Genomic DNA, 57,013 nt, shown 5'->3' with positions numbered 1-57,013 from the left:
CTCGCCGACATGCTCAAGTACGGCTCGCTGCCGCTGGCGTTCAAGCAGTCCGAGGCGCAGACCGTTTCGCCCACGCTCGGGGTGACCTCGCTGAAGGCGGGACTCATCGCCGGCGGCATCGGGCTGGCCTTCGTCGCCGTGTACTGCCTGCTCTACTACCGCCTGCTCGGCGTGCTCACCGTGCTGTCGCTGGTGCTGTCCGGCGCCGTGGTCTACGGGGCGCTCGTGCTGCTGGGGCGGTGGATCGGTTTCACCCTGGACCTGGCGGGCGTGGCCGGGTTCATCATCGCCATCGGCATCACCGCGGACTCGTTCATCGTGTTCTTCGAACGCATCAAGGACGAGATACGCGAGGGCCGCACGTTCCGCTCCGCCGTCCCGCGGGCCTGGGAGCGGGCGCGCCGCACGATCCTCGCCTCGGACGCGATCAGCGTGATGGCCTCGGTCGTGCTCTACATCCTCGCCGTCGGCGAGGTGAAGGGCTTCGCCTTCACCCTGGGCATGTCGACCGTACTGGACCTGATCGTCGTGTTCCTGGTCACGCACCCGCTGGTGGCGTGGGCGTCGCGGAAGAGAGCCCTGTCCAAACCCGGCGTGACCGGTCTGGGCGCGGTGCAGCGGATCGCCGCCGCCGACCGCGGACAGCGCAGGCGGACCGCGAACACCAAGGAGGCGTGAGGTGACGACCCCCGGCACCGAGACGACAGCGAGCGAGCAGGCGTCCGCGCGTCGTGGCTCCGTGCTCCACCGGCTCCACACCGGCACCGGCGCCTTCGACATCGTCGGGCGGCGCCGCCGGTGGTTCCTCGCGCTGGGACTGATCGTGGTGATCTGCCTGGCGGGCATCGGCCTGCGCGGGTTCAACCTCGGCATCGACTTCGTCGGCGGCACGCAGATCACGGTGCCCGCCACCGGCGACAACGGGCGGATCACCACCGAGCAGGTCGAGGACGGCTACCGGGACGCCCTGGGCCACCCCGCGGAGAAGGTCCAGGTCGTCGGCGCGGGCGGCAACCAGACGATCGAGCTCCAGTCGGGGACGCTGAACACCGAGCAGACCAGCCGGGTCAAGGACGCGCTGTTCGAGCAGCTGCGCCCGCACAACGCGCAGGGCAGCGCCGACCGGCAGGTGATCAGCGACAGCGCGGTCAGCGGCACGTGGGGCGGCGAGATCACCCGGCAGGCGGTCATCGCCCTGGTGGTCTTCCTCGCGCTGGTCTCGGCGTTCCTGGTCTTCTACTTCGAGCGGTGGATGGCCGTCAGCGCCGTGATCGCGCTGCTGTACGACCTGACGGTCACGGCCGGCGTGTACTCGTGGACCGGTTTCGAGGTCAGCCCGGCCACGGTGATCGGTCTGCTGACGATCCTCGGCTACTCGCTGTACGACACGGTCGTCGTCTTCGACAAGGTGAGGGAGAACACCCGCGGCCTGCTCGGCGTGAACCGCCGCACCTACGGCGAGGCGGCCAACCTCGCGATCAACCAGACGCTGATGCGCTCGATCAACACCTCGCTCGTCGGTCTGCTGCCGGTGCTCGGCCTGCTCATCGTCGGTGCGTGGCTGTTCGGCGTGGACGTGCTGCGCGACCTCGGCCTGGTGCAGGGAGTGGGCATGTTCGTCGGCACGTTCTCCTCGGTGCTGCTGGCGGCTCCGCTGCTGGTGACGTTCAAGATGCGCGAGACGCGGTACCGCGAGCACGCCGAGAAGGTGATGCAGCGGCGCGGGCGATCCGCCGGCGACGGGGGGACCGGTGCCGGGGGGACCGGCGGCACCCGGTCCGCCCCGAACGAGGCCGAGTCCGGAGGGGTCCCGGCCGCGGTGAACGTCACCGGCGGTGGTGCCGGCATCGCGTCGGGCAGCGGTGGCGCGTCCGGCAGCGGCGGATCCGGCAGCGGCGGAGCCGCGAGGGGCGCGGCGGGCAAACCGCGCCCGGGCCGCAAGCCCGCCGGCAAGGCCGGCAGGTCCGGTCAGGCGAAGCCCACGGGCAAGGCGAACCGGTCGTCCGGCAGGCGCCGCCGGTGAGAGCGAGCCGGAGCGGGAGCGAGACGGGTGTGACCGCGTGATGCGGCTGACGGAGGACGCCGCGGCGGCGGGCGGCGCCGGGGAGCTGCGGCGGGCCGCCGCGCTGGTCCGCGAGGTCCCGGACTTCCCGGAACCGGGGGTGCTCTTCCGCGACATCAGCCCGGTGCTCGCCGACGCGCGCGCCCTGGAGGCGATCGTGCGCGAACTGGGCGGCGGTGCGGAGTTCGACCTGGTGGCCGGGGTGGAGGCGCGCGGGTTCCTCGTCGGGGCCGCCGTGGCGCACGCCTCCGGCACCGGCGTGGTCGGGCTGCGCAAGCCCGGCAAGCTGCCCGAGGTGGCCGATCGCGTCGACTACGAGCTCGAGTACGGGCAGGCCTCGCTCGAACTGCCCGCGGGCGCGCTGCGTTCCGGCCAGCGGGTGCTCGTGGTCGACGACGTGCTGGCGACCGGTGGGACCCTGGCCGCCGGTGCCGAGCTGGTCCGCCGGGCGGGGGCTTCGGTCGCGGGCCTGGCGGTCGTGCTCGAGCTGAGCGCGCTGGGCGGGCGCGCGCGGTTCGGCGCGCACCCGCCGCACGCCCTGTTCAGCGTGTGAGCCCGCGCTGCGCGGGGGCGCCGGCGGGGCCGCTCATCGTCGCAGGGGCGGGGTGCGGCTGATCGGCGCGGGCGAAGTGGCGCTGTCGTTCGCAGCGGTGCGGGACCGTTCGCCGGAACACGCGTGTGGCCGGGGAAGGTCACCGCGGTGAACGGCGTTATTCTCAATGCCCGGGCCGTTACGACCGACCCGGGCCGAACGCCATAGTCGCCAGTGCCTCGGGAGCGTGCGGTGAGTCAACACGTGGAGTCCCCCGCTTCGTCCGAATCGGCTGCGCAGCCGCGCGGTGCCTCCGCGACCCGCCGGGTGCGCGCCCGGTTGGCGCGGAGGATCACGGCGCAGCGCGCCACCCCGGTCAAGCAGGTCCTGGAGCCGCTGGCCGCGGTGCACCGCGAGGTGCACCCGCAGGCCGACCTGGGCGTGCTGCAGCGCGCCTACGACACCGCGGCCCACGCGCACCGCCACCAGCAGCGCAAGTCCGGTGATCCGTACATCACGCACCCGCTGGCGGTGGCGACGATCCTCGGCGAGCTGGGCATGGACACGACCACGCTGGTGGCCGGTCTGCTGCACGACACGGTCGAGGACACCGAGTACTCGCTGGACAAGCTCACCGCCGACTTCGGCGAAGAGGTCGCCCACCTGGTCGACGGGGTGACCAAGCTGGACAAGGTCAAGCTGGGGCAGGCTGCGGAGGCCGAGACCATCCGCAAGATGGTCATCGCCATGGCCCAGGACCCGCGGGTGCTGGTGATCAAGCTGGCCGACCGGCTGCACAACATGCGCACGATGCGCTTCCTGCCGCCGGAGAAGCAGGCCACCAAGGCCCGCGAGACCCTCGAGGTGCTGGCGCCGCTGGCGCACCGGCTGGGCATGGCCACGATCAAGTGGGAGCTGGAGGACCTCGCCTTCGCGATCCTGCAGCCCAAGAAGTACGACGAGATCGTGCGCCTGGTCGCCAACCGGGCGCCGTCGCGGGACACGTACCTGCGCACTGTCATCGACGAGCTGTCCGGCCACCTCGACGCGGCCAAGCTGTCGGCGAAGGTCGAGGGGCGGCCGAAGCACTACTACTCGATCCACCAGAAGATGATCATGCGCGGTCGGGACTTCGACGACATCCACGACCTCGTGGGCGTGCGCATCCTGGTGGACGAGCTGCGCGACTGCTACGCGGCCATGGGCGTGGTGCACGCGCTGTGGCAGCCGATGCCGGGGCGGTTCAAGGACTACATCGCCCAGCCGCGCTTCGGCGTCTACCAGTCGCTGCACACGACCGTGATCGGCCCGGAGGGCAAGCCGCTTGAGGTGCAGATCCGCACCCACGAGATGCACCGCACCGCCGAGTACGGCATCGCGGCGCACTGGCGCTACAAGGAGACGCGGGGGCGCAACGGCAGCGGCGGGCAGGCCGGCGTCGAGGTCGACGAGATGGCCTGGATGCGGCAGCTGCTCGACTGGCAGCGGGAGGCCGCCGACCCGGGAGAGTTCCTCGAGTCGCTGCGCTACGACCTGGCCACCCGCGAGATCTTCGTGTTCACCCCGAAGGGCGATGTGATCACGCTGCCCTCCGGCTCGACCCCGGTGGACTTCGCGTACGCGGTGCACACCGAGGTGGGGCACCGCTGCATCGGGTCCCGCGTCAACGGCCGCCTCGTCGCGCTCGAGCGCAAGCTGGAGAACGGCGAGGTCGTCGAGATCTTCACCTCCAAGGCCGAGGGGTCCGGGCCGAGCCGCGACTGGCTCTCGTTCGTCGCCTCGCCGCGGGCGAAGACGAAGATCAAGCAGTGGTTCGCCAAGGAGCGCCGCGAGGAGGCGATCGAGAACGGCAAGGAGTGGATCACCAAGGAGGTGCGCCGGCTGGGCATGCCGGTGCAGCGCCTGGTCTCCTCCGAGTCGCTCGGCGCCGTCGCCAAGGAGATGCACTACGTCGACGTGACCGCGCTGTACGCGGCGGTCGGGGAGCGCCAGGTCTCGGCGCACCACCTCGTGCAGCGGCTGGTGTCGCTCATCGGCGGGCCGGAGCAGGCCGCGGACGAGGTCGCCGAGCGCGCCACGCCCTCCACGCTGCAGGGCCAGCGGCGGATCTCCGGCGACTCCGGCGTGGTCGTGCAGGGAACCGGCGACGTGTGGGCGAAGCTCGCCCGCTGCTGCACCCCGGTGCCCGGCGACGACATCCTCGGATTCGTCACCCGCGGCGGCTACGTCAGCGTGCACCGCACCGACTGCACCAACGCCGATGACCTGCGCAGCAAACCGGAGCGGCTGGTCGACGTGCACTGGGCGCCCTCGGCGTCCTCGGTGTTCCTCGTGGCCATCCAGGTGGAGGCGCTGGACCGGCACCGCCTGCTGTCGGACGTGACCAAGGTGCTCGCCGACGAGCGCGTGAACATCCTGTCGGCCTCGGTGACCACCTCCAACGACCGGGTGGCGGTCAGCCGCTTCTCGTTCGAGATGGGTGATCCGAAGCACCTCGGCCACGTGCTCAAGGCCGTGCGCAACATCGAGGGCGTCTACGACGTCTACCGCGTCACCTCGGCGACCTGAGCGGGAACGTCCGCCCCGGCCCCCAGCGCCTGCTGGTCGGGCAGCGCCTGCTGGTCGGAGCGGGCGAACACCACGTAGCCGCCCACGACGGCCGCGGCGACGATGATCGCGGTGACCACCAGCGTCGCGACCCGCCGCCGGCGCGTGCGCTCGGCCTGCCGCTGCAGCTGGTTCCGCAGCTTGCGCTTGGCCTCCTGGCGTCGCTGCTCGTTGCCGCGTTCGGGCTCGCCGTCGTGTTCGGGCTCGCCGTCGTGTTCGGGATCCCTGCCGCGTTCGGGCTCGCTGTCGTGCTCGGGCTCGGTCACGTGCACCTCCGGCGAACGTGGTGATCTTCATCCGGAAGTGTAGGGGTCGGGTGCTGTCCGGTATGTGCGCGGTACCGCCCGTCGCCGGGGGCCGCCCCCGCCGGGCGATACTCTAGGGTGGCTTCGGTTCCCGGCTGCCGCGTGCACCGCACACCGCCCCGGGTCCGCCCACCTTGACCGCGGAGAACGAGAAGGGACCGGCTGGCGTGCTAGTGCTGGGATTCCCCGTCGGACCGCTGCAGGCCAACTGCTACGTGCTCGCCGCCTCCGACGACGCCCCGTGCGTCGTGATCGACCCCGGGCAGGGCGCGGCGGAGGAGTTGGACGCGCGACTGGCCGAGCACCGGCTCGCCCCGGCGGGCGTGCTGCTCACGCACGGCCACTTCGACCACGTGCTCTCCGCGGGCGAGGTCTGCGACCGCTACTCCGTCCCGGCGTGGATCCACCCCGAGGACCGGTACATGCTCGCCGACCCGGCGGCGGCGCTCGGCCCGATGGGCGCGCAGCTGTTCGGGGAGGACTTCGCCGCCCACCCGCCGAAGGACGTGCGCGAGGCGGCCGCGGGCACGCGGCTCGACCTCGCCGGGTTGCGCATCGACGTGCTGCACACCCCCGGCCATACCGGCGGTGCGGTCGTGTACGGCGTGGAGACCGCCGAAGGCGGGCACCTGCTGTTCACCGGCGACACGCTGTTCGCCGGTGCGATCGGCCGCACCGACCTGCCCGGTGGCGATCACAGCGCCATCCTGCGCTCCCTGCACACCTCGCTGCTGGCGATGCCCGACGAGGCCGTCGTCCTGCCCGGGCACGGGCCGACGAGCACGGTCGGTCAGGAACGCGCGGGCAACCCGTTCCTGCAGGACGCCCCGGGCACGTGCCGGCACACCGACGAGAACTGAGGCACGATGAGCACATTCACCGCCCCGAAGGGCATCCCGGAGTACTACCCGCCGCGGTCGGCGGCGTTCCTGACCGTGCGCGACACGCTCGCCGACGCCGCGCGCCGCGCCGGCTACGGCTACCTGGAACTGCCGGTGTTCGAGGACACCACCCTGTTCGCCCGCGGCGTCGGCGAGGCCACCGACGTCGTGGCGAAGGAGATGTACACCTTCCCCGACCGCGGCGGCCGCTCGGTGACGCTCCGCCCGGAGGGCACGGCCGGGGTGATGCGCTCGGTCATCGAGAACGGCCTGGACAAGGGGCAGCTGCCGGTGAAGCTGCAGTACGCCGGCCAGTTCTTCCGCTACGAGCGCCCCCAGGCCGGGCGGTACCGGCAGCTGCAGCAGGTCGGGGTCGAGGCGGTCGGTATCGACGACCCGGCCTTGGACGCCGAGGTCATCGCCATCGCCGACGAGGCCTACCGGCGGCTCGGCCTCACCGGTTACCGCATCGAGCTCACCTCGCTCGGCGACAGCACCTGCCGCCCGGCCTACCGGGCGAAGCTGCTGGAGTTCCTGCGCGGGCTGCCGCTCGACGAGGAGACGCAGCAGCGGGCGGAGCTGAACCCGCTGCGCGTGCTCGACGACAAGCGCCCCGAGGTGCGCGAGCTGCTCGCCGACGCGCCGCTCATGGTCGACCACCTGTCGGCCTCGGCCGAGGAGCACTACCAGCAGGTCAAGCAGCACCTGACCGACCTGGGCGTGCCGTTCGCCGAGAACCCGCGGCTGGTGCGCGGTCTGGACTACTACACGAAGACGACGTTCGAGTTCGTGCACGACGGGCTCGGCGCCCAGTCGGGCATCGGCGGCGGTGGCCGCTACGACGGCCTCATGGCCGAGCTCGGCGGCGGGGAGTACTCCGGTGTCGGGTTCGGCCTGGGCGTGGACCGCACGTTGCTGGCCTGCGAGACCGAGGGACTGGACATCGGGGACACCGCGCACTGCGACGTGTACTGCGTGCCGCTCGGCGAGGAGGCCAAGCGGCGGCTGGTGGTCGTCGCCGGGCAGCTGCGCCGCGCCGGGATCCGCGTGGACATGTCCTACGGGGGCAGGGGGCTGAAGGGCGCGATGAAGGCGGCCGGCCGCTCCGGTGCGCGGTTCGCCCTCGTGCTCGGCGAACGCGACCTCGCCGCGGGCACCGCGCAGCTCAAGGAGCTCGACAGCGGCGAGCAGCGCCCGGTGGAGCTGGAGACCGCGCGCGACGAGGTGGTCGGCGCGCTCGCGGAGGTGCGATGAGTGCCGCCGAGGAAGCGGTGCCGCTGAACCTGCTGGACCGCTCGGTCATCCGGGCCCGCGCGCGCAACGTCGCCATCGCCGCGGTGGTCGTCGGGGCGGCGCTGGGCGGGATCATCGGTCTGTTCGCCGGACCGCTCGGCTTCGTCGTGCCCTTCGCGGTCGTGGTGGTGCCGCTGCTGCTGCTCGCGCTGACCGAGGCGCGCAGGGACACGTCGCTGCGCGGCACCGAGGTGCGGGTGCGCGCGCTCGGCACGCGCGTGGTCGACCTGGCGCGGGCGAGCAAGATCGACCTGCTGGTCACCGACGTGCGCGGGGCGCGCACGATCAGCCTGCTGGTCACAGGGCCGCCGAAGAACAAGACGGTGACCGCCGCGCTGGCGATGTACGCCGGGACCGGCGGGCGCGAGCTGGACATCTTCGCGCTGCGCCAGATCGCCGACACGCTGGCGGGGATCGGCACGGCGCAGGCGCTGGTGCTGTCCGACCTGATCGTGGCCCAGCTGCGGGCGGAGGCCCGGGGCGACGCGGCGGCGGAGCGCCCGCTGTACCGCCTCGGCTCGATGGCCCCGGAAGGCCGCGTGGCGCAGAAGCTCGACCCGAGCGCGGTGGCCCGGTTCGTCGCCACGTTGGACGGGTAGGCGCTGAGCTTCGGCGGCTTGCCGGAGTGGTTGCTGGGCAGAACCTCCGGTGCGGTTCAGCGCGGTGGTGCCCGCGGCGGACGCGGGGTCTGCGCGGTGGCGCTCCGCGCCGCCGCGATCGCACCCGCCCGGGCGGTCAGCACAGCGGGGTGCGGGCGGTGCGCGCCGGCTGCGGACCCGCTGCTGACCACGGCCGCGGCGAGCGCGGTGGTGATGGGCACCGCGGCGATGATGCCGATGCTGCCGACGAGGGTGCGCACCGCTTCCTGGGCGACGTCCTGCGAGGTCGCGATCGTGCGGAAGCCGCTGCCGGAGAGGCTGTAGGCCAGCAGCAGCGGCAGCGCCGCACCGGCGTAGGCCAGCACCAGGGTGTTGACCGAGGACGCGACGTGGTCGCGGCCGATGCGCAGCGCGGCGCGGTACAGCTCCCGCCAGCTCAGCCGGGGGTTGGCCTCGTGCAGCTCCCACACCGCGCTGGTCTGGGTGACGGTGACGTCGTCGAGCACGCCGAGCGCGCCGATGACGATCCCGGCCAGCAGCAGGCCCCGCGCGTCGATCGGCGCGTTCAGCGCCCCGACGAGCTGGGTGGTCTCCTCGTCGAGGCCGGTCAGCCGCGTCGCGCCGGAGAACACCGCGCTGAGCAGGCCGATGAGGCCCAGGCTCGCGATGGTGCCGAGCACGGCTGTGGAGGTGCGCGCGGACAGACCGTGCGCCAGGTACAGCACCGCGAACATGATCACCCCGGAGGCCACCAGCGCCACCAGCAGCGGGTCGCGCCCGGCGAGGATCGCGGGCAGGGCGAAGCCGATGAGGACGGCGAAGCTCACCCCGATGCCCAGCAGCGAGCGCAGCCCCTTCCACCGGGCGAGCACGAGCACCGCGGCGGCGAACAACCCGACGAGCGCGAGCAGGCCGTGGTCGCGCTGGAAGTCCACCACCTGGTAGGAGCCATCGCTGCTCGGCTCCGCGCCGGAGTAGGACAGCACGACGCGGTCGCCCGCGCCGAAGTGCGGCGTGCCGGGGCCGATCGGCATGACTTGCTCGATCGTCTCCCCGCCGGCGGGGCCGTCGGACATGGTCACGCGCAGCCGGGTGCAGTCCCCGGCGGAGCTGTCGGGGCCGCCGGTGCTGCTGAGCGTGCAGGAGCCGCTCTCGGCGGCGATGACCTCGCCGTGCACCGGTGAGGCGCCGAACCCCAGGTCCGCGCCGGACCGGGGGTGCTCGCCGAACGGGTGGAGCACGAGCACCCCGATCAGCGCGACCAGCAGCACCGGTCCGAGCACGGCGGTGAGCACTGCCCGCACGCGCGGGGAAGCGGGCGCGGCCGTGCCGTGTCCGTGGCCGTGACCCACGTTCGGTGCGGCGCTGTGCGCGGCCGGGGCGTGCGTCGCCGCGGCGTGCTCAGCGGCGGAGTGCTCGGCCGGCGAGTGCTCAGCGGGGGAGTCCGCCGGGGCGCCGGCGTCCGGGTGCGCTGCGTCCCGGTGCGCGGCGAACGGGTGCGGGGTGGGAGGTCGGGGCGGTCCGGACGGGTCTCGCTCGGGCACCCGGCCATTATGCGCCGGGGCGTTCAGCCGGTGATCGGGAACCGCAGCAGCGCGGCCACGCCGTCCCGCAGGCCGGTTCCGCCGGCGACGAGGGAGGCCTGCGAGTCGGTTTCCGCGCACTTCTGGAGCAGGTAGGCCTCCTGCTCGGCTTCGACCCCCTCCTCGAGCAGGAGCGTGTCCACCGCGCCCATCTCGGCGGCCTGCGCGACCTGCTCGGCCCCCTGCGCGGACCGCCCGTGCGCCAGCCCGGATTCCAGCCGCGCGGCGTTGTCGCTCCGGAGCTGTTCGTTCGCGTGCTGGGCGGTGCGCACCAGCTCCTGGGACAGCGTGCTCTCCGAAGCGCCCTCGTCGCGACCGCTGCGCTCGGTCTCGGCGAGGATCCCCGACAGGTCGGGCGGCAACTCATCGCGGAGCGTGGTGCGCGCCTGGGGGTCGCCGGCGAGGACGAGCACGTCCGGGCCGAAGCCGGCGGCCAGCTCGCTCGCGCGGGAGGCGATGTCCTTGGCGTTGCGGCCGAGGTTCTCATCGGCGTGCCGCTGGATCTGCTTGTGCGACAGCGCCTGGCCACGGGGCTTGTGCACACCGGTCTGCGCGCTGCCCTCCACGACTTCGGCGTCCACGTTCCGCGGGGTGTGCTGCTCGGCGACGACCGTCCGGCGGAGCTGGGCCCCTTCCTGGTCGGTGATCACGACGAGTTCCCGCACGGCGCGCGCCTGCTCGCGCACGTACGCCCCGAGCTCCGGCACGCTGGTCCAGTGCGCGGCGTCGCCGGTGCCGAGCGCGGCGTCCCACTGCTCGTCGAGCAGCACTCCCGAGTCGTTCGCCACGAGCACGCGCCCGTCGATCTGCGCCTCCCCGGCGGTCGACCCGGAGATGGCGCCGTCGAGGGCGTGCAGCGCAGCCTCGCTCGCCGGGTGGTACTGCAAGCGCTCCCGGAGGGCCTTCCAGCGCAGCCGGAGCTGCTCGTTCGCGTCCTCGGCGGGCGGGCGGCTCTCCAGGTACACCGTGGCGAACGGGCCTTCCCGGCCGTACACCTGCCGCAGCGGGGAGAGTTTCATCGTGTCCTCCCGGTTCGTCGAAGGTCCGAAGGTCGGCCGCCGCGTTCTGCTCCGCGCGGGTCACGTCGGCACGACCGGAACCACCCAGCCGTCGTCGGCCTGCGTCCACTCGGTGTCGGACCGCCGGGTCCAGCCGGCCGCGCGGAGCTCCGCGTCCGCCTGCGTCGGCTCGGTCACCTCCTCGGGCAGGTCCAGTTCGGTGACGGGAGCGCCCCGGTCGTCGCGGATGATCACCCGCGCGTAGGCGCCCGGTCCGGAGGTGACGAAGTGCGCGTTGTTCGCCATCGCGGTGGCTCACCTGCCTTTCCGGTGGTGCGTCCAGCCCCGCAGCGCTGCGGTCGCAGCCGCCGCGCTGCGGGGCGCGTCGGCAGTGCCGGTGGTCTACCCGGCGGCGCGGCGGCGATAAACCCGAGCAGCTCGCGCCGGCGGCGCGCGGTGGGCTGCCCGCCGGGGACATGCGCTGCGGGGATGCCTGCGGAGGTGCCGGACGGAGGTGCAGCGCGGCGACGGGGTGGCGGGTTGACGCGGACCCCACCCGGTCGCGCGATGTCGACCACCTCGACAGCTTTTCGACAACGTGTTCGAATGGGTGCATGCGCTGGGAACGGCAACGAGTCCACCCTCCTGTTCCGCCTCGGAGCGCGGAGCCCGGCACGACCGAGCCGGGCTCGACGGGCCCGGTTGCGGCTGGTTCAGCCGCAGCCGGGCCCGCGGCGAGCCCCGCTCCGACCGGCTCCGCCGCGGGAGCTGACGCGGGCGCAGCTGAAGTCGCTGCGCCAGGCTCCGCTGCGTCGGGCTCCGCTGCGTCGGGATCCACCGTGCCGGCCGGGCGGCCGGGGACCGCGGAGCTGCCCTTGGACGTACCGGACGCCGCGACATCGCAACCGGACCGGGCGGGTCGCCGCGCGGGGCTGCGGTTGCCCGATCCGGTTCCGATCGAGGCGGGGGAGCAGGACGCCTACGCCATCGAGATCCGCGCGAAGTCGATCCTCAACCGCGTGCCAGGCGCTTCGCGGGTGCCGTTCGAGTGGACGGTGAACCCGTACAGGGGTTGCACCCACGCGTGCCGCTACTGCTTCGCAAGACGCACGCACACCTACCTCGACCTGGACTCCGGCTACGACTTCGACAGCAAGATCGTGGTGAAGGTCAACGCGGGCGCGCTGCTGCGCCGCGAACTCGCCTCCCCGCGGTGGCGGGGCGATCCGGTCGCGCTGGGGACGAACACGGATCCGTACCAGCGGGTGGAGGGGCGCTACGGGCTCATGCGCGAGATCATCGCCGCGCTGCGGGACCGCGCGAACCCGTTCTCGATCCTCACCAAGGGCACGCTCGTGCTGCGGGACCTCGATCTCCTCCGCGAGGCGGCCGCGGTCACCTCGGTGTCCATGGCCGTGTCCATCGGCTCGGTGGACGAGCGGCTGTGGCGGCAGGTGGAGCCGGGCACGCCCTCGCCGCTGCGGCGCGTCGACGTGGTCCGGCGGTTCGCCGAGGCCGGCATCGGGTGTTCGGTGCTGATGGCGCCGATCCTGCCGGGGCTGACCGACGGGGAGGAGCACATCGAGGAGACCGTCGCCGCGCTGGCGCACGCGGGGGCTGCGAGCATCACGCCGATCGTGCTGCACCTGCGCTCGGGCGCCCGCGAGTGGTACCGCGAGTGGTTGCGGGAAGCGCACCCCGAGCTGCTGCCGCTGTACGCGCGGCTGTACGGCGACGGGGCGTACGCGCCGCAGTCGTACCAGCGCGAGGTGCTCGCGCGGGTGCGCGAGGCCGAACGGCGCCACGGGTGCGACCAGCAGGAGGGCGGGTCGCACCGCCAACCCGGTGAGGACTCGGCGGAGCGCGATGCCGCGGTCCGCGGGGGCGGGGCCGCGGAGGAGCCATCCCCTCCCGGCGCAGCGATTCAGGAGCAGCTCGCGCTGCTGTGAGCCCCGCGCGGCGGAATGTGCGAACCGGGTGTTCGCGGATCCATACCGGAATTCGGGGGGTCGGACGTCCCCGGAGCACTCCGGGGACGTCCGACCGGAAAAGAGCATGCGGCGGAACGTTGTTCGGGGTTTGGCGGAGTGCGACCGGCTCAGCGGCTGACCGGCACCTGGTTCGGGGTGTGCGCAGGTTGCCAGCTCGCGGAGACCACGCCCGGGCCGTAGTCGAGCTTCACCACGTGCCCGCGCCCGGAGGCGTCGACGTGCATCGGGCTCGGGTGCCCGGGCTCGTCCTCGCGCCCGTCGGAGACGCGGCTCGTGCACTGCCGCGGCGTGCGCTGCGGATCGAAGCACAGTTCGAGCAGGTACTGCCGCACGGGAAGCCGGAACACGCGGCGGAACTCGTGCGGGTCGCCTCGCGGTGCGGTCGGGGGATTGCGCACCTCGTACTCCATCAGCAGCGTCTCACCCGCGTTGAGGGCGTGCTCGAACAGCAACTCGGCCACGACGAGATCACGCGCGTGGTCGGTCAGCACCTGGCCCAAGTGGCACGAGCGCAACGGCCGGATCACCGCGGGGTTCTCCGCGCGCGAACCGCCGTCGAACATGACGACCCACCGGTCCACGCCGTCGGTCTCGGCGCGCACGAGCTTCTGCGTGTGCACCGTGGACTGGTACCCCTGGGCGTCGATGTGCACGCGGTCGTGGTGGCTCAGCCGCGTGAGCTCGTCGTCGTGGCTCGTGTCGATCTTCGTGAGCAGTTCCGAACCGCGCGTCTGCTCCGTCCACAGCGTGGAGGAGCTCGGGGTGCTCCTCGCGGAGCGGCGGTTGCGCCCGCGCGGACGGGGCGGCCCGACGAGGGCGAACAGCGATCCCTGGGGGACGGCCAGCACGTGCTCGAGCTGGCGCAGCGCCAGCAGGGAGTCCGGCCGTTCGGGGCGCCGCCGCCCGGACTGCCAGTAGCTCAGCGCGGTGATGCTCACCGGCGTGCCCCGCGCGCGCAGGTGGTGCTGGATGCGGTCCAGGCTCAGCCGGCTCTCCCGGATCGCGGCGCGCAGCGCCACGTCGAAGGGGCCGGTGCGCAGCAGTTCGGACAGTTCGGGGGAGGGGTTCGGGGAGTTCTGGTGCCGCACCGCTTTCGCGATGCCGCACCGGGATTCGGTATTCGGGGTTTCGAGATTCGGGCGGTTCATCGTGACTCCTCGTATCCGCCGCATGGCTCGACACGGTATTGCTGTGATCAATTCGGCGCAATCGAGGAATGCGCCCACAATTGCGGATTAAGGTGGTCATCGCCCTCCTTTAAGGTGCGAATAGGGTGGTGTTCGGCCGGCGCGGCGGGGTCGGGAGCGCTGCACGCCGCACGCGCGCCGCAGGGGAGGGGCGCGGGAGGGATGGGGCCGGTCACTCGGGCGGGGCTGGTCACGAAGCGCCGCGGCTTGCCGATAGCCTGAAGGTCTCGCCTCCCTGCTGTGCAGGTCCGCCGCGCGACCCCGCGGCGGGCGAGGAAGAGGAACGAGCACTCGAGCAAGCCGCGACCCACAAGGAGCACAGTCCCGTGATGCGCACGCACAAGGCCGGATCGCTGCGCGCCGGTCACGCCGGGCAGTCCGTCACCCTCAGCGGATGGGTGGCGCGTCGCCGCGATCACGGCGGGGTGATCTTCATCGATCTGCGCGATGCGTCCGGGATGGCTCAGGTCGTCTTCCGCGAGGGCGAGATGGCCGAACGCGCCCACCGGCTGCGGGCGGAGTTCTGCGTGCGCGTCACCGGGGAGGTCGTGCAGCGCCCGGAGGGCAACGAGAATCCGGAGATCGGCACCGGGTGGATCGAGGTCACAGCGACCGACCTGGAGGTGCTGTCCGAGGCGTCCCCGCTGCCGTTCCAGCTGGACGAGAACCTCGAGGCGGGCGAGGAGGTGCGCCTGCGGCACCGCTACCTCGACCTGCGGCGGCCCGAGCAGGCGCGGATCATGCGCCTGCGCAGCGAGAGCAACCGGATCGCGCGCGACGTGCTCAACGACCGCGAGTTCGTCGAGGTCGAAACGCCGACGATGACCCGCTCCACGCCGGAGGGCGCGCGCGACTTCCTCATCCCGGCGCGGTTGCAGCCGGGCAGCTGGTACGCGCTGCCGCAGTCGCCGCAGCTGTTCAAGCAGCTGCTCATGGTCGGCGGTCTGGAGCGCTACTTCCAGATCGCGCGCTGCTACCGCGACGAGGACTTCCGCGCCGACCGCCAACCGGAGTTCACCCAGCTGGACCTCGAGCTGAGCTTCGCCGACGCCGATGACGTGATCGAGCTCAGCGAGGCGGTCGTGGCCGCGTTGTGGCGGGAGCTGCGCGGGCACGAGATCCCGCTGCCGATCCCGCGGATCAGCTACGCCGACGCCCTCGCCAAGTACGGCACGGACAAACCGGATCTGCGGTTCGGGCAGGAGCTGGTCGAGTTGACCGACTACTTCGCCGAGACCCCGTTCCGCGTGTTCCGCGCCCCCTACGTCGGCGCCGTGGTCATGCCGGGCGGGGCGGACCAGCCGCGCCGGCAGCTCGACGCGTGGCAGGACTGGGCCAAGCAGCGCGGCGGCAAGGGCCTGGCCTACGTGCTCGTCGGCGAGGACGGCACGCTGTCCGGTCCGGTGGCCAAGAACCTCTCCGACCCCGAGCGGGACGGGCTGGCCAAGGCGGTCGGCGCCAACCCGGGTGACTGCGTGTTCTTCGCCGCCGGTGAACCCGGCCCTTCGCGGGCGCTGCTCGGCGCGCTCCGGCTGGAGGTCGGCCAGCTGTGCGGGCTCATCGACCACGACGCCTGGGCGTTCGCGTGGATCGTGGACGCGCCGATGTTCCAGTCCACCGCCGAGTCCGACGACGTCGCCGTCGGCACCGGCAACTGGACTGCGGTGCACCACCCGTTCACCGCGCCGAAGCCGGAGTGGGTCGACGAGTTCGCGCAGGACCCGGCCAACGCCCTGTCGGACGCCTACGACCTCGTGTGCAACGGCAACGAGATCGGTGGCGGGTCGATCCGCGTGCACCGCCCGGACGTGCAGCAGCGGGTGTTCGAGGTGCTCGGCATCAGCGAGGAGCAGGCGCAGGAGAAGTTCGGCTTCCTGCTCGAGGCGTTCAAGTACGGCCCCCCGCCGCACGGCGGCATCGCGTTCGGCTGGGACCGGATCTGCATGCTGCTGGCCGGGGCCACCTCGCTGCGCGATGTGATCGCGTTCCCCAAGACCGGAGGCGGTTTCGACCCGCTGACCGGTGCGCCGGCGCCGATCACCGCGCAGCAGCGCAAGGAGGCGGGCGTGGACGCGAAACCGGCGAAGAAGCACGACTCGGGTCAGCAGACCGGGGCGTGAGCGGCCCGCGCCGCGCGAACCGGCGGGTGCGGAACCTCACCGCCACCGGACGATTCCGGTGGCGGGGGCGCCTTTTCGGGTTGAACCCGCGTGGATCCGGTGACGCGGCGAACGCGGTGCGTGTACCGTTCCCCTGATCATGCGGTGGGTGCGGTGAGGCGTGCGCGGGTGCGATGCGCCGCGAGCACGGTACGTGGCGGTGCACGTGCCCGGAAGTGATCAACTTGACCGGTCATGCGCAGCCGCGCCCGGACGAGTCGGGGTAGTGTCGGGAGACGATGAGCGTAGAGATCACCAGCGGTCCTCCGGAAGTTTGCGTTTCCGCGGACGGGGAGGTCACCGACACGGTCGGAACCGCGGAGGCGGTTCTGAGCAAGTGGACCGGGGCCGCGGTGCGGTTGGCCGAGGCCGAGGACCTGGGAGGGAGCGACCGTTCCGTCGTGCTCCGCGTGCGGGTCGTCGAATCCCCGTTCGACCTGCCTCGTACGCTCGTGGTCAAGCACTACGGCGCGTGCCCGGAGCAGGCGCGGTCGGACCCGTTCGCGCACGAGGCGGCGAGCTGCCAGCTCACCACCGCGTTGTCGCCGGGGGCTCGGGTCGGCCCGGAGCTCATCGCGCACGACGCGGCTCAGCGCATCCTGGTGCTCGAGGACCTGGGACGCGGCTCCACGCTGGCCGACGTGCTCTTCGCCGATGACGCGCGCGCGGCCGAGCGGTCGCTGCTGGCCTGGGCGCGCGCGCTCGGCAAGCTGCACAGCACCACAGCGGGATGCGACGCCGACTTCGACGCGCTCATGCGCCGCCTCGGGTCGCAGGACGCGAGCGATCCGATCACCGAGGACATCCTGCAGGCCTGCGCGGAGCTGCCCGAGCTGCTGGCGGGCACGCTCGGCGTGGCGGTTCCGGCGAGCGTGTCGGAACGGCTGGCCGCGGCCACGGAGTTGCTCACCTCGGGGCGGTACCGGGCGTTCAGCCCGTCCGACATCTGCCCCGACAACAGCTTAGTGACCGAAACCGGGGGGCGTTTCCTCGATTTCGAGGGGGGCTGCGTGCGCGACGTGGTCCTGGACGCGGCCTACCTGCAGTACCCGTTCCCGTCCTCGTGGTGCTCCTACGCGCTGCCGGACAACGTGGCGCGCGGGATGCTGGACACCTGGCGCTCCGAGGTCGCCCAGGTGTGGCCGGAGCTCGACGACGACGCTGTGCTCCTGCCGCGGTTGTTCGACGCGGAGCTGCTGTGGGTGTGGGTGTCGACGTGGTGGTTCCTGCCGCGCGCCGGGGAGAACGACCGGCCCATCGACCTGCAGATGCCCTCGCCGCGCCGCAGCACGGCGCTCGTGGACCGGTGGCGGCACGTGCGGTCCGGCGCCGAGGACGCCGGGACGGGTGATCTCGCGGAGTTCGCGGGTGCGGTCGTGGACGCGCTCGTCGAGCGCTTCGGAGCCGGGGCGCTGCACCTCGTGCCGTACCCCGCTTTCGGCGGGGAGCAGCGGGGCTGAGGCGGGCGGCGCTGCCGCTCGGGCGCCGGGACCGTTCTCCGTCGGAGGTGCGGCGCTCCTGCGCGCGTCCGGTGCCCGGTCGCGGCTGCTGCCTCCGCGGTGGTGCGCGCCGTGCCCGGCGGAGTTGTGCGCGCCATCGAAAATGAGATCAATTCGGATATTCTGCGTTCCGCGCGGGCGGGTGCGCTTGGGAGGAAACGCCTGCGCCACATGTGGTCGAATGCGCATGCGGCCGTCCCGGGAAGCGGCGCGGCTTACGCTTTCGGGTGAGCTTTTCGGCGTTCTCCCGGAATGTGGGCGGCGGGCTGCTCCGTTGTGTTGATCACGTGTTCTGCGACTTGCGGGGATCCGGGTGTGATCGGATACCTTGAGTTCAGCCCTTCGTCGCTTCGCTCCGCTGAAGTGGTTCTCGGCGAAGGTCGCCACCCAGCTGCTTCCGGGAGGACCGAGTGCGCGGGACTCAGCGCGTCGTGCGAGCGGTGACCTGGCTGCTGCTCGCGGTCGCGCTGGTCGTGCTCTCGCCGCTGTCCGCGACGGCCCAGGTGCCCACGCGTGCCACGGCGGAGACGACGAATTCCCAGAGCAACGAGCACCGCGAGGAAAAGCTCCGGGAACGGACGCCCGGAACCGCGGTCCAGCGGCGGTGCGCCGAGCAGGGCGACAAGCCCCGCTGCCTGTTCAAGCTCGATGTCCGCGCCCTCTCCGGTGCCGACCGGGTGCTGCCCTCGGGCGAGCACCTGGTGCTCGGCGGAAACTCGCACGAGCTGAGTCTGAGAAAGAGACAATCGCCTTCCGTGCTCAACGTGTTCCGGCTGTGATTCCGCGGTTTCCGCGGAATGCTTCACCTGTTCCGCAACAGGTTGTACGACGTCGTCGCTGAACACGGCTGTGAGGCGAATTGTGAATTTCGAAGCGTACCTGACGCGTGCCGAGAACCACGCGAGCGCGGTGACCGAGGAGCACTGCCGCGAGCTCGCATCCGGGCAGAATCCGGACGTGTTGTTCATCACCTGCTCGGACTCCCGCGTGCTCCCCAGCCGGCTCACCGGAGCCGAACCGGGCCAGCTTTTCGAACTGCGCACCGCGGGCAACGCGGTGCCGGAGTACCTGCCCGACCGGGGTAGTAGCGAGATGGCCACGATCGAGTACGCGGTACTGCGACTGGGCGTGCCCAACATCGTCGTGTGCGGGCACTCGCACTGCGGAGCGGTGACCGCGATGGCCTCGGCCGGCCGCGGGCTGACCGACATGCCGGCGCTGTGCACCTGGTTCGGACTCAGCGGTGGTGCCGGCGGGGATGGCGCCGCGGTCGATCCCGCGGTGCGCGCCGAGAGCCAGCAGCACGTGCGCGATCAGCTCGCCGAACTCCGCGCGTACCCCTTCGTCCGGGATCGACTCGCCAACGGGGAACTCGCCCTGCGCGGCTGGTTCTTCGAGCTCGATACCGGTCGAGTCCACACATTGGAGTGTGGCTCCGACGCAGCCGACGCGAACACCGCTGTCTTCCGCCCCCTGTGAAGCCGCGGACGGCCCGGGCACGGGGAGGAGTGTCTCCTCCGCCGGAGGACCCGGCCGTCCGGTCGACGCGCCTGGAGTGCACAGTGACTCGAACGTCTCCGAAAACCCCCACGGCAGGAAACCGCGGCTTGTCGCGGTTCCGCCTGCCGTCCAAGCAGACCGTGCTGGCGGACTTCTCCGCCTCCCTCGTCGTGTTCCTCGTGGCCGTGCCCCTCTGCGTCGGGGTGGCGGTCGCCTCCGGTGTTCCGGCCGAGCTCGGCATGATCACCGGCATCGTCGGCGGACTCGTCGTGGGCTTCATGCCCGGCAGCACGATGCAGGTCAGCGGCCCCGCCGCGGGCCTGACCGTGGTGGTGTCCTCGGCGGTGGCCCAGCACGGGCTCGCCACGCTCGGCATCATCGTGCTGATCTCCGGGCTGCTGCAGGTCCTGCTCGGCATCTCCCGGCTCGGCAGCTGGTTCCGGGCGATCTCGCCCGCCGTGGTCCAAGGCATGCTGGCCGGTATCGGCCTGGTGCTCATCCTCGGCCAGATCTACCCGTTCGGCGGGCAGGATCAGCCCACCAGCACCGGGGAGAAGTTCTCCGGCGTGCCCGGCCTGCTCGGCCACGCGCTGACCACGCCCACCGGTCTCGCCTCGCTCGGTCTGGGGCTGGCCACGCTCGTGCTGCTCGGCGTGTGGAAGAAGCTGCCGAAACCGCTCAGCTCCGTTCCCGGCCCGCTCGTGGCCGTGGTCCTCGCCAGCGCGGCCGCGGCCGTGCTCGCGCTGCCCGTGAGCACCGTCGAGGTGGGCTCGCTGCTGCAGGCCGTGAACGTGCCGTTCCACGGCGGAGCGTTCGGCGAGCTGCTCAGCCCCGCGCTGTGGGGCACGGTCGTCACCTTCACCCTGGTCGCCTCGGCGGAGAGCCTGTTCAGCGCCGCGGCGGTCGACCGGATGCACAGCCGGCCGAAGACGCAGTACAACAAGGAGCTCGCCGCCCAGGGCGTCGGCAACGCCGTCTGCGGGGTGTTCGGCGCGCTGCCGATGACGGCGGTCATCGTGCGCAGCTCGACCAACGTCAACGCGGGTGCGGTGACGAAGCTGTCGCGCATCCTGCACGGGGCCTGGTTGCTGCTGTTCGTCGTGCTCCTGCCCCAGGTGCTGGCGTTCATCCCGAACGCGGTGCTGGCCGCGCTGCTCATCCAGGCCGGGTGGAAACTGGTGGCCCCGCGCGACATGGTCGAGCTGATGCGGACCAACCGGCCCGAGGCCGTCGTGCTGCTGGTGACCACCAGCATGATCGTGGCCACGGACCTGCTCGTCGGCACGTTGACCGGGCTGGCGCTGGCCGTGATCAAGAGCGCGTTCGAGATGTCGCGGCTGTCGGTGCGCTCGCACCACGACGACGAGCGCAACCAGGTGCGGGTGGAACTCGGCGGCAACGCCACCTTCCTGCGCCTGCCGCGATTGCTGGACCACCTCGAACAGCTGCCCAGCGGGCGGCACGTGCGACTGGACCTCACGGGGGTGCGCCACCTCGACCACGCCTGCCAGCAGGCCGTGGAGAACTGGGCCCACCAGCGGCGCGGTGAGGACGACCACGAGGTCGACGTCGCGCTGCCGCACCAGCGGGGACAGACCGATCCCGACCAGGAGCGGGAGGCGGCCCTCTCGCGCTGACCTGGCCCCGTCGCGCTGATCCGGCCCGCTCGGGCCCGCGGTCTCCGGCCCCGGAGAGCCAACTCCGGGATGTCCGCCCCCGGGGGCGGACATCCCGCCACGCGCTGCGGCTCGGGGGTGGGCATTTCCCGGGAGATGTCCACCCCCGCGGCCGCGTGCGGCGGGAGGGGAACGCTGCGACGTGGGGGCGATCCCGGCGGGTAGCGTCGAGGACGTGAGTGAGGGTCTGTTCGACGAAGGGCTGTTCGGTGCCGACGCGGAGGATCGCGCCGACGAGCAGCTGACCGAGCACGCACCGCTGGCGGTGCGGATGCGCCCGCGCAACCTCGACGAGGTCGTCGGCCAGGACCACCTGCTCGGGGCCGGAGCTCCGCTGCGCCGCCTCGTCGAAGGAGCCGCACCGGCCTCGGTGCTCATGTACGGGCCGCCCGGGACGGGCAAGACGACGCTGGCCAACCTCGTCTCCCTGGCCACGGGACGCCGCTTCGTCGCGCTGTCGGCGCTGTCGGCCGGGGTCAAGGAAGTGCGCGGGGTCATCGAGGAGGCCCGCCGCCGGCTCGGCCGCTCCGCCGAGGCGACCGTGCTGTTCATCGACGAGGTGCACCGCTTCTCCAAGACCCAGCAGGACGCGCTGCTCGGTGCGGTCGAGGACCGCACCGTGCTGCTGGTGGCCGCGACCACGGAGAACCCGTACTTCTCGGTGGTCTCCCCGCTGCTGTCGCGCTCGCTGGTGCTGCAGCTGCACGGCCTCACCGAGGACGGGCTGCGCGAGCTGCTCCGGCGCGCCGTGGCCGAGGAGCGCGGACTGGACGGTGCGGTGTCGGTCGAGCAGGAGGCCGAGGACCACCTCGTCGCCCTGGCCGCGGGCGACGCGCGGCGCGCGCTGACCGCGCTGGAGGCGGCGGCCGAGTCCGCCCTCTCCACCGGTGGCGAGCACATTGACCTGGCCACGGTGGAGGCCACCGTGGATCGGGCGGCGGTGCTCTACGACCAGACCGGTGACCAGCACTACGACATCGCCAGCGCGTTCATCAAATCCATCCGCGGCTCGGACGTGGACGCGGCGCTGCACTACCTGGCGCGGATGGTCGACGCGGGCGAGGACCCGCGCTTCATCGCCCGCAGGCTGGTGGTGCACGCCAGCGAGGACATCGGCATGGCCGACCCCACGGCGATGCAGGCGGCCGTGTCCGCCGCGCACGCGGTGCAGTTCATCGGGATGCCCGAGGGGCGGCTGCCGCTCGCCCAGGCCACGGTCCACCTGGCCACGGCGCCCAAGTCGAACGCCGTGATCACCGCCATCGACGAGGCCATCACCGACGTGCGCGCCGGCAGGGCCGGACCGGTGCCGCCGCACCTGCGCGACGGGCACTACGCGGGGGCGAGCACGCTCGGCAACGCGCAGGGCTACGCCTATCCGCACGATCGGCCCGAGGGCGTGCTGCCGCAGCAGTACCCGCCGGACGAGCTCGTCGGCCGCGACTACTACCGGCCCACGGCGCACGGGGGCGAGCGCACGCTCGCCGACCGCGTGCCGAAGCTGCGCGGGCACGTCCGCGGCGGCCAGTCCTGACCGGCGGGCACCCTGACCGGCTCCAGCCCTGACCGGTGCCTGCGCCGGGGCGGTCACCGGTGTCCCGCCGGCGGCAGCGGCGCGGTAGATTCCCCGCCGAAAACCCGGCGCGAGGAGGTTCGCGGTGCCCCCCCGGATCGTGGTCACCAGGTGGATTCCCGAGCAGGCGCGGCAGCGCCTCGCCGAGGCCGGCGAGGTGCACGTGTGCGATCAGGACCGACCGTTGGAGCGGGCCGAGCTGCACGAGGCGGCCCGCGGGGCGGACGCGCTGGTGACGATGGTGCAGGACCGCGTCGACGCCGAGCTGGTGGAGGCCGCCGGGCCGAACCTGCGCGTGGTGGCCAACGTGGCGGTCGGCCACGACAACGTCGACGTGGCCGCGCTGCGCGAGCGCGGGGTGGTCGTGACGAACACCCCGGACGTGCTCACCGACGCGACCGCCGACCTGGCACTGGGGCTGCTGCTCATGCTCACCCGCCGCCTCGGCGAGGGGGAGCGGCTGCTGCGCGCGGGGGAACCGTGGAACTTCCACCTCGGATTCATGCTGGGCAGCGGGTTGCAGGGCAGGACGCTGGGCATCATCGGGCTCGGCGGGATCGGCCGTGCCGTCGCCCGGCGCGCCCGCGCGTTCGGCATGCGCATCGCCTACACCGGGCGGCGCCGGGCCGAGGCCGAGGTGGAGCGCGAGCTCGACGCCACCTACCTCGACCAGGACGAGCTGCTGCGCACCGCGGACGTGGTCAGCCCGCACTGCCCGCTGACCCCGCAGACGCGGCACCTGGTCGACGAGGCGGCCCTGCGGGTGATGCGCCCGGACGCGGTGCTGCTGAACACCAGCCGCGGTCCCGTGGTGGACGAGCGCGCCCTCGTGCGCGCGCTGCAGGCCGGTGAGATCGCCGGGGCTGCGCTGGACGTGTTCGAGCGCGAGCCCGCGGTGGAGCCGGAGCTGCTCGGCATGGACAACGTCGTGGCCGTTCCGCACCTGGGCTCGGCGACCCGGGAGACGCGGGGCGCGATGGCCGACCTGGCCGCGCGCAATGTCCTCGGCGTGCTCGACTCCGGCACCCCGGTCACACCGGTCGGCGGTTGAGCGCCCCGGGCGCGGCCCGGCCGGACGCGGCGCCCGGCCGTTGCCGACCGCCGCGGAGAACCGCCGCCGATCTGCCCGGCACGCGCGCGGGCGGAAGCGGCCGGGCGGAACCGACGCGGTAACCTGACGGCGATCACAAGGCCACCCGCGTGCGAGCCGGCGCCGGTGGCCGCCGTACGTCGTCGAAATTTCGGGAGGGCACGTGACGCCCACGCAGATCGCCGCGCTGATCGCCGCAGGCGCGTTCGTGCTGCTGGTCGTGCTGCTGGCGATCCCGTTGGTCAAGCTCGGCCGCACGCTGGATGCGGCGACCACCGCGATCCGCAAGGCGCACGAGAACTCCGATCCCCTGTTCACCGGTGCGAACTCGACGTTGAACCACGTGAACACCCAGCTGGAGCGGGTCGACGGGATCACCGCGCACGCCAAGACGGTCAGCGGCAACGCCTCGGCGCTGTCCTCGCTGTTCACGGCTACACTGGGAGGCCCGCTGGTAAAGACGGCCGCTTTCTCGTACGGGGTGAGCAAGGCCGTGCGGGCGCGCCGGAAGAGGAAAGCGGCACCCGCGGGCCGGCATTCCCGCCGCAGGGGTAAAGGAGGACCCAAGTGAGGCGCCTGTTCTGGTTCGGTGCCGGGGTCGCGGCCGGAGTGGCGGTGACCCGGAAGGTCAACGCGACCACGAGGAAGGCCACCCCGGCGGGCGTGGCCGAGCAGCTGGGTGGCGCGGTGCGCGACCTGGCCGACGCGGTGGGCGCTTTCGGCGCCGACGTGCGCGCGGGGATGCGGGAACGCGAGCAGGAGCTCGACGAGGCCGCGCAGGACGGGCGAGTCGCCGAGACGGCGCGCGCGGCCGCGGCGGTCTCGGGGAGCCGGACCGCGGAGACCTCCGGTGCCGGCGCTGCAGCGGACGCCAGCCAGCGCCGAGCGCGCCGGGCGGGGCGCTGAACGCCTCCAGCGCGCCGCCTGCCCCGCCGAGAGCTCGTTCCGACCATCGCCTGAGGACTTCACCGTGCAGACCCACGAAATCAACCGCCGCTTCACCGAGCACTTCCGCGCCACCGGCCACACCGTGGTCGGCAGCGCGTCGCTGATCCTGGACGACCCGACGCTGCTGTTCGTCAACGCGGGCATGGTCCAGTTCAAGCCCTACTTCCTCGGTGACGCCCCGGCCCCGTACCCGCGTGCCACCAGCATTCAGAAGTGCGTGCGCACCGGGGACATCGACGAGGTCGGCAAGACCACGCGCCACAACACGTTCTTCCAGATGGCCGGCAACTTCTCGTTCGGCGACTACTTCAAGGAAGGCGCGATCGCGCAGGCGTGGGACCTGGTGACCAAGTCCCAGGCCGACGGCGGGTTCGGCTTCGACCCCGCCCGGTTGTGGGTGACCGTCTACGAGCACGACCGGGAGGCCGCCGAGCTGTGGCAGTCGGTCGCCGGTCTGCCGCCGGAGCGCATCCAGACCCGCGACGCCGCGGACAACTACTGGGACATGGGCGTGCCCGGTCCCGGCGGCCCGTGCTCGGAGATCTACTACGACCGCGGTCCCGAGTACGGCCGCGAGGGTGGTCCCGTCGTCGACGAGGACCGCTACATCGAGATCTGGAACCTCGTGTTCATGCAGGACATCCGGGGTGAGGGCAGCCCGAAGGAGGGCGCGCCCGTGCTCGGTGAACTGCCGACGAAGAACATCGACACCGGCATGGGCATCGAGCGGGTCGCCTGCCTGCTGCAGGGCGTGGACAACGTCTACGAGACCGACCTGGTCCGCCCGGTGATCGCCAAGGCCGAGGAGCTGTCCGGCCGGCGCTACGGTGACTCGCACGAGGACGACGTCCGGTTCCGCGTCATCGCCGACCACGCCCGCTCCGGCGTGATGCTCATCAGCGACGGCGTCACCCCCGGCAACGAGGCCCGCGGCTACGTGCTGCGCAGGTTGCTGCGCCGCATCGTCCGCTCGACCCGCCTGCTGGGCGTGCAGGAACCGGTGCTGGGCGAGTTCGCCGCCATCGTCCGCGACGCCATGGCCCCGGGGTATCCGGAACTGGTCGACGATTTCGACCGGATCGACGCGGTGGTGCGCAACGAGGAGTCGGCCTTCCTGGCCACGCTGTCGACCGGGTCGAAGATCTTCGACGCCGCCGCGCGGGAGACGAAGAAGGCCGGCGGCACCCAGCTGCCCGGTGACAAGGCCTTCCAGTTGCACGACACCTACGGGTTCCCGATCGACCTGACGCTGGAGATGGCGTCCGAGCAGGGGCTGTCGGTCGACGAGCAGGGCTTCCGGAACCTGATGGACGAGCAGCGGCGGCGCGCCAAGGAGGACGCCAAGGCCCGCAAGCAGGGCCACGCCGACCTGTCCACCTACCGCGACCTGCTCGACCAGCACGGCACCACCGAGTTCATCGGCTACACCGACCTGGCCGGGCAGAGCCGGGTGCTGGGGCTGCTCGTGGGCGGCCAGCCCGCCAAGACCGCCGGTGCGGGCACCGAGGTCGAGCTGGTGCTGGACCGCACCCCGTTCTACGCCGAGGGCGGCGGGCAGATCGCCGACACGGGCAAGCTCGTCGGCAGCGGTGCGGAGGTCAAGGTCCACGACGTGCAGCGCGCCGTGCCCGGCCTGTTCGTGCACCGCGCCACCGTCGTGGCCGGCGAGGTCGGCGTGGACGCCGTGCTCGAGTCCGAGGTCGACGCCAACCGCCGGCACGCCATCGCCCGCTCGCACTCGGCCACGCACCTGGTGCACTCCGCGGTGCGCGGCGCCTACGGCAAGCGCGCCGCCCAGGCGGGCTCGCTGAACTCGCCGGGGCGGATGCGCTTCGACTTCACCGCCCCCTCGGCCGTGTCGGCCTCCGTGCTCGGCGGTGTCGAGGAGGAGGTCAACGAGTACCTGCAGAGCGACGTCGAGGTGCAGTCCTACAACACCACGATGGACCGGGCCATGGAGCTCGGTGCGATCGCGCTGTTCGGCGAGAAGTACGGCGACCAGGTGCGCGTGGTCGACATGGGCGACTACTCGCGGGAGCTGTGCGGCGGCACCCACGTCGGCAGCATCGGCCAGCTCGGGGTGGTCAAGCTGGTCAGCGACTCCTCGGTCGGCTCCGGGGTGCACCGCGTCGAAGCCCTCGTCGGCATGGACGCGATGCGCTACATCAACAAGGAGCACATGCTGGTCACCCAGCTCGCCGACCAGATGAAGGTGCCCGCCGAGGAACTGCCCGACCGGATCGAGCAGACCGTCACGCGGCTGCGCGACGCGGAGAAGGAGCTCGAGCAGCTGCGCGTGCAGCAGGTGCTGTCCTCGGCCGGGGACCTGGCCGACAAGGCCGTCGACGTGCACGGGGTGACCTTCGTGGCCGAGCGGGTCGCCGACGGCGTCGACGGCAACGCGCTGCGCTCGCTCGTCGGCGAGGTGCGCGGCCGCCTCGGCAGCCGCCCGTCGGTCGTGGCGCTGTTCTCGGTGGAGAACGGCAAGGTCAACTTCGTCGTCGGCGTCAACGGAGCCGGACGGGACGCGGGACTGGCCGCCGGCAAGCTCGTGCCGGTCTTCGCCGGTGACGTGGACGGCCGCGGCGGCGGCAAACCCGACATGGCCCAGGGCGGTGGATCCAACCCGGAGGGCATCACCGCGGCCGTGTCGACGCTGCGCGAGGAGATCGGCCGGGTGATGCTCGGGTGAGTGCCGACCGCCCGGAGCCCGGTGGCGGGGAGGACCCTCGCCGCCACCGACCCGCTGAGCCGGGGGCGGAGGAGGGCTCCTCCGCACCGGGCCCGTCCGCGGCGGGGGAACCCGCCGCACCGGGCGGGGGCGCCGAGAGCGCGGCCGAACCCGCCCCGGACCCCGGTCCGGGGCGGCGGCTGGCCATCGACGTCGGTGGGACGCGCATCGGCGTGGCGATCAGCGACCCCGCACCGGTGCTGGCCACACCGGTGGAAACGGTGCGCCGGGACCGGCGCCGCGGCAGCGACCTGCGGCGGTTGTCCGCGCTCGTCGCCGAGTACGGCGTGGTCGAGGTCGTCGTGGGGCTGCCCGTGACGATGGCGGGCGAGGAAGGGCACTCCGCAGGAATGGCCAGGAAGTTCGGCGATGCCTTGGCCCCTCGGATCGCTCCCGTGCCGCTGCGGTTCACCGATGAACGGCTGACCACCGTCACCGCGAGCCGTATGCTGAGCGAGCGGGGCGTGCGGGGCAAACAGCAGCGCGCCGTGGTGGATCAGGCCGCGGCCGTGGAGATCTTGCAGGCTTGGTTGGACGCTCGGGGGCGCAGTGCGGGAAGGGACAGTTGGTGAGCGACGATCTCGGATTGTTCGCGGACGACCCCGATGACGACGATCCGCCCCGGCGGGGGCGCGATCCGGAGTTCTTCCGACGGCGCAAGCGGCGCCGCTGGGTGACGGCCATCGCCGGGGTCTGCGTGTTCGTGCTGGTGGTGGGCGGTGCGCTGTACGGCGTGAGCCAGATCCGCGAGCTGCGGTCCTACGAGGACTACGACGGCGGCGGCCACGGCGACGTCGTCATCGAGGTGGCCTCCGGTGACACGATCAGCGCCATCGGATCCACCATGACCGAGAAGGGCGTGGTGGCCAGCTCCCGGGCGTTCGTCGAGGCGGCGGAGGAGAACCGGCAGATCAACAGCATCCAGCCCGGCTACTACCTGATGCGCCGGGAGATGTCGGGGCAGGCCGCGGTCGAGCACATCGTCTCCGACAAGGCCCAGGTGGGGCGTGTCGAAGTGCGCGGCGGGATGCGCCTGGAGGACCAGCTCTCCCCCGACGGCGGGCGCAAGCCGGGAGTGCTCACGCGGCTCGCGCAGGCCTCCTGCGCCGGCGGCGCGCAGCAGTGCGTCACCTCCGAGCAGATGCACCAGGCCGCCGCTTCCGCGGACCTCGCGGAGCTGGGCGTGCCGGAGTGGCTGCGTGCCGACGCCGCCAAGGGCGAGGGCTTCCGCCGGTTGGAGGGCTTGATCCTGCCCGGTGTCTACGACGTGAAGCCGGGCGCGGACGCGGTGGGCGTGCTGCGCTCGGTGCTGCGCACCTCGGCGGCGAAGCTGGAAGCGGCCGGTGTGCCGCAGGCAGCTGAGCAGACCGGCCGTTCCCCGTACGAGCTGCTGACGGTCGCGTCGCTGGTGCAGAGCGAGAGCATCGAGAAGGACTTCGGCAAGGTGGCCCGGGTGGTGTACAACCGGCTCGAGCCGCCGCAGATGCACCTCGGCATGGACTCGACGATCAACTACCCGCTGGACAAGCCCAGCCTGCTGACGAAGCCGGAGGACCGGAACCGGCCCGGCCCGTACAACACGTACCAGACCTACGGGCTGCCGCCGACGCCGATCTCCGCGCCCAGCCAGGAGGCGATCCTCGCGGCGGGGAAACCGGCCGAGGGCGATTGGAAGTACTTCGTCAAGTGCTACCCCGACGGGACGTCGTGCTTCGCCGAGACGCAGGAGGAGCACGACCGGTACATCCAGCAGGCCCAGAAGCGCGGTGCGTTCTGATGCCCCGGAACGGAGCTGGGGACGCCTGGCTGGTCGCGGCCCGACATCGGTGAGCGGTGGACGTTTCTCGAGAATGTCCACCGGCGCTCCCCGGGGAACGTCCGCCCCGTCGAGGGGCGAGGAGGGGGTGAACCGCACATGTCCGAGCGGAGCACCGCGGAAGCGCGGCGGGCCGGGGTGGTCGGCTCGCCGATCGCGCATTCGCTGTCGCCGGTGCTGCACACCGCCGCCTACCGCGAGCTCGGCCTGCGCGGGTGGTCCTACGACCGCCACGAGGTCGGCGAGCAGGACCTGCCCCGTTTCGTCGCCGCGCTCGGCCCGGAGTGGGCCGGGTTGTCGGTGACCATGCCCGGCAAGCACGCGGCGCTGCGGCTGGCGGACGTGCGCACCGAGCGCGCGGCGGCGGTCGGTGCGGCCAACACCCTGGTGCGCCGCGCTGACGGCTGGCTGGCCGACTGCACCGACGTGGACGGCGTGGTGGGCGCGCTGGGTGCTGCGCGGGGCCTCGAGCGCGGGCTGGTCCTCGGCGCGGGGGGGACGGCCGCGGCCGCGCTGGCCGGGTTCGCCGAACTCGGCGTGGGCGAGAGCGTGCTCGTCGTGCGCGAACCGGAACGCGCGCGTTCAGCCGTGGCCACGGCCGAACACCTCGGGCTGCGGGTGCGGGTGGAGCGGCTGGACACCGCCGCGCTGCTCGAACTGGCCGGACGCAGCGACGTGGTGGTCTCCGCGCTGCCCGCGGGGGCCTGGCAAGCCCTCCCGGCCGAGGAGCTGGCGGCCGCGCCGCACGTGCTCGACGTGCTCTACCACCCGTGGCCCACCCCGCTGGCGCGGGCGGTCTCCGCCGCGGGCGGCCGCCTGGCCACCGGACTGGACATGCTGCTGCACCAGGCCTTCGGGCAGGTGGAGTGGTTCACCGGCCTGCCCGCACCGCGGGTGGCGATGCGGGCCGCCCTCGCCGAAGCCGCGGGCGGGGAGGCGCTGGCCGCTCCGTGATCCGCCGCGGCCCGCCCACCGCGGCGGCCCGGCGGAGGCCCCCAGCAGAGGTCGCGGAGCGGAGGTCACCCGGCGGGCGTCATTCCCCCGTGTCCAGGTCGGACGCGACGAGTCCGGCCACGTGCTCCAACGCGGCTTCCGCCCCGTCGCCCTCGGCGGCGAGGACGACTTCGTCGCCGTGGGCCGCCCCCAGGGCCATGAGACCGAGGATGCTGCCGCACTCGACCGGATCGGCACCCTCCTTGCGGATCGTGATCGGCACCTGCTGCTGGGCGGCGGCCTTGGCCACCAGCGCCGCGGGCCGCGCGTGCAGCCCGACCTCGCTCGCCACCGTCACCTGTCGCTCGGTCATGTCACTCCCTTCCGCGCACCGGTCGCCGCGACCGGCTCACTGCTGGCCGCGGGACGTGCCTCCCGCGGCGTCGGACCGCCCACCGGCCCCGTCGGACGAGGCACCGCCGCCAGTATCCGCATCGGAAGTGGATGTCTGTTCCGGGTCCTCGTCCTCGCGCCCCGGCGTGCGCAGGTTCCACCTCGTGATGACGAAGCGGAAGATCACGTAGTACAGCACGGCGTAGCCCAGCCCGATCGGGACGAGCCACAGCGACCGCGTGGACAAGCCGAAGTTGAGCACGTAGTCGATCGCGCCCGCGGAGAACCCGAAGCCGCTGTGGATGTCCAGCGCGTTCACCAGCGCCATCGAGCTGCCGGTGAGCACGGCGTGGACGAGCAGCAGCGGCCAGGCCACGAAGATGAAGGAGAACTCCAGCGGCTCGGTGACGCCGGTGAGGAACGAGGTCAGCGCGACCGACACCATGATGCCGCCGACGACCTTGCGCTGGCCGGGCCTGGCCGTGTGCCAGATCGCCAGGGCGGCGGCGGGCAGCGCGAACATGAAGATCGGGAAGAACCCGGTCATGAACGTGCCCGCGGTCGGGTCGCCCGCGAAGAAGCGGGAGATGTCGCCGTGCTGGCCCTGGTAGTCGCCGAACAGGAACCACACGACGTTGTTCGGGATGTGGTGCAGGCCCAGTGGCAGCAGCAGCCGGTTGACCACGCCGTAGATCCCGCCGCCGACGACGGCGTTGGCGGTGACCGCGTTGCTGAACGCGGTCAACCCCGCGTCGAACAGCGGGTAGAGCAGACCGAGGACCGCGCCGATGACGACCATGGCGCAGGCGGTGATGATCGGCACGAAGCGGCGGCCGCCGAAGAACGCGAGGTACTGGGGCAGTTTGATCCGGTAGAAGCGCTGCCACAGGAAGGCCGCGGTCAGCCCGGCGACGATGCCGCCGAGCACGCCGTAGGGGCCCTCGTTGTAGCTCGTGCCGTCCTCCTGGCCGGTGATCTCCCACATGACGCCGGCCAGCACGAGGTAGCCGACGGTCGCCGCCAGCGCGGTGGACCCGTCCGCCTTCTTGGCGAACCCGATGGCCACGCCGACGGCGAACAGCAGCGGCAGGTTGTCGAACAGCGCCCCGCCGGCGGCGCCGATGACACCGGCCACGGCCTGCAGCGGGCCGACGGCGCCGAGCAGGTCCTCCTGCCCGAGGCGCTGCAGCAGCGCGGCGGCGGGCAGCACCGCGATGGGCAGCATGAGGCTGCGTCCCAGGCGCTGCAGCAGCGCGAATCCGCGGCTGTCGCCGGGTGCCTTCTCGGCACTGGTCATGGCGTCCCTCCTCCGTGCGGGCGCACCGGCGGTCACCGGGCCCGCATCGCCACGCGTGTCCGAACGGGGTGTCTACGATGCCGGGCGTCGGTGCGCGGGGCGCAGCGACTCGGTGCCCGGGAGACCGGGCGTTGGTACTGTCCGGTCTAAACCAGTAGCGGACGATGCGCGGTCGCCGCAGCGGGTGTCAAGGGATGCGTTTCTTCGTTGCCGCATCGACACCGGGCGGCGCAGGATCATCGGCAGGGGCCGCGTCGGTGCGCGGTCCGGACGAAGGGAGGCCGCGGTGGCCGAGGACAAGGCGACGGCGATCCTCACCGCACTCGGCGGTGGGGACAACCTGGTGGAAATCGAACCGTGCATCACGCGCCTGCGGTGCGAGGTGCGCGACGGGGGCGAGGTCGACGAGGCGGGCCTCAAGGCGGCCGGCGCCCACGGCGTGATGCTGCAGGGCACGGCGGTGCAGGTCGTCGTGGGCCCGGAAGCGGACACGATCGCCGAGGACATCGAGGACCTGCGGTGAGCCTGGAGGTGGGCAGCCCGGTCGACGGCCTGGCGACCTCGCTCAGCGATGTTCCGGACCCGGTGTTCTCCCAGGCCATGGTGGGTCCCGGTGTGGCCGTGCGGCCGGCCGCGGGTGCGGCCGCAGCGGTCGCGCCGATCAGCGGCGCGGTGGTGACGTTCCACCCGCACGCGTTCGTCATCGCCGCGCCCACCGGCGCGGCGGTGCTGGTGCACCTCGGCATCGACACGGTCAAGCTCGCCGGCGAGGGCTTCACCGCGCACGTGTCCAAGGGCGACAGCGTCGAAGCCGGGGACCGCGTGGTCACGTGGGACCCGTCCGCGGTGGAGGCGGCCGGGTACGCGTCGATCTGCCCCGTGGTGGTGCTCGAGGTGACGCCGGACGCGTTGAGCGACCGGCGGGAGGACGGCGAGGTCGGCACCGGCGACGTGCTGTTCGCCGTGGACTGAGCGCCGCGGGCGCGTGCTCCCCGGCCGCGGCCCCGGCTGAGGCGTGCGGGAGCTTGCCCGCGCCGGGTGAGCCTGCCCGACACGCGTCCTTCCGGTGCGCTGCGGTGCGGCCTCCGGTGCGTGCGGACGCAGGCTGGAGCGGTGGACACGACGAGGTTCGGCTCCGGCCCAGCGGATCCGGGCAGCAGCGCTGCGGACCCGAGCAGCAGTACGGCGGAGCTCGGCAGCAGCGCTGCGGTGCTCGACTCCACCGCGGTGGGCGCGGCGGTGGTGCTCGGCAGCGCGGCGGGCGCGGTGGTGGCCGTCGCGGTGTGCGGACTGCTCGGCACCGCGGCGGGGCGTCTCGGCCGCTCCGCCCTGCTGCGGCTGGCCCGGGGCGTGCGCCCGCCGGCGGGGTGGTGCGAGTTCGGCGTCGGCGCGCTGTGGGCGGTCGCGGCGGTGCGGTGGTGCCTGCCCGGAGCACCGGGGTGGTGGCTGCCGGTGCCGCTGGTGCTCGCCTGGTTCGGTGTGCTGCTCGGCGTTTGCGACCTGCGGGCGTGCCGCCTGCCGGATGCGCTGACCCTGCCGCTGTACCCGGTGCTGGGAGTGCTGCTCGCCGTCGCGGCGGTCGGGGCGGGGCGCCCGCGCCTCGCGGTCACGGCCGCGGCCGGCTGCGTGCTGTGCGGCGGTGCCTACCTCCTCGTGCGCCTGGTGCTCGGCGACGCGCTCGGCCCCGGGGACGTGAAGCTCGCCGGTGCGCTCGGCGCTGCCGTCGGCGGGGTCTCGCTCTGGGCCGTGGCCGGTGTGGTGGTGGCGGCGGCCGTGCTCACCGCGCTGCTGGCGCGGCTGCTGCGGCGCTGCGGCGGCCGGGACGGGCGCACGTGCTCGGGGGCGGGGTGCGGTGTGCCGCATGGTCCTGCGCTGCTCGCGCCCGCCTGGCTGCTGACCGCCCTCGGCCCGTGAGCCGCCTCGGCGGGCGAGGCGCCTCGGCGGGCGAGGCGCGCGCGGGTGACCGGCTGGTGCGGGGCCTGGCCGGTGGCGGTTTGTCCGGTGGCGGGTCCGGCCGGTGCGGGCCGCTCCCGGAGGCCGAACCCCGGACGTCGAACCCCGGTGCCGGCCACCCCGGCGGCCTGCCCGTGCCTGCGCACGTGGCAGGATGATGAGTTGTGCTGCGTTGGATGACTGCAGGAGAGTCGCACGGTCCCGGCCTGGTCGCGGTGCTGGAGGGCATGGTGGCCGGCGTCGAGGTGACCACGGGCGAGATCGCGACCCAGCTGGAACGTCGCAAACTCGGTTTCGGGCGCAGCCCGCGCATGAACTTCGAGGCCGATGAGCTCGAAGTCCTCGGTGGTCTGCGGCACGGTCGCACGCAGGGAGGCCCGTTCGCGATCCGCATCGGCAACACCGAGTGGCCCAAGTGGGACAAGGTCATGGCCGCCGACCCGGTCGACCCCGCGGAGCTGGAGGCGCTCGCCCGCAACGAGCCGCTGACCCGCCCGCGTCCGGGGCACGCCGATCTCGCCGGCATGCAGAAGTACGGCTTCACCGAGGCCCGGCCGGTGCTCGAGCGCGCCAGCGCGCGGGAGACCGCGGCGCGCGTGGCCGTCGGCACGGTGGCGCGGGCGTTCCTGCGGCAGCTGTGCGGCGTGGAGGTCGTCAGCCACGTGGTCAGCCTCGGCGGTGTGGACGCGGAGCAGGAGACCCTGCCGACGGCGGCGGACCTCGAGGCGATCGACGAGAACCCGGTGCGGGCCTTCGGCGCCGCGGCCACCGAGCGCATGACCGCCGAGGTGGAGGAGGCCAAGCGCGACGGGGACACCCTCGGCGGCGTCGTCGAGGTCATCGCCCACGACGTGCCGCCCGGGCTGGGCTCGCACGTGCACTGGGACCGCAAGCTGGACAGCAGGCTGGGCGCGGCGCTGATGAGCGTGCAGGCCATCAAGGGCGTGGAGATCGGCGCCGGTTTCGCGAACGCCCGGCGCCGCGGTTCGGCGGCGCACGACGAGATCCACCCCGCTTCCGGGGCGCGGTGGGTCACGCGCTCCAGCAACCGCGCCGGCGGCGTGGAAGGCGGCATCAGCAACGGTGAACCGCTCATCGTACGCGCGGCGAAGAAGCCGATCTCCAGCCTGCCGCGCCCGCTGGACACGGTGGACGTGGACACCGGCGAGCCGGCGCACGCGATGCACCAGCGCTCCGACGTCACCGCCGTGCCGCGCGCCGCGGTCGTCGCCGAGACGATGGTCGCGCTCGTGCTCGCCGAGGCCGCGCTGGAGAAGTTCGGCGGGGACGAGCTGTCCGAGACGCGGCGCAACATGCGCGGCTACCTCGAGGACCTGGCAGAACGAGCGGAGGAAAGGCGCGGGCGCTCATGACACCGCGTGCGGTGGTGGTCGGTCCGCCGGGCAGCGGCAAGACGACGGTGGGGCGCCTGCTCTCCGAGCACTGGGACGTGCCCTTCCGGGACACCGACGAGGACGTGCGGACCTCGAGCGGGCGCGAGATCGCGGAGATCTTCACCTCCGACGGCGAGCCGGCCTTCCGCGAGATGGAGGAGAGCGCGGTGGCCGCCGCGCTGACCGAGCACGGCGGCGTGCTCGCCCTCGGCGGCGGTGCGGTGCTGTCCGACCGCACGCGGCGGCTGCTGGCCGAGCACCCGGTCGTGTTCCTCGCGGTCGGGCTGTCCGAAGGCGCCCGGCGCACGGGCCTGTCCACGGCGCGCCCCCTGCTGTCGGGGGTGAACCCGCGGGCGACGTTCAAAGCCCTGCTGGACGCGCGGATCCCGCTGTACCGCGAGGTGGCGACAGTGGAAGTCGAGACCGACGAGCTCGCACCGGCGGAGGTGGTGCGGCGCGTCGACGCCGCGCTGAGCGGTGCCGATCCGTCGGCGGATCCCCAAGTCGGAAAGGGGCGAGGATGACCGAGCCGGTGCGGATCAACGTCGCGACGCGGCAGCCGTACGAAGTGATCATCGGGCGGGGCATGCTCGGTGATCTCATCGAGCAGGTGCGCGACGCCTCCGCGGTGGCGCTGGTGCACCAGCCGACGTTGACGACCACGGTGGAGAACGTCCGCGAGGAGATGGCCGCGGCGGGCGTCGACGCCCACCGGGTCGAGGTGCCGGACGCCGAGGAGGGCAAGAGCCTCGCCGTGGCGGGCTTCTGCTGGGAGGTGCTCGGCAAGATCGGCATGGACCGCGACGGCGTGGTCGTCGCCTTCGGCGGCGGCGCGGTCACCGACATGGCCGGTTTCGTCGCCGGGACGTGGATGCGCGGGGTGCGCGCCGTGCACGTGCCCACGACGCTGCTCGGTGCGGTGGACGCGGCGGTCGGCGGCAAGACCGGGATCAACACCGAGGGCGGGAAGAACCTCGTCGGCCTGTTCCACGAGCCGAGCTCCGTGCTCGTCGATCTGGCCACACTGGAGGGACTGCCGAGCAACGAGGTCGTCGCCGGCATGGCCGAAGTGGTCAAGTGCGGCTTCATCGCCGATCCGGAGATCCTGGACATCATCGAGCGGGACCCCGCTGCCGCGCTCGACCCGGCGGGGGAGACGTTGGGGGAGCTGGTGCGCCGCGCCATCCAGGTGAAGGCCTCGGTGGTGGCCGAGGACCTCACCGAGGCGCACTCGCGCGAGGTCCTCAACTACGGTCACACGCTCGCGCACGCCATCGAACGCCGCGAGCGGTACCGCTGGCGGCACGGTGCGGCGGTGGCGATCGGCCTCGTCTTCGCCGCGGAACTGGCCCGCATGGCCGGCAGGCTGGACGACGCGACGGCGGACCGGCACCGCACCGTGCTCGACGCGCTGGGGCTGCCGACGAAGTACTACGCCGGCGTGCTCAACGAGCTCATCGAGAACATGCAGCTGGACAAGAAGACCCGCTCGGGCATGCTGCGGTTCGTGGTGCTCGACGAGCTCGCCAAGCCCGGCCGGCTGGAGGGGCCGGACCCCTCGCTGCTGGCGGCCGCGTACTCCGCGGTGACCGGTGAGGAGCAGGGCTCGGGCACGGAGGTGTTCCTGTGAACATCCACGTGCTCAACGGACCGAACCTGGGGCGGCTCGGTTCGCGGGAGCCCTCGGTGTACGGCACCGCCACCTACGCCGACCTCGTCGCGCTGTGCGAGCGCACCGGTGGTGAGCTCGGCGCGGGCGTCGCGGTGCGGCAGACCGACCACGAGGGCGAGATGGTGGGTTGGCTGCACGAGGCCGCTGACGAGCAGGCACCGGTGGTGCTCAACGCGGGGGCGTGGACGCACTGCTCGATCGCCGTGCGCGACGCGGCGGCGCAGCTGCGGGCCGATCTCGTCGAGCTGCACATCTCCAACGTGCACCGGCGGGAGCCGTTCCGGCACACCAGCTACCTCTCCGACATCGCGACCGCGGTGATCGCCGGGTTCGGGGTGGACGGCTACCCGCTCGCGCTGCGCTGGCTGGCCAGCCGCGGCTGAGGCGAGCGCCGCGGTTGGGGCGAGCGCCGCGGTGAGGCCCGCCGCCGGTGCGCGAGAGCCGCCGGTGCGGCGGGAGTCGCGGTGCGGTGTCCGGTGTGGAGGGTGCTGCGGGCGGCGGACCACCGCCGCAGGAGCGCTATCCTGGAGCGCATGACCGGCGGTGAGGACCTCGCACGTGCCACGAGCGAGCGCGGCGAACTGCTGCTGCGCCGCCGCCCGGACGACGGCGCGGTGGAGCTGCGCGTCAACGGCGTGTTCGTGATGGACACCGCGCACACCGCCACCGAGCGGCTGCTCGCCGCGGCGGTGCTGGAGTCCGCGCCGCAGCGGGAGCTGCGCGTGGTCATCGGCGGCCTCGGGCTCGGGTTCACCCTGCGCGAGGTGCTCGCCGACCCGCGGGTGCGGGCCGTGGAGGTCTACGAGCTCGAGGGCGATCTCGTGCGCTGGTTCCGGGAGGGGCTCGTGCCCGGTGCGGCCGAGGTCCTGGCCGATCCGCGGGTGCACCTGTCCATCGCGGATGTGCGGACCGCCGCGGACGTGCGGGAGGCCCCCGAGGGGCGCGCGACCCCCGGGGCGGACGCGGGGGCGCAGGCCGCCTGCGACGCGGTGCTGCTGGACGTGGACAACGGCCCCGGCCACCTGGTGCACACCGCGAACACCGCGCTGTACGAGACCGCGACGCTGCGGGCCTGGCGCGCCGTGCTGCGCCCCGGCGGCCTGCTCGCGGTCTGGTCGGCCGACCCCGCCCCCGAACTGCTCGCCGAGCTGCGGGCGGTGTTCGGCAACGGCGAGGAGCGGGAGATCCCCGTCGTGCTCGGCACCCGCCGCACGGCCTACTACCTCCTCGCGTCCCGGGCCGGTGCGGCGGAGGGCCCGGAGGGGACCCCGGCGGATGCGGAGCACCGCGGGCGCGGGTGAGGGCGATCCGGACCTCGTCGGCACCGCCCGCTCCCGCTAGGCTTCCGGCATGCCTGATATGCACGCCCGCCGCCGGCAGCGCCTGCGCGCTTCGCTGCGCGCGGAGGAGCTCGATGCGCTGCTGGTGACCAACCTGCTCAACGTCCGCTACCTCAGCGGTTTCACCGGGTCCAACGCGGCACTGCTCGTGCACGCCGCCGACGAGGAGGCCGAGCGGGGAACGGTGCTGTGCACGGACGGGCGCTACCGGGACCAGGCCGCGCGGGAGGTGCCGGACCTGCCGCACGTGATCGCCCGTGCCAGCGATGTCGCCCTGGCCGAGCACGCGCGCGAGCGCTCCGGGACGCACCGGCGCGTCGGCTTCGACAGCCGGCACGTCACCGTGGACGGGCGCGACGCCCTCGCCGAGGCCGCCGGTGCGGCGTCGCTGGAGCGCGCCCCCGGGCTGGTGGAGGAGCTGCGCGCGGTCAAGGACGAGGTCGAGGTCGAGGCCCTGCGCACCGCCTGCGCCGCCGCGGACCAGGCGTTGGCGGAGCTGCTCGAGCACGACGGGCTGCGCCCCGGCCGGACCGAGCGCGCGGTGGCCCGCGAGCTGGAGGAGCGCATGCGCGACCAGGGCGCCTCCGGGCCCGCGTTCGACACGATCGTCGCTGCCGGGGCGCATTCGGCGATCCCGCACCACAGCCCCACGGAGGCGCAGCTGGCGCACGGAGATCTCGTGAAGATGGACTTCGGCGCGCTCGTGGACGGGTACCACTCGGACATGACCCGCACCGTCGTGCTCGGCGCGCCAGCGGACTGGCAGCGCGAGCTGTACGAGCTCGTCGCCCGCGCCCAGGCGGCGGGTCGGCGCGCGCTCGGCGACGGCGTCCCGGCTCGGGACGTGGACGCGGCGGCGCGCTCGGTCATCGACGAAGCCGGCTGCGGCGAGCAGTTCCTGCACGGTTTGGGGCACGGAGTGGGGCTGGAGATTCACGAGGCACCGGCGCTGTCCGCACGAGGGGACGGTAAAATTGCGGCGGGAATGGCGGTCACCGTCGAGCCGGGGGTGTACCTGACGGGGCGGGGCGGGGTCCGCATCGAGGACACGCTGATCGTGCGTCCCAGTACGCCGGAGCTCCTGACGTTGACGACCAAGGAGCTCCTCGCCGTCTGATCGCGGTGTGCCAGAGCGCGCGAGTTCGCCAATCGCGCACCGAGGAAACCTGTCCCAGTCATCTACAGGAGAGACTTCCACGTGGCGACGACAAACGACCTGAAGAACGGAATGGTGCTGAACCTCGACGGCCAGCTGTGGACGGTCGTGAGCTTCCAGCACGTCAAGCCCGGCAAGGGCGCCGCGTTCGTGCGTACCACGCTGAAGAACGTGCTTTCCGGCAAGACCCTGGACAAGACCTTCAACGCCGGCGTCAAGGTCGACACCGCCAACGTCGACCGGCGCGTGATGACGTACTTGTACTTCGACGGCAACGACTACGTGTTCATGGAGCCGGAGACCTACGACCAGGTCTCGGTCGGGCCGAACGTGGTCGGCGGCATGGCCGACTACATGCTGGAGAACAGCAGCGTGGTCGTGGCCCGGCACAACGACGAACCGCTGTACGTCGAGCTGCCCGCCGTGGTGGAGCTCAAGGTCACCGAGACCGCTCCGGGCGTGCAGGGCGACCGCTCGACCGGCGGCACGAAGTCGGCGACGTTGGAGACCGGGGCGGAGGCCCAGGTTCCGCTGTTCATCAACGAAGGGGACACGCTGAAGGTCGACCCGCGCGACGGTCGCTACCTCAGCCGTGTGAGCACGAAGTGAGCGACCGCGCCGACGCATTCGCGTTCGTCGCGCGGCAATCAGGTACGGCCGGAAAGAGGGTGTGAGGTGGGTTCCCGGAGCAAGGCCCGGAAACGCGCGGTTGATCTGCTCTACGAGGCGGACCAGCGCGAGATGGACCCGGTGACGCTGCTGGCCGACCGCATCGGGGCGACTGAGGTCACGCCGATCCACGAGTACGCGCAACGGCTCGTCGAGGACGTCTCCGAACACCGGGAGCGCATCGACGAACTGCTCACCCAGCACTCCGAGGGGTGGACGCTCGACCGGATGCCGGCGGTGGACCGCTCGGTGCTGCGGCTCGGGGTGTGCGAACTGCTGTACGGCGAGGACGTCCCGGGCCCCGTCGTCATCGACGAGGCCGTGGAGATCGTCAAGGCGCTGTCCACCGACGACTCGCCGCGCTTCATCAACGGCGTCCTCGGGCGGCTCGCGAACCTCGCGCCGCGGCTGCGTCAGGAGGAGCAGGATCGGGCGGCCGAGCCGCAGCAGCAGGACTCCCCGTCGGAGGAGGCGTCCGGAGCAGCGCGAGCGGCGGAAGGGCAGTCCGACGAGGCGCAGCAGGCCGCCTCGGCCGAGTCGCGGGGGTCCGACACGACCGAGAGCTGAGCGGGCCTCCGCAGGAGCGGACGAACGCGGCGGCGGGCCGGACCCGGTGAGGGGTCCGGCCCGCCGCCGCGTTTCGCGCAGGTTGCCGGGTGCCCGCACTGCTGCGGCGCGCCGCCACCCGCGGCACGTCGCCGACCGCGCGTCGCGGGGTCGGGCACGTGGCGCTGCGGCGCTGGTGGACTCCGGCGCTGGCGGAACCCGGTGCTGACGGGCTCCAGCGCTGGCCGGGAGCTCAGCGCCGGCCGGGTCCAGCGTGACGCCCGGGTCCCGCGGGAGCTGCGGGCCCCGGGTGGCTGCCGGGGCGGTGCGGGCCGCTGCGGCGGAGCGCCTCCTGCTCGGGCAGGCCGCACACCTGCCCGAGCAGCGCGCTCCGCCTGCGGCGGTCGCGCGGGCGCGTCACTCCTCGCGCGCGGGGCGCGCTTCCGGCGGAAGCACTCCCCAGTCGATGAGCTGTTCGGTGAGCTCACCGGGCGTCATGTCGTAGATGATGGCCAGCGACCGCAGGTCCTCGGTGCGGATGGACAGCACCTTGCCGTTGTAGTCCCCGCGCTGGCTCTGGATCGTGGCCGCGTAGCGGGCCAGCGGCCCGACCTTCTCGGCGGGCAGCTGCTGCAGCCGCTCGAGGTTGATCACGACCTTCGTCGCCGGCTCGGCACCCGAGGGCACGCGGCCCTCCGGGAGCAGTTCCGCGACCGGAACGCCGTAGAAGTCGGCCAGCTCGGCCAGCTTCTGGACGGTCACCGCCCGGTCGCCGCGCTCATAGGACCCGACGACCACGGCCTTCCATCGCCCGCCCGACTTCTGCTCAACACCGTGCAGCGACAGTCCCTGCTGCTGGCGGATCGCGCGGAGCTTGCTGCCCAGCGCTTTGGCGTAGTCGCCCATGTGGCGTTTCTCCGTTCCCATTCGCCCCGTCAGTCGACACTGATGTCCGGGGAGGAAAGCTCAAATCAATACGGAGAGTAATGTTCGCTCGCGAGCGTCACCAGGTCAAGTTGGTCTTCCTCGGCTGGGGAGCGAGGACCACCACACCACCCGGACGTTTGACCTCCCAATGGTGATAGCGTACATGCCAGCCCGCAGGGCAGCGCTACCACCCGATGCCGCTGCTGAGGGGCTGATCACACACCATCCTTTAAGGACCCGTCCGGTGAGGCGGGGAAGGAGGTCAGACCGTGGCGTCACGCCAGCAGGCGGGCGCGGCGGACCCGGCCGAGCAGCGGGAGCTGCTGGCGGCTGGTGACGTTGCGCGCACGATCGCCAGGATCGCGCACCAGATCATCGAGAAGACCGCGCTGGATTCCGAGGGCAGCGACGTCGTCCTGCTCGGCATCCCGACCCGCGGCACCCCGCTCGCGCACCGGCTCGCCGAGCGCATCGCCGAGTTCAGCGGTGTGCAGGTGCCCTCCGGTGCGCTCGACATCACGCTCTACCGCGACGACCTGCGGCGCAGGCCGAACCGACCGCTCGAACCGAGCACCGTGCCCGCCCGCGGGGTCGACGACGCGCTCGTCGTGCTCGTCGACGACGTCCTCTACTCCGGCAGGACCGTGCGCGCGGCGCTCGACGCCCTGCGCGACCAGGGACGTCCGCGCGTGGTGCAGCTGGCCGTGCTCGCCGACCGCGGGCACCGGGAGTTCCCCATCCGCGCGGACTACGTCGGCAAGAACCTGCCGACCGCCCGCCACGAGGACGTCGCCGTCCGCCTCGCCGAGGTGGACGGAACGGACTCGGTGCTGCTGAGGCGGGGTGAGAAGCGGTGATGCGCCACCTGCTGTCCGCGGCGGACCTGGACGCCGGCACCGCGACCGCCGTGCTGGACACCGCCGACAGCCTCAAGCGGACCCTGCTGGGCCGCGAGGTCCGCAAGCTGCCCACGCTGCGCGGGCGGACCGCGATCACGATGTTCTACGAGAACTCGACGCGCACCCGGGTCTCCTTCGAGCTCGCCGGCAAGTGGATGAGCGCCGACGTGGTCAACGTCTCCGCCGGCGGGTCCTCGGTCGGCAAGGGCGAGTCGCTGCGGGACACCGCGCTGACCCTGTCGGCGACCGGCGCCGACTGCGTCATCGCCCGGCACCCGTCCTCCGGGGCACCGCAGCGGCTGGCCGAGTGGCTCGACGGGACCGGCACCCAGGTGGTCAACGCCGGGGACGGCATGCACGAGCACCCCACCCAGGCCCTGCTGGACGCCGCGACCCTGCGCGAACGGCTCGGCGGCCTCGCCGGGCGGCGCGTGGGCATCGTCGGTGACCTGCTGCACAGCCGCGTGGCGCGGTCCAACGTGCACCTGCTGCGCACGCTCGGCGCCGAGGTGGTGCTCGTCGCACCGCCCACGCTCGCGCCCGCGGGCGTGGAATCCTGGGGAGCGCCGGTCGTCCACGAGCTCGACCCCGAGCTGCCGCGGCTCGACGCGGTGATGACGCTGCGGGTGCAGGCCGAGCGGATGCACGGCGGCTTCTTCCCGTCCGAGCGCGAGTTCTCCCTCGCCTACGGCATGAACGCGCGCCGCCTGGCGCGGCTGCCGGAGCACGCCGTGGTGCTGCACCCCGGACCGATGCTGCGCGGCATGGAGATCGCACCGGCGGTGGCGGACTCGCCGCGCGCCACCGTGACCGAACAGGTCCGCAACGGAGTGCACGTGCGGATGGCCGTGCTCTACCACCTGCTGGCCGGAGAGGAGACCACGGCATGACCCGGGTGTTGCTCACCGACGTCCGGCCCTACGGCGCGGGCGATCCGCAGGACGTGCTCATCGACGACGGCGTGATCGCCGAGATCGCACCGGGGATCACCGCCACCCCCGACGAGACGGTCGAGGCCGGGGGCGCGGTGCTGCTGCCCGGCTTCGTGGACCTGCACACGCACCTGCGCGAACCCGGCCGGGAGGACGCCGAGACCGTGGGCAGCGGCGCCGCCGCGGCCGCCCTGGGCGGCTACACCGCGGTGTTCGCCATGGCCAACACCGACCCGGTGGCCGACAACGCGGTGGTGGTCGAGCACGTGTGGCGGCGCGGCCGGGAGGTCGGCCTGGTCGACGTGCACCCGGTCGGCGCGGTCACCCGCGGGCTGGCCGGCGAGAAGCTCGCCGAACTGGGCGGCATGGCCTCCTCGGCCGCCGGGGTGCGCGTGTTCTCCGACGACGGGCACTGCGTGCACGACCCGCTGGTCATGCGCCGCGCGCTGGAATACACCCGCGCCTTCGGCGGGGTGGTCGCCCAGCACGCCGAGGACCCGCGGCTGACCGCGGGCGCGCAGGCGCACGAGGGAGCCAACGCCGCCCGCCTGGGCCTGGCGGGCTGGCCCGCGCCGGCCGAGGAGTCCATCGTCGCCCGCGACTGCCTGCTGGCCGGGCACACCGGGGGCAGGCTGCACGTGTGCCACGTCTCCACCGCCGGCGCGGTCGAGCTGCTGCGCTGGTGGAAGTCCCAGGACCGGCCGGGACGCGCCACCGCCGAGGTCACCCCGCACCACCTGCTGCTCACCGACGAGCGGCTGGCCACGTTCGACCCGGTGAACAAGGTGAACCCGCCGCTGCGCGAGGCCGGCGACGTCACCGCGCTGCAGCGGGCGCTGGCCGACGGCACCGTCGACTGCGTGGCCACCGACCACGCGCCGCACGCCGAGCAGGACAAGGACAGCGAGTGGTCCGCGGCCCGACCGGGCATGCTCGGCCTGCAGACCGCCCTCGGGGTGGTGCTGCGGACGATGCAGCGCCCGGGGCTGCTCGACTGGCGCGGTGTGGCGCGCGTGCTCAGCGAACGTCCGGCGGAGATCGCCGGGCTGCCCGACCAGGGCCGGCCGATCGCGGTAGGCGAACCGGCGAACCTGGCCGTGGTCGACCCGGACGCCGAGTGGACGGTGCGGGGCGGTGAACTGGCCAGCACGGCGGTGAACACGCCGTACGAGGGCTGCACGCTGCCGGGACGCGTGCTGGCCACCGTGCTGCGCGGCCGCGTCACCGCGCACGAGGGCCGTGTCGCCGCGCAGAGCGGTGGGAGGTGCTGATGAGCCGCGCGCTGTGGGTGCTGGCGCTGGTCGCGCTGGCGGCGCTGTGCCTGTACGGCATGCGCCGGGGATGGCGGAACCGGGCGCGCAGGCAGGCGGCGGCGCTGCCGCCGCTGCCGCAGCCGCCCGCGGAGCTCGGCGGGGAGCTGGTGACCGCGCTGAGCGGGCTGTACGTGGGCACGGTCCACGCCGGGGACTGGCAGGACCGCATCGCCGCGTCCGGCCTCGGGGTCCGCTCCTCGGCGGTCGCGCGGCTGCACGCCGCCGGCCTGCTGATCGAGCGCGAGGGCGCGGACGACGTGTGGATCCCGGCTGAGGCGGTCTCCCGCGCCCGGGTGGACCACAAGCTGGCGAACAAGGTGGTGCCGGGGATCGGCCTGGTCGTGGTGACCTGGCGGCTCGGCGAGCACGAACTCGACACGGGTGTGCGCGGCGCGGACCGGGAGGCCCACCAGCGGTGGGCCGAGGCGGTCGACGTCCTCGCGCACCCGGAGCAGGCGGACGAGCAGACGGAGAACGGGCGGGCGGACGACCCGCTGCAGAAAGGTAAGGAAGCATGACCGCGCACGCGCCGGCCGCGCTGGCACTCGAGGACGGTCGGATCTTCCGTGGGCAGGCCTACGGCGCGGTGGGCAGCGCCCTCGGCGAGGTGGTGTTCACCACCGGGATGACCGGCTACCAGGAGACCCTGACCGACCCCTCCTACCACCGGCAGATCGTGGTGCAGACCGCACCGCAGATCGGCAACACCGGTTGGAACGACGAAGACGACGAATCACGGCGCATCTGGGTCGCCGGCTACGCCGTGCGCGACCCCGCGCGGCGCCCGTCGAACTGGCGCAGCACCCGCTCGCTGGAGGACGAGCTCGCGCGCCAGGGCGTGGTCGGCATCGCCGGGATCGACACGCGCACCCTGACGCGCCACGTGCGCGAGTTCGGCGCGATGCGCGGCGGCGTGTTCTCCGGGCCCGAGGTGGGCTCGGACGAGGAGATGCTGCGGCGGGTCACCGGCAGCACCGGCATGGTCGGCGCCGACCTGGCCGGTGACGTCACCACCGCCGAGCCCTACGTCGTGCCGGCGGCGGGCGAGGCCCGCTTCCGCGTGGCGGCGCTGGACCTGGGGATCAAGTCGAACACCCCGCGGATGATGGCCGAGCGCGGCATCGAGGTGCACGTGCTGCCCGCGGCCGCGACGCTGGAGGAGGTGCTGGCCACCGGCGCCGACGGGGTGTTCCTGTCCAACGGCCCGGGCGATCCGGCGACCACCGACCAGCAGGTCGAGCTGGCGCGGCGGGCCATCGACCGCGGACTGCCGCTGTTCGGGATCTGCTTCGGCAACCAGATCCTCGGCCGCGCGCTGGGCCGCGGCACCTACAAGCTGCCGTACGGCCACCGGGGCATCAACATCCCGGTGATCGACAACAGCACGGGCAAGGTCGCCATCACCGCGCAGAACCACGGCTTCGCCGTGGAGGGCGAGCCCGGTGAGGTCTTCGACAGCGACCTGGGCCGCGCGACGGTCAGCCACCACTGCGCCAACGACGGCGCCGTCGAGGGCCTGCGGATGCTCGACCGGCCCGCGTTCAGCGTGCAGTACCACCCCGAGGCGGCCGCCGGTCCGCACGACGCCGCCCCCCTGTTCGACGAGTTCGTGACGTTGATGAGTGAGGCCCGCTGATGCCGAAGAGGACGGATATCGAGCACGTGCTGGTCATCGGGTCGGGCCCGATCGTGATCGGCCAGGCGTGCGAGTTCGACTACTCCGGTACGCAGGCGTGCCGGGTGCTGCGCGCCGAGGGGATGCGGGTCTCGCTGGTGAACTCGAACCCGGCGACGATCATGACCGACCCGGAGTTCGCCGACGCGACCTACATCGAGCCGATCACCCCGGAGTCGGTGGAGAAGGTCATCGCCAGCGAGAAGGCGGCGGGGCGGCCGATCGACTGCCTGCTGGCCACGCTCGGCGGCCAGACGGCGCTGAACACGGCGATGCAGCTGCACGAGCGGGGGGTGCTCGCCTCCTACGGCGTCGAGCTCATCGGCGCGGACGTGGAGGCGATCCAGCGCGGTGAGGACCGCCAGCGGTTCAAGGACATCGTGCGCTCCATCGGCGGCGGCGTGCCGGAGAGCGCGGTGTGCCGGTCGATGGAGGAGGTGCGCGCCTTCGTCGAGGAGCACGACCTGCCGGTGGTCATCCGCCCCAGCTTCACCATGGGCGGCCTCGGCTCGGGGATGGCGCACACCCACGAGGAGCTCGAGCGGATGGCCTCGTTCGGGCTGTCCGAGTCCCCGGTGCACGAGGTGCTCATCGAGGAGAGCGTGCTCGGGTGGAAGGAGTACGAGCTCGAGCTGATGCGCGACCACGCCGACAACGTCGTCGTGGTCTGCTCCATCGAGAACGTCGACGCGATGGGCGTGCACACCGGCGACTCGGTGACCGTGGCGCCGTCGATGACGCTGACCGACCGCGAGTTCCAGAACATGCGCGACGTGGGCATGGCGGTGCTGCGCGAGGTCGGGGTGGACACCGGCGGGTGCAACATCCAGTTCGCCATCCACCCGCGCACCGGGCGCATGGTCGTCATCGAGATGAACCCGCGGGTGTCGCGCTCCTCGGCGCTGGCGTCGAAGGCGACGGGTTTCCCGATCGCCAAGATCGCCGCCAAGCTCGCCGTCGGCTACGCGCTGGACGAGATCAGCAACGACATCACCGGTGAAACGCCGGCGAGCTTCGAACCGACGCTGGACTACGTGGTGGTCAAGGCGCCGCGGTTCGCCTTCGAGAAGTTCCCCGGCGCGGACGCGGAGCTGACCACGACGATGAAGAGCGTCGGCGAGGCCATGGCCGTCGGCCGCAGCTTCTCCGAGGCCATGGGCAAGGCGCTGCGGTCGATGGAGACCAAGGCCGCCGGCTTCTGGACCACCCCGGACCCCTCCGGCGCCACGCTCGAGTCCGCGCTGGACCAGCTGCGCACGCCGCACGACGGCCGGCTGTACACGGTGGAGCGCGCGCTGCGGCTGGGCGCGGGCGCGGAGGCCGTGCACCACGCCTCCGGCATCGACCCGTGGTTCGTCGACCAGATCGCCGCGTGGGTCGAGCTGCGCGGCGAGATCGTCGGGGCCCCCGTGCTGGACGACGACCTGCTGCGGCGGGCCAAGCGCGCCGGGCTGTCGGACCGCCAGATCGCCGCGCTGCGGCCGGAGCTCGCCGGTGAGGACGGGGTGCGCGCGCTGCGCCACCGGCTCGCCATCCGCCCGGTGTACAAGACGGTGGACACCTGCGCCGCCGAGTTCGCCGCCCGCACGCCGTACCACTACTCGGCCTACGAGTCCGACCCGGCGGCCGAGTCGGAGGTCGCCGAGCAGCGCGAGCGGCCCAAGGTGATCATCCTCGGGTCGGGGCCGAACCGCATCGGGCAGGGCATCGAGTTCGACTACTCCTGCGTGCACGCCGCCATGGCGCTGCGCGAGGCCCCGGACAACTCCGGCCGCGGCTACGAGACGGTCATGGTCAACTGCAACCCGGAGACCGTCTCCACCGACTACGACACGGCCGACCGGCTCTACTTCGAACCGCTGACCTTCGAGGACGTGCTCGAGGTGGTGCACGCCGAGCAGGCCTCCGGCACGGTCGCCGGCGTCATCGTCCAGCTCGGCGGGCAGACCCCGCTGGGCCTGGCCGAGCGGCTCGCCGCGGAGGGGGTGCCGATCGTCGGCACGCCGCCGGAGGCGATCAACCTGGCCGAGGACCGGGGCGCGTTCGGCGACGTGCTGGCCGGCGCCGGCCTGCCCGCGCCGAAGTACGGCACCGCCACCAGCTACGAGGGCGCCAAGCGCATCGCCGACGAGATCGGCTACCCGGTGCTGGTGCGCCCGTCCTACGTGCTCGGCGGGCGCGGCATGGAGATCGTCTACGACGAGCACTCGCTGTCCGACTACATCTCGCGCGCGGCCGAGGTCAGCCCCGAGTACCCGGTGCTGGTCGACCGGTTCCTCGACGACGCCATCGAGATCGACGTGGACGCGCTCTGCGACGGCACCGACGTCTACCTCGGCGGCGTGATGGAGCACATCGAGGAGGCCGGGGTGCACTCCGGCGACTCGGCCTGCGCGCTGCCGCCGATCACGCTGGGGCGGCAGGACATCGAGAAGGTGCGGGCCTCCACCGAGGCGCTGGCCCGCGGCATCGGCGTGCACGGGCTGCTGAACGTGCAGTACGCGCTCAAGGACGACATGCTGTTCGTCCTCGAGGCCAACCCGCGCGCCTCCCGCACCGTCCCCTTCGTGTCCAAGGCCACCGGTGCCTCGCTGGCCAAGGCGGCCTCGCGCCTCATGCTCGGCGCCAAGATCGCCGAGCTGCGCGCGGAGGGCATCCTGCCCTCGGTCGGAGACGGGGCGGACGCCCCGGTGGACGCGCCGGTGGCCGTCAAGGAGGCGGTGCTGCCGTTCCACCGGTTCCGCACCCGCGAGGGCTACGGCGTGGACTCGCTGCTCGGGCCGGAGATGAAGTCCACCGGCGAGGTCATGGGCCTGGACGTGTCCTTCGGCGAGGCCTTCGCCAAGTCGCAGACCGGTGCCTACGGCTCGCTCCCCGTCTCGGGGCGGGCGTTCGTGTCCGTGGCGAACAAGGACAAGCGCGCGCTGATCTTCCCGGTGAAGCGCCTGGCCGACCTCGGCTTCGAGGTCCTGGCCACGCGCGGCACCGCGGAAGTGCTGTGGCGCAACGGGATCCCGGCCACGGTCGTGGGCAAGCACACCGAGGCCGGCGGGGGCGAGCGCGACATCGTGGCGATGGTCAAGGCCGGCGAGATCGACCTGATCATCAACACCCCGTACGGCAACCCGGGGCCGCGCGTCGACGGCTACGAGATCCGCACGGCGGCGGTGTCCCGCGACGTCCCCTGCGTGACCACGGTTCAGGGAGCCTCGGCCGCGGTGCAGGGCATCGAGGCCGGGATCAGTGGCACGATCGGCGTGCGAACCGTGCAGGACTTGCAGTCGACGCTGCGGCAGGGTGGTGAGCACCGGTGACAGCAGCTGGTGTGCGGGCCGGTTTCGGCCAGCGGTTGACCGAGGCGACCAGCGCGCGGGGGCCGCTGTGCGTCGGGATCGACCCGCACCCGTCCCTGCTGCACGCGTGGGGCCTGGAGGAAACGCCCGCGGGGATCGAGCGCTTCGCCATGGCGGCCGTGGAGGCGATGGGCGAGGAGGTCGCGGTCTTCAAGCCCCAGGCAGCGTTCTTCGAGGGCCACGGTTCGGCGGGCACGGCGGTGCTCGAACGGGTCGTGGCCGCCGCCAAGGAGGCGGGCGCGCTGGTGCTGCTGGACGTCAAGCGCGGCGACATCGGCTCCACCATGACCGCCTACGCCAAGGCCTACCTGGAGGAGAACGCGCCGCTGGCGGCCGACGCGGTGACCGTGTCGCCGTACCTGGGCTTCGGCTCGCTGGCGCCGGCGCTGGGCATCGCCGAGCAGACCGGCCGGGGCGTGTTCGTGCTGGCCCGCACGTCGAACCCGGAGGGCGCGACGCTGCAGCGGGCGCAGCAGGAGTCCGGCCGCGGAGTGGCGCAGTCGATCGTGGACGCCGCGGCCGAGGTCAACGCCGAGGCGCGCCCGATGGGGCACGTCGGGGCGGTCGTCGGGGCGACGATCCGTTCCTCGGAGCTGGACCTGTCGCACCTCAACGGGCCGATCCTGGCGCCTGGGCTCGGTGCCCAGGGCGGCACGGCGCAGAGCCTGCGGGCCGTCTTCGGGCCGGCGCTGCCGCGGGTGCTCCCGGCCACGGCGCGGGAGGTGCTCCGGCACGGGCCCGATCCGCAGAAGCTGCGCGCGGCCGCGGGGCGGCTCAACGAGGAGCTCGCCGGGGTGCTGACCCGGTAGGCGCCGGCGCAGCGCTCGCCGGTCCGGTGGGCCCGCCGTTGCGGGAGGGCCCACCGGAGTCGGCGGAGGGTGACCGGCAGGGTCACCGGGCGGGGGAGCGCAGGCGGCGCAGCCCCTGTGCGGCCACGATCAGCAGCAGCAGGGTGGAGATCGCGCACAGCGCGAGCAGCACGTGCTGCGCGGTGTTGTCGTAGCGCTCCGGTGACAGGTAGGTCGTCGGAGCGGTGCAGCGGATGTCCGCCCCGCCGTCGAACCACGCGTGCCCCGTGCGCGGCGGGGTCGGACTGCTCAGGCTGAACGAGTCCGGGGTGGTGCCGACGCGCAGGCTGCGCGGCATGCCCCGGTCGGGAGCGACGTGGCAGTGCACCGGCGGTTCGCGGTTGCTCACGAGCCCGAAGGGCTGCCCGCGGTGGAGCTCCACCCGGGCGGTGTGGGTGATCGCGATGCTGTTGCTGCCGAGGAGGTGCGAGGCGATCGCGCCTTCCGTGGAGACGAGGAACACCACGAACGTCGCCATCCAGCTCAGCAGGCACAGCAGGACCCAACGCACGAGCCGCGGCGTTTTTCTGGTCATCCGCGACATATCGGAACGGGTGGGTTGGGAAGTCACGATCAATTCCTATCAAACACGGCCGGAAGCGACCTGGGATCACCGGAATGCCCCGCGTTCGCGGCGGGTCGACCGGTCCCGCAGGTTCGTCCGGAAATCTGTGCCGAAAATGCGGGTGCGGTCCGGTACCGGCTCCCGCACGTGGATAGTAGCAGGCGCAGCGCTGCCACGTACGGGTGTTTCCGTGCTGTGACCGGGGGGAATCCGGATCGTCCGCTTCGTGGCGTGACGTGTGCGATCCGCGCGGTGCGGGGGGAGCGGTGCCGCTCGCGCCCCGGCGCGGAAGCCGCGCGGGATTCCCGGCGCGCTGGTCCGTCGGTTTTTCGGGAAAATCTTTTCGGGGTGGAATTGTCGGTGCGCCGCGGGCGCGGCGCGGAAGCGATTCAGGGTGTTCCGCAATTTCGGGGGCGCCGCGGTTTTCGCCGATTCGCGGTGCGCCGGAAGTCCGCGGTGCCGCTGGTGGGGCGGGCCCGGGGTCGCCGCCCCGCGGGCGTCGGCCCCGGTCCGGCGCGGCAGCGGTGCGGATGCCCCGTCGCCACCAGGGGTGTTCACGGGGCGAACGTGCTGCGTCCCCGGTTCGGGGGACGCGCGGGTGCGAGGTCTTGCTCACGTTGTGCTCGTGCGTATGCTGTGTCCGCCTGACCTGCGAGTACGCCGGTGTGCAGACCGAACCTCGCGCGCACTGCGCGAGAAACGGACACAACGGAAGAGTTCTGCTGAGGGTTAGTGCACTTCAGCGGCTTTGTTGGTAGTACTTGCAGCGGCCGTGGCGCCCGTGCAAGCCGTGTACGGGTGGTTGTCACGGACCGTGCGGCGGTTTGGTTGAATCGCGCCGGACAGACCGGGACCCCCGGTGGGGCCCGGCTGCGCGGGGTCGATACCGTCGCCGCACCGATCAAGAAAACCCCACATCACGGAGGACATGGTGGCCCTTCCCCAGCTGACCGAGGAGCAGCGGGCCGCAGCGCTGGAAAAGGCGGCTGCCGCCCGTCGCGCCCGAGCTGAGCTCAAGGAGCGCCTCAAGCGAGGCGGAACCAGCCTGGCGGAGGTCCTGGACACCGCGGACAACGACGAGGTCCTGGGCAAGATGAAGGTCTCCGCGCTGCTCGAAGCCCTTCCCGGCGTGGGCAAGGTCCGCGCGCAGCAGATCATGGAGCGGTTGGAGATCGCCAACAGCCGTCGGCTGCGGGGACTGGGTGAGCGGCAGCGCAAGGCCCTGCTCGCCGAGTTCACCGGCGAGTGAGCGACGCGGGAACCGGCGCTGAGCCGAGGCGCGCCCACCCGGGCGGGCCTCGGCTCACCGTCGTCTCCGGTCCGTCCGGCGTCGGGAAGTCCAGCGTGCTCGCCGAACTGCGGGCGAACGCCCCCGAGGTGTACTTCAGCGTCTCCGCGACCACCCGCCCGCAGCGGGAGGGCGAGCAGGAGGGCGTGCACTACCACTTCGTGGACACCGCCGAGTTCGAGCGGATGATCGCCGCCGGCGAGATGCTGGAGCACGCCCGCTACGCCGGCAACCTGTACGGAACGCCGCGCAAGCCCGTCGAGGCCGCGCTGGCCGCGGGGTACCCCGCCGTGCTGGAGATCGAGCTCCAGGGAGCCCGGCAGGTCCGGCAGGCGATGCCGGAGGCCCAGCTGGTCATGCTGCTGCCACCCTCGTGGGACGACCTGGTGCAGCGGCTGTCCGGCCGGGGCACGGAGGACCCCGAGGTGGTCGAGCGCCGCCTGGAGACCGCCCGGGCGGAACTGGCGGCTCGTGCGGAGTTCGACGCCTGCGTCGTCAACACCGAGCTGGGTTCCGCGACCCGGGAATTGCTAGGCTTGATTGCCGGCCCCGATCGGTGAAGACCCGGCTGCCCAGCAGTCCCGACTGCCGAGCAGCAGTACCGCGCCGAGCCCGCCGTCGCCGACAGGTCCGGTGCCGGCGCGACCCGGCTGACACGACTCGGCTGACGAGCCCGCCGGGAGCCCGCGAGCTCCCGGCGGGCCACCGGCGTCCGCGGGCGCGAGTCCGCTCGGCCCCGGCGCCGCGGCACGGGTCGTTGCGGCCGGGTGGATACTGGACTGCGGTAGTCCCCCGGGCTGCAGCAGCGACCGGGGTCGCAGCAGCGACCGGGCCCGATTCCGGCGCCACCGCCGCGCGGCACCGTCCGGTGCCGCTGCCCGACGTACGAGAGCAGGAGCCACCCACGTGAGCACCCCGAGCGCTCTGGCCGCGCTGAACAGCAGCCCGACCACCGACACCGCGGAAGGCATCACCTACCCGCCGATCGACGACCTGCTCGAGCAGGTCAGCTCCAAGTACGCGCTGGCGATCTTCGCCTCCCGCCGGGCGCGCCAGATCAACGACTACTACGCCCAGCTCGGCGAGGGCCTGCTGGAGTACGTGGGTCCGCTGGTCGAGCCGGGTCCGCGGGAGAAGCCGCTGTCGATCGCCCTGCGCGAGATCCACTCCGGCGTTCTCGAGCACACCGAGGGCGAATGACCGCCACCGAGTCCGAGCACCGGCCGCGCGTGGTGCTCGGGGTCAGCGGCGGCATCGCCGCCTTCAAGGCGTGCGAGGTGCTGCGTCGGTTGACCGAGACCGGTCACGACGTGCGGGCGGTGCCAACCGAGGCCGCCCTGCAGTTCGTCGGTGCGGCCACGTTCGAGGCCCTGTCCGGCCATCCCGTGGACACCGGCGTGTTCACCCGGGTCGACGAAGTGCAGCACGTCCGCCTGGGGCAGGAGGCCGACCTCGTGGTCGTCGTGCCCGCCACCGCGGACCTGCTGGCGCGCGCCGCGCACGGGCGGGCCGACGACCTGCTCACCTCCACGTTGCTCACCGCGCGGTGCCCGGTGCTGATGGTGCCCGCGATGCACACCGAGATGTGGGAGCACCCGGCCACCCGGGACAACGTGGCGCTGCTGCGCAGCCGCGGCGTGACCGTCGCCGAACCGGACCGCGGCCGGCTCACCGGGCCGGACAGCGGCAAGGGGCGGCTGCCGGAACCGGCGGAGATCGCCGATCTCGCCCGGCTGCTGCTGGCCGAACCGCGCGGGCTGCCGCGCGACCTCGACGGGCGGCGGGTCGTCGTCTCCGCGGGCGGCAACCGCGAGCCGCTGGACCCGGTGCGGTACCTGGGGAACCGCTCGTCCGGCCGCCAGGGCTACGCGCTGGCCAGGGTGGCCGCCCAGCGCGGGGCGGAGGTCACCCTCGTCGCCGCGCACACGGCCGACCTGCCGGACCCGGCGGGGGTGCGCATCGTGCGCGTCGGCACCGCCGAGGAGCTGCGCACCGTGATGCTGGCGGAGTCCGACGGGGCCGACGCCGTGGTCATGGCCGCTGCCGTGACCGACTTCCGGCCGGTCAACCGCACCGAGCACAAGGTGAAGAGGACCGACCGCGATCCGGATCCGGTGGAGCTGACCCGCAACCCGGACGTGCTGGCCGAGCTCGTCCGCGCCCGGCGGCAGGACGAGCTGCGCGCGGGCGTGATCGCCGGCTTCGCCGCCGAGACGGGGGACCCGAACACGACGGTGCTCGAGCACGGCCGCGCGAAGCTGGCCCGCAAGGGCTGCGATCTGCTCGTGGTCAACGCGGTCGGCGACGGGCGCGCCTTCGAGGTCGAGGACAACGACGGCTGGCTGCTCGCCGCCGACGGGACCGAGCATCCCATCCCGCACGGTGCGAAATCCCGGCTCGCCGCGTCCGTGTGGGATGCTGTGTCCGAGCAGCTGGACTTCCGGGGGCCCAGTGAGTGACGAAGCTAGGGGAGAGCCGTGAGCGAGCAGTCGAACCTGCGCGGCGGACGCAGGTTGTTCACCAGTGAGTCGGTGACCGAGGGTCACCCGGACAAGATGGCGGACGCGATCAGCGACTCCGTCCTCGACGAGTTGCTGCGCCACGACCCGCACTCGCGGGTGGCCGCCGAGACCATGATCACCACCGGCCAGGTGCAGGTCGCCGGTGAGATCACGACCGAGGCCTACGCCGACATCCCCGGGATCGTGCGCAGCACGCTGCTGGAGATCGGGTACGACTCCTCCGCCAAGGGCTTCGACGGCAACTCCTGCGGTGTGAACGTGGCCATCGACGCCCAGTCGCCGGACATCGCCCAGGGCGTGGAGAGCGGTTACGAGACGCGCGTCGAGGGCTCCGAGGACGAGCTCGAGAAGCAGGGCGCGGGCGACCAGGGCCTGATGTTCGGCTACGCCTGCAACGACACCGACGAGCTCATGCCGCTGCCGCTGGCCCTGTCGCACCGGCTCTCGCGGCGACTGGCCAAGGTCCGCAAGGACGGCGTGCTGCCGTACCTGCGCCCGGACGGCAAGACCCAGGTCACCGTCGAGTACGCCGGTGACCAGCCCGTGCGCCTGGACACGGTGGTGCTGTCGACCCAGCACGCGGCCGACGTCGACCTGCAGGGCACGCTCACCACCGACGTGCGCGAGCACGTGATCGCGCCGGAGGTCGACCGGCTGGGGCTGGACACCTCGGACGTGCGGCTGCTGGTCAACCCGACCGGTCGCTTCGTCGTGGGTGGTCCGATGGGTGACTGCGGCATCACGGGCCGCAAGATCATCGTGGACACCTACGGCGGTATGGCCCGGCACGGTGGCGGTGCCTTCTCGGGCAAGGACCCGTCGAAGGTGGACCGCTCGGCGGCGTACGCGATGCGCTGGGTGGCCAAGAACGCCGTGGCGGCGGGGCTGGCCGACCGCATCGAGGTGCAGGTGGCCTACGCGATCGGCAAGGCCGCGCCGGTGGGGCTGTTCGTGGAGACGTTCGGCACGGAGAACGTGGACCCGGTCAAGATCCAGGCCGCGATCAACGAGGTCTTCGACCTGCGCCCGGCCGCGATCGTGCGCGACCTGGACCTGCTGCGCCCGCTGTACGCGCAGACCGCGGCCTACGGCCACTTCGGCCGGACCGACCTCGACCTGCCGTGGGAGCGCACCGACCGGGTCGAAGCGCTGCAGCAGGCCGCGGCGGCCTGACCGGCAGGTCCCCGACCAGCAGAACCTGAGCGGCACACCCCCGGCAGCAGGTTCCGGGCGCTGAGGCGCTGACCGGGAGGCTCCACCGCGCTTACCGTGGGTGCATGGGCGGGCTCGCGGTGGTGCAGCGGACCTTCGAACCGTACGGTCCGTCGCACTGGGTGCTCATCGCGCTGCTGCTGGTCGGGGCCGTGCTGCTGGTCCTGCTCGGCCGGCGGCTCGGCGCGCACCGCACCGCGTTCGCCCGCGGCTTCGCGGTGGTGATCGTCGCGTTCCAGCTCCCGCTGCTGGTGTGGGGGATGCTGCCGCCCCGCTGGGACGTGGCGGACTCGCTGCCGCTGCACCTCTGCGACCTGGCCTGGCCGGTGGCGGCGTACGCGCTGTGGACGCGGCGGCAGTGGGCCTACGCGCTGACCTATTACTGGGGCCTGACGCTCACCCCGCAGGCGGTGGTCACGCCCGCGCTGGACGCGCCGGACTTCCCGCACTGGGTGTTCGTCGAGTTCTGGGGCCAGCACCTGCTCGTCGTGTGGGTGGCCGTGTTCCTCACCTGGGGTGCCGGGATGCGGCCGACGTGGTGGGACTGCGGCCGCTCGCTGCTGGTCACGGTGTGCTGGGGACTGGCGATGCTCGGGTTCAACGCCTGGGCGGGCAGCAACTACGGCTACGTCACGGAGAAACCGGAGAACCCCTCGCTGCTGGACCTGTTCGGCGGCTGGCCCGCCTACCTCGGTGTCGCGCTGGTGGTCGGCGCGTGCGCCTGGGCTGCGGTCACGCGCCCGTGGACGGGCCGCTGGCCGTGGTCTCCGGTGCCGCGGTGACCCCGTCCGCGGACGGCAGCGCGTAGCCCTGCTGGCGCCACGCCTCGTACACGGCCACCGCCGCCGAGTTCGCCAGGTTCATCGAGCGGATTCCGGGGCGCATGGGGATGCGCAGCTCCCGGGTCGCTTCGGCGCGCACCTCGGTGGGCAGCCCCACCGACTCCGGACCGAACAGCAGCACGTCACCGGCCTCGTAGGACGCGGTGCTGAAGCACTGCTCGGCCTGCACCGTGAACGCGAACACCCGCCCGGGGCGGATCGCCTCCCACGCCGCGGCCAGGTCGCGGTGCACGTGCAGCGCGGCGCGGTCGTGG

The 57,013-nt window shown here is 72.8% G+C and carries 54 protein-coding genes and 1 pseudogene (2 of these 55 cut by a window edge); 45 read left to right on the top strand and 10 right to left on the bottom strand.

The genetic code is table 11. From position 1 onward, the window contains the following. From secD to ACVGV0_RS16345, 4 genes are all read left to right on the top strand, one after another. Nucleotides 1-678, top strand: the 3' portion of a protein-coding gene (secD, locus tag ACVGV0_RS16360; protein ID WP_459156557.1) for a protein translocase subunit SecD. It extends 867 nt beyond the left edge of the window; the window shows 678 of its 1,545 coding nt (coding positions 868-1,545); the start codon falls outside the window, past its left edge; the stop codon is at nt 676-678. 1 nt (nt 679) lies between these two features. After that, complete coding sequence (secF, locus tag ACVGV0_RS16355; RefSeq protein WP_459156556.1) at nt 680-2,023, top strand: protein translocase subunit SecF; 1,344 nt, start codon at nt 680-682, stop codon at nt 2,021-2,023. Between the two features lie 40 nt (nt 2,024-2,063). Then, nucleotides 2,064-2,615, top strand: coding sequence for an adenine phosphoribosyltransferase (locus tag ACVGV0_RS16350; RefSeq protein ID WP_459160034.1), 552 nt, complete (start codon nt 2,064-2,066; stop codon nt 2,613-2,615). A gap of 231 nt (nt 2,616-2,846) precedes the next feature. Continuing rightward, nucleotides 2,847-5,162, top strand: coding sequence for a RelA/SpoT family protein (locus ACVGV0_RS16345; protein WP_459156555.1), 2,316 nt, complete (start codon nt 2,847-2,849; stop codon nt 5,160-5,162). Here ACVGV0_RS16345 and ACVGV0_RS16340 read toward each other — a convergent pair. Next, a complete protein-coding gene (locus ACVGV0_RS16340; RefSeq protein ID WP_459156554.1) occupies nt 5,138-5,467 on the bottom strand; it encodes a hypothetical protein in 330 nt (109 codons plus the stop codon). The genes ACVGV0_RS16345 and ACVGV0_RS16340 overlap by 25 nt on opposite strands. Before the next feature lie 206 nt (nt 5,468-5,673). On the opposite strand from ACVGV0_RS16340, the gene ACVGV0_RS16335 reads away from it, so the two are divergent. From ACVGV0_RS16335 to ACVGV0_RS16325, 3 genes are read left to right on the top strand one after another with little or no spacing between them, the layout of a single operon-like run. Then, nucleotides 5,674-6,366 carry an MBL fold metallo-hydrolase gene (locus tag ACVGV0_RS16335; RefSeq protein WP_459156553.1) on the top strand — a complete coding sequence of 231 codons (693 nt, stop codon included), beginning with the start codon at nt 5,674-5,676 and terminating at the stop codon, nt 6,364-6,366. Between the two features lie 6 nt (nt 6,367-6,372). Next, nucleotides 6,373-7,641 carry a histidine--tRNA ligase gene (gene hisS / locus ACVGV0_RS16330; RefSeq protein ID WP_459156552.1) on the top strand — a complete coding sequence of 423 codons (1,269 nt, stop codon included), beginning with the start codon at nt 6,373-6,375 and terminating at the stop codon, nt 7,639-7,641. Next, entirely contained in the window at nt 7,638-8,279 is a 642-nt protein-coding gene (locus tag ACVGV0_RS16325; RefSeq protein WP_459156551.1) for a hypothetical protein, read from the top strand. Before hisS ends, ACVGV0_RS16325 begins: the two co-directional genes overlap by 4 nt. A gap of 56 nt (nt 8,280-8,335) precedes the next feature. Here the strand turns inward: ACVGV0_RS16325 and ACVGV0_RS16320 are convergent, their stop codons facing one another. The 3 genes from ACVGV0_RS16320 to ACVGV0_RS16310 are packed head-to-tail and all read right to left on the bottom strand — an operon-like array spanning nt 8,336 to nt 11,166. Next, a complete protein-coding gene (locus tag ACVGV0_RS16320) occupies nt 8,336-9,823 on the bottom strand; it encodes a YibE/F family protein (RefSeq protein ID WP_459156550.1) in 1,488 nt (495 codons plus the stop codon). Between the two features lie 23 nt (nt 9,824-9,846). Next, nucleotides 9,847-10,881 carry a baeRF2 domain-containing protein gene (locus tag ACVGV0_RS16315; RefSeq protein ID WP_459156549.1) on the bottom strand — a complete coding sequence of 345 codons (1,035 nt, stop codon included), beginning with the start codon at nt 10,879-10,881 and terminating at the stop codon, nt 9,847-9,849. Nucleotides 10,882-10,941: 60 nt separating this feature from the next. Continuing rightward, nucleotides 10,942-11,166, bottom strand: coding sequence for a hypothetical protein (locus ACVGV0_RS16310; RefSeq protein WP_459156548.1), 225 nt, complete (start codon nt 11,164-11,166; stop codon nt 10,942-10,944). A gap of 569 nt (nt 11,167-11,735) precedes the next feature. On the opposite strand from ACVGV0_RS16310, the gene ACVGV0_RS16305 reads away from it, so the two are divergent. Continuing rightward, a complete protein-coding gene (locus ACVGV0_RS16305; protein WP_459156547.1) occupies nt 11,736-12,809 on the top strand; it encodes an Rv2578c family radical SAM protein in 1,074 nt (357 codons plus the stop codon). A gap of 149 nt (nt 12,810-12,958) precedes the next feature. Here ACVGV0_RS16305 and ACVGV0_RS16300 read toward each other — a convergent pair whose 3' ends face one another. After that, the gene (locus ACVGV0_RS16300; RefSeq protein WP_459156546.1) at nt 12,959-13,999 is read right to left on the bottom strand and encodes a hypothetical protein; all 1,041 of its coding nucleotides are present in this window, start codon (nt 13,997-13,999) and stop codon (nt 12,959-12,961) included. 365 nt (nt 14,000-14,364) lie between these two features. Here ACVGV0_RS16300 and aspS point away from each other — a divergent pair, with 365 nt between their 5' ends. The 13 genes from aspS to ACVGV0_RS16235 all read left to right on the top strand — a co-directional run bounded on the left by aspS (nt 14,365) and on the right by ACVGV0_RS16235 (nt 29,984). Beyond that, nucleotides 14,365-16,158 (top strand): aspartate--tRNA ligase, encoded by a 1,794-nt coding sequence (aspS, locus tag ACVGV0_RS16295; RefSeq protein WP_459156545.1) that lies wholly within the window; start codon nt 14,365-14,367, stop codon nt 16,156-16,158. 278 nt (nt 16,159-16,436) lie between these two features. After that, on the top strand, nt 16,437-17,657 hold the full coding sequence (locus ACVGV0_RS16290) for a hypothetical protein (protein WP_459156544.1): 1,221 nt from the start codon (nt 16,437-16,439) through the stop codon (nt 17,655-17,657). Between the two features lie 449 nt (nt 17,658-18,106). Next, entirely contained in the window at nt 18,107-18,475 is a 369-nt protein-coding gene (locus tag ACVGV0_RS16285; RefSeq protein ID WP_459156543.1) for a hypothetical protein, read from the top strand. Between the two features lie 82 nt (nt 18,476-18,557). Then, a complete protein-coding gene (locus tag ACVGV0_RS16280; RefSeq protein WP_459156542.1) occupies nt 18,558-19,175 on the top strand; it encodes a carbonic anhydrase in 618 nt (205 codons plus the stop codon). A 128-nt stretch (nt 19,176-19,303) separates the two neighbouring features. Beyond that, on the top strand, nt 19,304-20,833 hold the full coding sequence (locus ACVGV0_RS16275; RefSeq protein WP_459156541.1) for a SulP family inorganic anion transporter: 1,530 nt from the start codon (nt 19,304-19,306) through the stop codon (nt 20,831-20,833). A gap of 214 nt (nt 20,834-21,047) precedes the next feature. Continuing rightward, nucleotides 21,048-22,406 (top strand): replication-associated recombination protein A, encoded by a 1,359-nt coding sequence (locus ACVGV0_RS16270; RefSeq protein WP_459156540.1) that lies wholly within the window; start codon nt 21,048-21,050, stop codon nt 22,404-22,406. Between the two features lie 124 nt (nt 22,407-22,530). After that, the gene (locus tag ACVGV0_RS16265) at nt 22,531-23,496 is read left to right on the top strand and encodes a 2-hydroxyacid dehydrogenase (RefSeq protein ID WP_459156539.1); all 966 of its coding nucleotides are present in this window, start codon (nt 22,531-22,533) and stop codon (nt 23,494-23,496) included. Between the two features lie 202 nt (nt 23,497-23,698). Beyond that, the gene (locus ACVGV0_RS16260) at nt 23,699-24,106 is read left to right on the top strand and encodes a DUF948 domain-containing protein (RefSeq protein ID WP_459156538.1); all 408 of its coding nucleotides are present in this window, start codon (nt 23,699-23,701) and stop codon (nt 24,104-24,106) included. Further along, nucleotides 24,103-24,441: a hypothetical protein gene (locus tag ACVGV0_RS16255; protein WP_459156537.1), complete on the top strand. Its 339-nt coding sequence runs from the start codon at nt 24,103-24,105 to the stop codon at nt 24,439-24,441. The genes ACVGV0_RS16260 and ACVGV0_RS16255 overlap by 4 nt, the downstream gene beginning before the upstream one ends. A 64-nt stretch (nt 24,442-24,505) precedes the next feature. Further along, a complete protein-coding gene (gene alaS / locus ACVGV0_RS16250; RefSeq protein WP_459156536.1) occupies nt 24,506-27,175 on the top strand; it encodes an alanine--tRNA ligase in 2,670 nt (889 codons plus the stop codon). 179 nt (nt 27,176-27,354) lie between these two features. Then, a complete protein-coding gene (gene ruvX, locus ACVGV0_RS16245) occupies nt 27,355-27,786 on the top strand; it encodes a Holliday junction resolvase RuvX (RefSeq protein ID WP_459160033.1) in 432 nt (143 codons plus the stop codon). Further along, nucleotides 27,783-28,991 carry an endolytic transglycosylase MltG gene (locus ACVGV0_RS16240; protein WP_459156535.1) on the top strand — a complete coding sequence of 403 codons (1,209 nt, stop codon included), beginning with the start codon at nt 27,783-27,785 and terminating at the stop codon, nt 28,989-28,991. The genes ruvX and ACVGV0_RS16240 overlap by 4 nt, the downstream gene beginning before the upstream one ends. 138 nt (nt 28,992-29,129) lie before the next feature. Next, on the top strand, nt 29,130-29,984 hold the full coding sequence (locus ACVGV0_RS16235; RefSeq protein WP_459156534.1) for a shikimate dehydrogenase: 855 nt from the start codon (nt 29,130-29,132) through the stop codon (nt 29,982-29,984). A 79-nt stretch (nt 29,985-30,063) separates the two neighbouring features. Here ACVGV0_RS16235 and ACVGV0_RS16230 read toward each other — a convergent pair whose 3' ends face one another. Both ACVGV0_RS16230 and ACVGV0_RS16225 read right to left on the bottom strand, forming a co-directional pair. Next, nucleotides 30,064-30,336, bottom strand: coding sequence for an HPr family phosphocarrier protein (locus ACVGV0_RS16230; RefSeq protein WP_459156533.1), 273 nt, complete (start codon nt 30,334-30,336; stop codon nt 30,064-30,066). Nucleotides 30,337-30,372: 36 nt separating this feature from the next. Further along, nucleotides 30,373-31,653: a PTS transporter subunit EIIC gene (locus ACVGV0_RS16225; protein WP_459156532.1), complete on the bottom strand. Its 1,281-nt coding sequence runs from the start codon at nt 31,651-31,653 to the stop codon at nt 30,373-30,375. Nucleotides 31,654-31,939: 286 nt separating this feature from the next. Between ACVGV0_RS16225 and ACVGV0_RS16220 the strand changes: the two genes are divergently transcribed. The 11 genes and pseudogenes from ACVGV0_RS16220 to nusB all read left to right on the top strand — a co-directional run. After that, nucleotides 31,940-32,176, top strand: a complete 237-nt coding sequence (locus ACVGV0_RS16220) for a glucose PTS transporter subunit EIIB (RefSeq protein ID WP_459156531.1) — start codon at nt 31,940-31,942, stop codon at nt 32,174-32,176. Continuing rightward, the gene (locus ACVGV0_RS16215; protein ID WP_459156530.1) at nt 32,173-32,625 is read left to right on the top strand and encodes a PTS sugar transporter subunit IIA; all 453 of its coding nucleotides are present in this window, start codon (nt 32,173-32,175) and stop codon (nt 32,623-32,625) included. The genes ACVGV0_RS16220 and ACVGV0_RS16215 overlap by 4 nt, the downstream gene beginning before the upstream one ends. Nucleotides 32,626-32,766: 141 nt before the next feature. Then, entirely contained in the window at nt 32,767-33,567 is an 801-nt protein-coding gene (locus ACVGV0_RS16210) for a prepilin peptidase (protein WP_459156529.1), read from the top strand. Between the two features lie 203 nt (nt 33,568-33,770). Beyond that, nucleotides 33,771-34,979, top strand: coding sequence for a chorismate synthase (gene aroC / locus ACVGV0_RS16205; RefSeq protein ID WP_459156528.1), 1,209 nt, complete (start codon nt 33,771-33,773; stop codon nt 34,977-34,979). Beyond that, nucleotides 34,976-35,524, top strand: a complete 549-nt coding sequence (locus ACVGV0_RS16200; RefSeq protein ID WP_459156527.1) for a shikimate kinase — start codon at nt 34,976-34,978, stop codon at nt 35,522-35,524. The genes aroC and ACVGV0_RS16200 overlap by 4 nt, the downstream gene beginning before the upstream one ends. Next, complete coding sequence (gene aroB / locus ACVGV0_RS16195) at nt 35,521-36,630, top strand: 3-dehydroquinate synthase (protein ID WP_459156526.1); 1,110 nt, start codon at nt 35,521-35,523, stop codon at nt 36,628-36,630. The genes ACVGV0_RS16200 and aroB overlap by 4 nt, the downstream gene beginning before the upstream one ends. Then, the gene (aroQ, locus tag ACVGV0_RS16190; RefSeq protein WP_459156525.1) at nt 36,627-37,055 is read left to right on the top strand and encodes a type II 3-dehydroquinate dehydratase; all 429 of its coding nucleotides are present in this window, start codon (nt 36,627-36,629) and stop codon (nt 37,053-37,055) included. Before aroB ends, aroQ begins: the two co-directional genes overlap by 4 nt. Nucleotides 37,056-37,205: 150 nt before the next feature. Continuing rightward, nucleotides 37,206-37,973, top strand: a complete 768-nt coding sequence (locus tag ACVGV0_RS16185) for a spermidine synthase (RefSeq protein ID WP_459156524.1) — start codon at nt 37,206-37,208, stop codon at nt 37,971-37,973. 49 nt (nt 37,974-38,022) lie between these two features. Next, nucleotides 38,023-39,129, top strand: coding sequence for a M24 family metallopeptidase (locus ACVGV0_RS16180; RefSeq protein ID WP_459156523.1), 1,107 nt, complete (start codon nt 38,023-38,025; stop codon nt 39,127-39,129). Between the two features lie 81 nt (nt 39,130-39,210). Then, the gene (efp, locus tag ACVGV0_RS16175) at nt 39,211-39,777 is read left to right on the top strand and encodes an elongation factor P (RefSeq protein WP_459156522.1); all 567 of its coding nucleotides are present in this window, start codon (nt 39,211-39,213) and stop codon (nt 39,775-39,777) included. Between the two features lie 66 nt (nt 39,778-39,843). After that, nucleotides 39,844-40,251: pseudogene (gene nusB / locus ACVGV0_RS16170) on the top strand (transcription antitermination factor NusB); the annotation flags it as partial. A 549-nt stretch (nt 40,252-40,800) separates the two neighbouring features. Here nusB and bldD read toward each other — a convergent pair. Beyond that, complete coding sequence (gene bldD / locus ACVGV0_RS16165) at nt 40,801-41,289, bottom strand: transcriptional regulator BldD (RefSeq protein ID WP_010311046.1); 489 nt, start codon at nt 41,287-41,289, stop codon at nt 40,801-40,803. A gap of 290 nt (nt 41,290-41,579) precedes the next feature. Between bldD and pyrR the strand changes: the two genes are divergently transcribed. From pyrR to pyrF, 7 genes are read left to right on the top strand one after another with little or no spacing between them, the layout of a single operon-like run. After that, complete coding sequence (pyrR, locus tag ACVGV0_RS16160) at nt 41,580-42,167, top strand: bifunctional pyr operon transcriptional regulator/uracil phosphoribosyltransferase PyrR (protein WP_459156521.1); 588 nt, start codon at nt 41,580-41,582, stop codon at nt 42,165-42,167. Next, on the top strand, nt 42,167-43,099 hold the full coding sequence (locus ACVGV0_RS16155; protein ID WP_459156520.1) for an aspartate carbamoyltransferase catalytic subunit: 933 nt from the start codon (nt 42,167-42,169) through the stop codon (nt 43,097-43,099). Before pyrR ends, ACVGV0_RS16155 begins: the two co-directional genes overlap by 1 nt. Then, nucleotides 43,096-44,412 (top strand): dihydroorotase, encoded by a 1,317-nt coding sequence (locus ACVGV0_RS16150; protein WP_459156519.1) that lies wholly within the window; start codon nt 43,096-43,098, stop codon nt 44,410-44,412. Before ACVGV0_RS16155 ends, ACVGV0_RS16150 begins: the two co-directional genes overlap by 4 nt. Next, nucleotides 44,412-44,972 (top strand): PH-like domain-containing protein, encoded by a 561-nt coding sequence (locus ACVGV0_RS16145; protein WP_459156518.1) that lies wholly within the window; start codon nt 44,412-44,414, stop codon nt 44,970-44,972. Before ACVGV0_RS16150 ends, ACVGV0_RS16145 begins: the two co-directional genes overlap by 1 nt. Further along, nucleotides 44,969-46,090, top strand: coding sequence for a glutamine-hydrolyzing carbamoyl-phosphate synthase small subunit (carA, locus tag ACVGV0_RS16140; protein WP_459156517.1), 1,122 nt, complete (start codon nt 44,969-44,971; stop codon nt 46,088-46,090). Before ACVGV0_RS16145 ends, carA begins: the two co-directional genes overlap by 4 nt. After that, on the top strand, nt 46,090-49,443 hold the full coding sequence (gene carB, locus ACVGV0_RS16135) for a carbamoyl-phosphate synthase large subunit (protein WP_459156516.1): 3,354 nt from the start codon (nt 46,090-46,092) through the stop codon (nt 49,441-49,443). The genes carA and carB overlap by 1 nt, the downstream gene beginning before the upstream one ends. Continuing rightward, nucleotides 49,440-50,291: an orotidine-5'-phosphate decarboxylase gene (gene pyrF, locus ACVGV0_RS16130; protein ID WP_459156515.1), complete on the top strand. Its 852-nt coding sequence runs from the start codon at nt 49,440-49,442 to the stop codon at nt 50,289-50,291. The genes carB and pyrF overlap by 4 nt, the downstream gene beginning before the upstream one ends. An 82-nt stretch (nt 50,292-50,373) precedes the next feature. Here pyrF and ACVGV0_RS16125 read toward each other — a convergent pair whose 3' ends face one another. Continuing rightward, nucleotides 50,374-50,865, bottom strand: a complete 492-nt coding sequence (locus ACVGV0_RS16125; protein ID WP_459156514.1) for a hypothetical protein — start codon at nt 50,863-50,865, stop codon at nt 50,374-50,376. Between the two features lie 961 nt (nt 50,866-51,826). On the opposite strand from ACVGV0_RS16125, the gene mihF reads away from it, so the two are divergent. The 6 genes from mihF to ACVGV0_RS16095 all read left to right on the top strand — a co-directional run bounded on the left by mihF (nt 51,827) and on the right by ACVGV0_RS16095 (nt 56,699). Further along, nucleotides 51,827-52,144, top strand: a complete 318-nt coding sequence (mihF, locus tag ACVGV0_RS16120) for an integration host factor, actinobacterial type (protein ID WP_459160032.1) — start codon at nt 51,827-51,829, stop codon at nt 52,142-52,144. Beyond that, nucleotides 52,141-52,743 (top strand): guanylate kinase, encoded by a 603-nt coding sequence (gene gmk / locus ACVGV0_RS16115; RefSeq protein WP_459156513.1) that lies wholly within the window; start codon nt 52,141-52,143, stop codon nt 52,741-52,743. Before mihF ends, gmk begins: the two co-directional genes overlap by 4 nt. Before the next feature lie 346 nt (nt 52,744-53,089). Next, the gene (gene rpoZ, locus ACVGV0_RS16110; protein WP_459156512.1) at nt 53,090-53,383 is read left to right on the top strand and encodes a DNA-directed RNA polymerase subunit omega; all 294 of its coding nucleotides are present in this window, start codon (nt 53,090-53,092) and stop codon (nt 53,381-53,383) included. After that, nucleotides 53,380-54,642, top strand: coding sequence for a bifunctional phosphopantothenoylcysteine decarboxylase/phosphopantothenate--cysteine ligase CoaBC (gene coaBC, locus ACVGV0_RS16105; RefSeq protein ID WP_459156511.1), 1,263 nt, complete (start codon nt 53,380-53,382; stop codon nt 54,640-54,642). Before rpoZ ends, coaBC begins: the two co-directional genes overlap by 4 nt. A gap of 36 nt (nt 54,643-54,678) precedes the next feature. Further along, a complete protein-coding gene (gene metK / locus ACVGV0_RS16100) occupies nt 54,679-55,878 on the top strand; it encodes a methionine adenosyltransferase (RefSeq protein ID WP_459160031.1) in 1,200 nt (399 codons plus the stop codon). A 104-nt stretch (nt 55,879-55,982) separates the two neighbouring features. Further along, on the top strand, nt 55,983-56,699 hold the full coding sequence (locus tag ACVGV0_RS16095; RefSeq protein WP_459156510.1) for a YwaF family protein: 717 nt from the start codon (nt 55,983-55,985) through the stop codon (nt 56,697-56,699). On the opposite strand, the gene ACVGV0_RS16090 is transcribed toward ACVGV0_RS16095, so the two are convergent. Beyond that, nucleotides 56,650-57,013 carry the 3' portion of a tRNA (cytidine(34)-2'-O)-methyltransferase gene (locus ACVGV0_RS16090; RefSeq protein WP_459156509.1) on the bottom strand. It continues 152 nt past the right edge of the window, so 364 of the gene's 516 nt are visible here — the last part of the coding sequence; the start codon falls outside the window, past its right edge; its stop codon occupies nt 56,650-56,652. The genes ACVGV0_RS16095 and ACVGV0_RS16090 overlap by 50 nt on opposite strands.

This window comes from Salinifilum ghardaiensis (assembly GCF_054491345.1).
The sequence above is the reverse complement of the archived record's forward strand: the minus strand, read 5'-3'. Positions and strand labels throughout refer to the sequence as shown.

What these genes read in the sequence shown, in the direction of transcription:
- ACVGV0_RS16350 (WP_459160034.1), top strand. Translation starts at nt 2,064, where the DNA reads ATGCGGCTGACGGAGGACGCCGCGGCGGCGGGCGGCGCCGGGGAGCTG.
- hisS (WP_459156552.1), top strand. Translation starts at nt 6,373, where the DNA reads ATGAGCACATTCACCGCCCCGAAGGGCATCCCGGAGTACTACCCGCCG.
- ACVGV0_RS16325 (WP_459156551.1), top strand. Translation starts at nt 7,638, where the DNA reads ATGAGTGCCGCCGAGGAAGCGGTGCCGCTGAACCTGCTGGACCGCTCG.
- ACVGV0_RS16315 (WP_459156549.1), bottom strand. Translation starts at nt 10,881, where the DNA reads ATGAAACTCTCCCCGCTGCGGCAGGTGTACGGCCGGGAAGGCCCGTTC.
- ACVGV0_RS16310 (WP_459156548.1), bottom strand. Translation starts at nt 11,166, where the DNA reads ATGGCGAACAACGCGCACTTCGTCACCTCCGGACCGGGCGCCTACGCG.
- ACVGV0_RS16300 (WP_459156546.1), bottom strand. Translation starts at nt 13,999, where the DNA reads ATGAACCGCCCGAATCTCGAAACCCCGAATACCGAATCCCGGTGCGGC.
- ACVGV0_RS16290 (WP_459156544.1), top strand. Translation starts at nt 16,437, where the DNA reads ATGAGCGTAGAGATCACCAGCGGTCCTCCGGAAGTTTGCGTTTCCGCG.
- ACVGV0_RS16235 (WP_459156534.1), top strand. Translation starts at nt 29,130, where the DNA reads ATGTCCGAGCGGAGCACCGCGGAAGCGCGGCGGGCCGGGGTGGTCGGC.
- ACVGV0_RS16230 (WP_459156533.1), bottom strand. Translation starts at nt 30,336, where the DNA reads ATGACCGAGCGACAGGTGACGGTGGCGAGCGAGGTCGGGCTGCACGCG.
- ACVGV0_RS16225 (WP_459156532.1), bottom strand. Translation starts at nt 31,653, where the DNA reads ATGACCAGTGCCGAGAAGGCACCCGGCGACAGCCGCGGATTCGCGCTG.
- ACVGV0_RS16200 (WP_459156527.1), top strand. Translation starts at nt 34,976, where the DNA reads ATGACACCGCGTGCGGTGGTGGTCGGTCCGCCGGGCAGCGGCAAGACG.
- aroB (WP_459156526.1), top strand. Translation starts at nt 35,521, where the DNA reads ATGACCGAGCCGGTGCGGATCAACGTCGCGACGCGGCAGCCGTACGAA.
- ACVGV0_RS16185 (WP_459156524.1), top strand. Translation starts at nt 37,206, where the DNA reads ATGACCGGCGGTGAGGACCTCGCACGTGCCACGAGCGAGCGCGGCGAA.
- ACVGV0_RS16180 (WP_459156523.1), top strand. Translation starts at nt 38,023, where the DNA reads ATGCCTGATATGCACGCCCGCCGCCGGCAGCGCCTGCGCGCTTCGCTG.
- bldD (WP_010311046.1), bottom strand. Translation starts at nt 41,289, where the DNA reads ATGGGCGACTACGCCAAAGCGCTGGGCAGCAAGCTCCGCGCGATCCGC.
- ACVGV0_RS16155 (WP_459156520.1), top strand. Translation starts at nt 42,167, where the DNA reads ATGCGCCACCTGCTGTCCGCGGCGGACCTGGACGCCGGCACCGCGACC.
- ACVGV0_RS16150 (WP_459156519.1), top strand. Translation starts at nt 43,096, where the DNA reads ATGACCCGGGTGTTGCTCACCGACGTCCGGCCCTACGGCGCGGGCGAT.
- ACVGV0_RS16145 (WP_459156518.1), top strand. Translation starts at nt 44,412, where the DNA reads ATGAGCCGCGCGCTGTGGGTGCTGGCGCTGGTCGCGCTGGCGGCGCTG.
- carA (WP_459156517.1), top strand. Translation starts at nt 44,969, where the DNA reads ATGACCGCGCACGCGCCGGCCGCGCTGGCACTCGAGGACGGTCGGATC.
- carB (WP_459156516.1), top strand. Translation starts at nt 46,090, where the DNA reads ATGCCGAAGAGGACGGATATCGAGCACGTGCTGGTCATCGGGTCGGGC.
- ACVGV0_RS16125 (WP_459156514.1), bottom strand. Translation starts at nt 50,865, where the DNA reads ATGACCAGAAAAACGCCGCGGCTCGTGCGTTGGGTCCTGCTGTGCCTG.
- coaBC (WP_459156511.1), top strand. Translation starts at nt 53,380, where the DNA reads ATGACCGCCACCGAGTCCGAGCACCGGCCGCGCGTGGTGCTCGGGGTC.
- ACVGV0_RS16095 (WP_459156510.1), top strand. Translation starts at nt 55,983, where the DNA reads ATGGGCGGGCTCGCGGTGGTGCAGCGGACCTTCGAACCGTACGGTCCG.